The 55,917-nt window shown below is 55.4% G+C and carries 61 protein-coding genes and 1 other RNA gene (2 of these 62 running past the window's edge); 23 read left to right on the top strand and 39 right to left on the bottom strand.

The window, feature by feature from the left end:
• The 3 genes from AC2FIM_RS02280 to AC2FIM_RS02270 all read left to right on the top strand — a co-directional run.
• Positions 1-950, top strand: the 3' portion of a protein-coding gene (locus tag AC2FIM_RS02280; protein WP_271947079.1) for an ABC transporter substrate-binding protein. Its footprint begins 211 nt before the window's first position; only the last 950 of its 1,161 coding nucleotides appear in the window; its start codon lies beyond the left edge, outside the window; the stop codon is at positions 948-950.
• 144 nt (positions 951-1,094) lie between these two features.
• Positions 1,095-1,760, top strand: coding sequence for a YrbL family protein (locus AC2FIM_RS02275; RefSeq protein WP_271947077.1), 666 nt, complete (start codon positions 1,095-1,097; stop codon positions 1,758-1,760).
• Positions 1,761-1,913: 153 nt separating this feature from the next.
• Positions 1,914-3,002 carry an SGNH/GDSL hydrolase family protein gene (locus AC2FIM_RS02270; protein WP_281972116.1) on the top strand — a complete coding sequence of 363 codons (1,089 nt, stop codon included), beginning with the start codon at positions 1,914-1,916 and terminating at the stop codon, positions 3,000-3,002.
• Positions 3,003-3,104: 102 nt separating this feature from the next.
• Here AC2FIM_RS02270 and rpsI read toward each other — a convergent pair whose 3' ends face one another.
• The 4 genes from rpsI to AC2FIM_RS02250 form a co-directional block, all read right to left on the bottom strand.
• Entirely contained in the window at positions 3,105-3,590 is a 486-nt protein-coding gene (rpsI, locus tag AC2FIM_RS02265) for a 30S ribosomal protein S9 (protein WP_271947073.1), read from the bottom strand.
• Positions 3,591-3,595: 5 nt separating this feature from the next.
• Entirely contained in the window at positions 3,596-4,054 is a 459-nt protein-coding gene (gene rplM / locus AC2FIM_RS02260; protein ID WP_113790645.1) for a 50S ribosomal protein L13, read from the bottom strand.
• A 147-nt stretch (positions 4,055-4,201) separates the two neighbouring features.
• Positions 4,202-4,825 carry a GNAT family N-acetyltransferase gene (locus AC2FIM_RS02255; protein ID WP_496731728.1) on the bottom strand — a complete coding sequence of 208 codons (624 nt, stop codon included), beginning with the start codon at positions 4,823-4,825 and terminating at the stop codon, positions 4,202-4,204.
• A complete protein-coding gene (locus AC2FIM_RS02250) occupies positions 4,743-6,146 on the bottom strand; it encodes an aminotransferase-like domain-containing protein (RefSeq protein ID WP_271947069.1) in 1,404 nt (467 codons plus the stop codon). The genes AC2FIM_RS02255 and AC2FIM_RS02250 overlap by 83 nt, the downstream gene beginning before the upstream one ends.
• Positions 6,147-6,245: 99 nt before the next feature.
• Between AC2FIM_RS02250 and AC2FIM_RS02245 the strand changes: the two genes are divergently transcribed.
• Positions 6,246-6,473, top strand: coding sequence for a DUF1127 domain-containing protein (locus AC2FIM_RS02245; protein WP_496675550.1), 228 nt, complete (start codon positions 6,246-6,248; stop codon positions 6,471-6,473).
• A gap of 59 nt (positions 6,474-6,532) precedes the next feature.
• On the opposite strand, the gene AC2FIM_RS02240 is transcribed toward AC2FIM_RS02245, so the two are convergent.
• Complete coding sequence (locus tag AC2FIM_RS02240) at positions 6,533-6,976, bottom strand: PaaI family thioesterase (protein ID WP_496675548.1); 444 nt, start codon at positions 6,974-6,976, stop codon at positions 6,533-6,535.
• 58 nt (positions 6,977-7,034) lie between these two features.
• Here AC2FIM_RS02240 and AC2FIM_RS02235 point away from each other — a divergent pair, with 58 nt between their 5' ends.
• From AC2FIM_RS02235 to gluQRS, 4 genes are all read left to right on the top strand, one after another.
• Positions 7,035-7,820, top strand: coding sequence for an enoyl-CoA hydratase (locus AC2FIM_RS02235; RefSeq protein ID WP_282021264.1), 786 nt, complete (start codon positions 7,035-7,037; stop codon positions 7,818-7,820).
• Between the two features lie 261 nt (positions 7,821-8,081).
• Positions 8,082-9,422: a methylenetetrahydrofolate--tRNA-(uracil(54)-C(5))-methyltransferase (FADH(2)-oxidizing) TrmFO gene (trmFO, locus tag AC2FIM_RS02230; RefSeq protein ID WP_496700997.1), complete on the top strand. Its 1,341-nt coding sequence runs from the start codon at positions 8,082-8,084 to the stop codon at positions 9,420-9,422.
• 37 nt (positions 9,423-9,459) lie between these two features.
• Positions 9,460-10,074: a class I SAM-dependent DNA methyltransferase gene (locus AC2FIM_RS02225; RefSeq protein ID WP_496707808.1), complete on the top strand. Its 615-nt coding sequence runs from the start codon at positions 9,460-9,462 to the stop codon at positions 10,072-10,074.
• Positions 10,071-10,967: a tRNA glutamyl-Q(34) synthetase GluQRS gene (gene gluQRS / locus AC2FIM_RS02220; protein WP_496691258.1), complete on the top strand. Its 897-nt coding sequence runs from the start codon at positions 10,071-10,073 to the stop codon at positions 10,965-10,967. The genes AC2FIM_RS02225 and gluQRS overlap by 4 nt, the downstream gene beginning before the upstream one ends.
• A 4-nt stretch (positions 10,968-10,971) precedes the next feature.
• On the opposite strand, the gene hisI is transcribed toward gluQRS, so the two are convergent.
• Positions 10,972-11,361 (bottom strand): phosphoribosyl-AMP cyclohydrolase, encoded by a 390-nt coding sequence (gene hisI, locus AC2FIM_RS02215; RefSeq protein WP_496707809.1) that lies wholly within the window; start codon positions 11,359-11,361, stop codon positions 10,972-10,974.
• Between the two features lie 48 nt (positions 11,362-11,409).
• Between hisI and AC2FIM_RS02210 the strand changes: the two genes are divergently transcribed.
• Together AC2FIM_RS02210 and AC2FIM_RS02205 are read left to right on the top strand one after the other, a co-directional pair.
• Positions 11,410-11,862, top strand: a complete 453-nt coding sequence (locus tag AC2FIM_RS02210) for an iron-sulfur cluster assembly scaffold protein (RefSeq protein WP_496675539.1) — start codon at positions 11,410-11,412, stop codon at positions 11,860-11,862.
• A gap of 60 nt (positions 11,863-11,922) precedes the next feature.
• The gene (locus AC2FIM_RS02205) at positions 11,923-12,561 is read left to right on the top strand and encodes a MarC family protein (protein ID WP_496675536.1); all 639 of its coding nucleotides are present in this window, start codon (positions 11,923-11,925) and stop codon (positions 12,559-12,561) included.
• 186 nt (positions 12,562-12,747) lie between these two features.
• Here the strand turns inward: AC2FIM_RS02205 and AC2FIM_RS02200 are convergent, their stop codons facing one another.
• From AC2FIM_RS02200 to sciP, 5 genes are all read right to left on the bottom strand, one after another.
• The gene (locus AC2FIM_RS02200) at positions 12,748-12,921 is read right to left on the bottom strand and encodes a hypothetical protein (RefSeq protein WP_496676229.1); all 174 of its coding nucleotides are present in this window, start codon (positions 12,919-12,921) and stop codon (positions 12,748-12,750) included.
• Positions 12,922-12,983: 62 nt separating this feature from the next.
• Positions 12,984-15,074: an ATP-dependent DNA helicase RecG gene (recG, locus tag AC2FIM_RS02195; RefSeq protein ID WP_496707810.1), complete on the bottom strand. Its 2,091-nt coding sequence runs from the start codon at positions 15,072-15,074 to the stop codon at positions 12,984-12,986.
• Positions 15,071-17,197, bottom strand: coding sequence for an NAD-dependent DNA ligase LigA (ligA, locus tag AC2FIM_RS02190; RefSeq protein ID WP_496707811.1), 2,127 nt, complete (start codon positions 17,195-17,197; stop codon positions 15,071-15,073). Before ligA ends, recG begins: the two co-directional genes overlap by 4 nt.
• Before the next feature lie 123 nt (positions 17,198-17,320).
• Entirely contained in the window at positions 17,321-18,037 is a 717-nt protein-coding gene (ctrA, locus tag AC2FIM_RS02185; RefSeq protein WP_271947054.1) for a response regulator transcription factor CtrA, read from the bottom strand.
• A 67-nt stretch (positions 18,038-18,104) separates the two neighbouring features.
• Positions 18,105-18,413, bottom strand: a complete 309-nt coding sequence (sciP, locus tag AC2FIM_RS02180) for a CtrA inhibitor SciP (RefSeq protein ID WP_271947052.1) — start codon at positions 18,411-18,413, stop codon at positions 18,105-18,107.
• 129 nt (positions 18,414-18,542) lie between these two features.
• Between sciP and mnmA the strand changes: the two genes are divergently transcribed.
• Positions 18,543-19,688, top strand: a complete 1,146-nt coding sequence (gene mnmA, locus AC2FIM_RS02175) for a tRNA 2-thiouridine(34) synthase MnmA (RefSeq protein ID WP_271947050.1) — start codon at positions 18,543-18,545, stop codon at positions 19,686-19,688.
• Here the strand turns inward: mnmA and AC2FIM_RS02170 are convergent.
• The 17 genes from AC2FIM_RS02170 to AC2FIM_RS02090 all read right to left on the bottom strand — a co-directional run bounded on the left by AC2FIM_RS02170 (position 19,685) and on the right by AC2FIM_RS02090 (position 35,406).
• Positions 19,685-20,266 (bottom strand): hypothetical protein, encoded by a 582-nt coding sequence (locus AC2FIM_RS02170; protein WP_271947048.1) that lies wholly within the window; start codon positions 20,264-20,266, stop codon positions 19,685-19,687. The two genes, mnmA and AC2FIM_RS02170, sit on opposite strands and share 4 nt — an antisense overlap.
• Positions 20,266-21,423, bottom strand: a complete 1,158-nt coding sequence (gene lpxB, locus AC2FIM_RS02165) for a lipid-A-disaccharide synthase (protein WP_271947047.1) — start codon at positions 21,421-21,423, stop codon at positions 20,266-20,268. Before lpxB ends, AC2FIM_RS02170 begins: the two co-directional genes overlap by 1 nt.
• Complete coding sequence (locus AC2FIM_RS02160; protein WP_271947045.1) at positions 21,423-22,217, bottom strand: LpxI family protein; 795 nt, start codon at positions 22,215-22,217, stop codon at positions 21,423-21,425. The genes lpxB and AC2FIM_RS02160 overlap by 1 nt, the downstream gene beginning before the upstream one ends.
• Positions 22,218-22,221: 4 nt before the next feature.
• Complete coding sequence (gene lpxA, locus AC2FIM_RS02155) at positions 22,222-23,007, bottom strand: acyl-ACP--UDP-N-acetylglucosamine O-acyltransferase (protein ID WP_271947043.1); 786 nt, start codon at positions 23,005-23,007, stop codon at positions 22,222-22,224.
• The gene (gene fabZ, locus AC2FIM_RS02150; RefSeq protein ID WP_142633907.1) at positions 23,004-23,477 is read right to left on the bottom strand and encodes a 3-hydroxyacyl-ACP dehydratase FabZ; all 474 of its coding nucleotides are present in this window, start codon (positions 23,475-23,477) and stop codon (positions 23,004-23,006) included. Before fabZ ends, lpxA begins: the two co-directional genes overlap by 4 nt.
• A 72-nt stretch (positions 23,478-23,549) precedes the next feature.
• Positions 23,550-24,134, bottom strand: coding sequence for an OmpH family outer membrane protein (locus tag AC2FIM_RS02145; protein WP_271947042.1), 585 nt, complete (start codon positions 24,132-24,134; stop codon positions 23,550-23,552).
• 6 nt (positions 24,135-24,140) lie between these two features.
• Positions 24,141-26,501 carry an outer membrane protein assembly factor BamA gene (bamA, locus tag AC2FIM_RS02140; RefSeq protein ID WP_142633911.1) on the bottom strand — a complete coding sequence of 787 codons (2,361 nt, stop codon included), beginning with the start codon at positions 26,499-26,501 and terminating at the stop codon, positions 24,141-24,143.
• A gap of 128 nt (positions 26,502-26,629) precedes the next feature.
• Positions 26,630-26,758: a hypothetical protein gene (locus AC2FIM_RS02135; RefSeq protein WP_271947040.1), complete on the bottom strand. Its 129-nt coding sequence runs from the start codon at positions 26,756-26,758 to the stop codon at positions 26,630-26,632.
• 92 nt (positions 26,759-26,850) lie between these two features.
• A complete protein-coding gene (gene rseP / locus AC2FIM_RS02130; protein ID WP_142633913.1) occupies positions 26,851-28,203 on the bottom strand; it encodes an RIP metalloprotease RseP in 1,353 nt (450 codons plus the stop codon).
• 1 nt (position 28,204) lies between these two features.
• Entirely contained in the window at positions 28,205-29,380 is a 1,176-nt protein-coding gene (gene dxr / locus AC2FIM_RS02125; protein WP_142633915.1) for a 1-deoxy-D-xylulose-5-phosphate reductoisomerase, read from the bottom strand.
• Positions 29,380-30,162 (bottom strand): phosphatidate cytidylyltransferase, encoded by a 783-nt coding sequence (locus AC2FIM_RS02120; RefSeq protein WP_142633917.1) that lies wholly within the window; start codon positions 30,160-30,162, stop codon positions 29,380-29,382. Before AC2FIM_RS02120 ends, dxr begins: the two co-directional genes overlap by 1 nt.
• Positions 30,159-30,869, bottom strand: coding sequence for an undecaprenyl pyrophosphate synthase (uppS, locus tag AC2FIM_RS02115; RefSeq protein ID WP_496731724.1), 711 nt, complete (start codon positions 30,867-30,869; stop codon positions 30,159-30,161). The genes AC2FIM_RS02120 and uppS overlap by 4 nt, the downstream gene beginning before the upstream one ends.
• 30 nt (positions 30,870-30,899) lie before the next feature.
• Positions 30,900-31,463, bottom strand: coding sequence for a ribosome recycling factor (gene frr, locus AC2FIM_RS02110; protein WP_142633921.1), 564 nt, complete (start codon positions 31,461-31,463; stop codon positions 30,900-30,902).
• Between the two features lie 186 nt (positions 31,464-31,649).
• Positions 31,650-32,645: an acryloyl-CoA reductase gene (acuI, locus tag AC2FIM_RS02105; protein WP_142633922.1), complete on the bottom strand. Its 996-nt coding sequence runs from the start codon at positions 32,643-32,645 to the stop codon at positions 31,650-31,652.
• 85 nt (positions 32,646-32,730) lie between these two features.
• Positions 32,731-33,834, bottom strand: coding sequence for a dimethylsulfoniopropionate demethylase (locus AC2FIM_RS02100; protein ID WP_271947026.1), 1,104 nt, complete (start codon positions 33,832-33,834; stop codon positions 32,731-32,733).
• A 140-nt stretch (positions 33,835-33,974) separates the two neighbouring features.
• Entirely contained in the window at positions 33,975-34,679 is a 705-nt protein-coding gene (locus AC2FIM_RS02095; protein ID WP_142633927.1) for a DUF1326 domain-containing protein, read from the bottom strand.
• Positions 34,680-34,683: 4 nt separating this feature from the next.
• The gene (locus AC2FIM_RS02090; protein WP_416383909.1) at positions 34,684-35,406 is read right to left on the bottom strand and encodes a DUF2182 domain-containing protein; all 723 of its coding nucleotides are present in this window, start codon (positions 35,404-35,406) and stop codon (positions 34,684-34,686) included.
• A gap of 156 nt (positions 35,407-35,562) precedes the next feature.
• Here AC2FIM_RS02090 and AC2FIM_RS02085 point away from each other — a divergent pair, with 156 nt between their 5' ends.
• From AC2FIM_RS02085 to AC2FIM_RS02055, 7 genes are all read left to right on the top strand, one after another.
• Positions 35,563-36,297, top strand: coding sequence for a FadR/GntR family transcriptional regulator (locus AC2FIM_RS02085; protein ID WP_142633929.1), 735 nt, complete (start codon positions 35,563-35,565; stop codon positions 36,295-36,297).
• Between the two features lie 7 nt (positions 36,298-36,304).
• Complete coding sequence (locus AC2FIM_RS02080; protein WP_271947018.1) at positions 36,305-36,667, top strand: DUF4345 family protein; 363 nt, start codon at positions 36,305-36,307, stop codon at positions 36,665-36,667.
• A gap of 37 nt (positions 36,668-36,704) precedes the next feature.
• Positions 36,705-37,050: a transfer-messenger RNA gene (ssrA, locus tag AC2FIM_RS02075) on the top strand.
• A 100-nt stretch (positions 37,051-37,150) separates the two neighbouring features.
• The gene (locus tag AC2FIM_RS02070) at positions 37,151-37,582 is read left to right on the top strand and encodes an ester cyclase (RefSeq protein WP_142633933.1); all 432 of its coding nucleotides are present in this window, start codon (positions 37,151-37,153) and stop codon (positions 37,580-37,582) included.
• A 129-nt stretch (positions 37,583-37,711) separates the two neighbouring features.
• Positions 37,712-38,515, top strand: a complete 804-nt coding sequence (locus AC2FIM_RS02065) for a chromate resistance protein ChrB domain-containing protein (RefSeq protein WP_496675492.1) — start codon at positions 37,712-37,714, stop codon at positions 38,513-38,515.
• Positions 38,512-39,768 (top strand): chromate efflux transporter, encoded by a 1,257-nt coding sequence (gene chrA / locus AC2FIM_RS02060; protein ID WP_281994651.1) that lies wholly within the window; start codon positions 38,512-38,514, stop codon positions 39,766-39,768. Before AC2FIM_RS02065 ends, chrA begins: the two co-directional genes overlap by 4 nt.
• 76 nt (positions 39,769-39,844) lie before the next feature.
• Positions 39,845-40,303 carry an SspB family protein gene (locus AC2FIM_RS02055; RefSeq protein ID WP_281972137.1) on the top strand — a complete coding sequence of 153 codons (459 nt, stop codon included), beginning with the start codon at positions 39,845-39,847 and terminating at the stop codon, positions 40,301-40,303.
• A 34-nt stretch (positions 40,304-40,337) separates the two neighbouring features.
• On the opposite strand, the gene AC2FIM_RS02050 is transcribed toward AC2FIM_RS02055, so the two are convergent.
• Positions 40,338-40,901, bottom strand: coding sequence for a hypothetical protein (locus tag AC2FIM_RS02050; protein WP_281972138.1), 564 nt, complete (start codon positions 40,899-40,901; stop codon positions 40,338-40,340).
• Between the two features lie 206 nt (positions 40,902-41,107).
• Here AC2FIM_RS02050 and fumC point away from each other — a divergent pair, with 206 nt between their 5' ends.
• From fumC to AC2FIM_RS02030, 4 genes are all read left to right on the top strand, one after another.
• Positions 41,108-42,502 (top strand): class II fumarate hydratase, encoded by a 1,395-nt coding sequence (gene fumC, locus AC2FIM_RS02045; RefSeq protein ID WP_142633942.1) that lies wholly within the window; start codon positions 41,108-41,110, stop codon positions 42,500-42,502.
• Positions 42,502-42,678 (top strand): DUF4169 family protein, encoded by a 177-nt coding sequence (locus AC2FIM_RS02040; RefSeq protein WP_496675477.1) that lies wholly within the window; start codon positions 42,502-42,504, stop codon positions 42,676-42,678. The genes fumC and AC2FIM_RS02040 overlap by 1 nt, the downstream gene beginning before the upstream one ends.
• Positions 42,675-42,890: a ribbon-helix-helix domain-containing protein gene (locus tag AC2FIM_RS02035; protein ID WP_142633946.1), complete on the top strand. Its 216-nt coding sequence runs from the start codon at positions 42,675-42,677 to the stop codon at positions 42,888-42,890. Before AC2FIM_RS02040 ends, AC2FIM_RS02035 begins: the two co-directional genes overlap by 4 nt.
• Before the next feature lie 68 nt (positions 42,891-42,958).
• A complete protein-coding gene (locus AC2FIM_RS02030) occupies positions 42,959-43,561 on the top strand; it encodes a DNA-3-methyladenine glycosylase I (protein WP_496675474.1) in 603 nt (200 codons plus the stop codon).
• A gap of 6 nt (positions 43,562-43,567) precedes the next feature.
• Here AC2FIM_RS02030 and AC2FIM_RS02025 read toward each other — a convergent pair whose 3' ends face one another.
• From AC2FIM_RS02025 to AC2FIM_RS02010, 4 genes are all read right to left on the bottom strand, one after another.
• Positions 43,568-44,449 (bottom strand): fructose bisphosphate aldolase, encoded by an 882-nt coding sequence (locus AC2FIM_RS02025; protein ID WP_281972141.1) that lies wholly within the window; start codon positions 44,447-44,449, stop codon positions 43,568-43,570.
• A gap of 72 nt (positions 44,450-44,521) precedes the next feature.
• Positions 44,522-45,871 (bottom strand): cytochrome P450, encoded by a 1,350-nt coding sequence (locus tag AC2FIM_RS02020; protein WP_496675470.1) that lies wholly within the window; start codon positions 45,869-45,871, stop codon positions 44,522-44,524.
• The gene (locus AC2FIM_RS02015) at positions 45,868-47,082 is read right to left on the bottom strand and encodes a hypothetical protein (RefSeq protein WP_271946991.1); all 1,215 of its coding nucleotides are present in this window, start codon (positions 47,080-47,082) and stop codon (positions 45,868-45,870) included. Before AC2FIM_RS02015 ends, AC2FIM_RS02020 begins: the two co-directional genes overlap by 4 nt.
• A gap of 63 nt (positions 47,083-47,145) precedes the next feature.
• Positions 47,146-47,898 (bottom strand): cytochrome c biogenesis CcdA family protein, encoded by a 753-nt coding sequence (locus AC2FIM_RS02010; RefSeq protein ID WP_271946989.1) that lies wholly within the window; start codon positions 47,896-47,898, stop codon positions 47,146-47,148.
• Positions 47,899-48,003: 105 nt separating this feature from the next.
• Here AC2FIM_RS02010 and AC2FIM_RS02005 point away from each other — a divergent pair, with 105 nt between their 5' ends.
• Positions 48,004-48,237 (top strand): sulfurtransferase TusA family protein, encoded by a 234-nt coding sequence (locus AC2FIM_RS02005; protein WP_271946987.1) that lies wholly within the window; start codon positions 48,004-48,006, stop codon positions 48,235-48,237.
• A gap of 45 nt (positions 48,238-48,282) precedes the next feature.
• Here AC2FIM_RS02005 and AC2FIM_RS02000 read toward each other — a convergent pair whose 3' ends face one another.
• The 6 genes from AC2FIM_RS02000 to AC2FIM_RS01975 form a co-directional block, all read right to left on the bottom strand.
• A complete protein-coding gene (locus tag AC2FIM_RS02000; protein ID WP_142633959.1) occupies positions 48,283-51,018 on the bottom strand; it encodes an Rne/Rng family ribonuclease in 2,736 nt (911 codons plus the stop codon).
• 506 nt (positions 51,019-51,524) lie between these two features.
• Positions 51,525-52,859: a sigma-54-dependent transcriptional regulator gene (locus AC2FIM_RS01995; RefSeq protein WP_142633961.1), complete on the bottom strand. Its 1,335-nt coding sequence runs from the start codon at positions 52,857-52,859 to the stop codon at positions 51,525-51,527.
• Between the two features lie 12 nt (positions 52,860-52,871).
• Positions 52,872-54,650, bottom strand: a complete 1,779-nt coding sequence (locus AC2FIM_RS01990) for a sensor histidine kinase (protein WP_496707814.1) — start codon at positions 54,648-54,650, stop codon at positions 52,872-52,874.
• A 36-nt stretch (positions 54,651-54,686) separates the two neighbouring features.
• Positions 54,687-55,355 (bottom strand): phosphoribosylformylglycinamidine synthase subunit PurQ, encoded by a 669-nt coding sequence (purQ, locus tag AC2FIM_RS01985; RefSeq protein WP_271946978.1) that lies wholly within the window; start codon positions 55,353-55,355, stop codon positions 54,687-54,689.
• 22 nt (positions 55,356-55,377) lie between these two features.
• Positions 55,378-55,608 (bottom strand): phosphoribosylformylglycinamidine synthase subunit PurS, encoded by a 231-nt coding sequence (purS, locus tag AC2FIM_RS01980; protein WP_271946975.1) that lies wholly within the window; start codon positions 55,606-55,608, stop codon positions 55,378-55,380.
• A 95-nt stretch (positions 55,609-55,703) separates the two neighbouring features.
• Positions 55,704-55,917, bottom strand: partial view of a MarC family protein gene (locus AC2FIM_RS01975; RefSeq protein ID WP_271946972.1) — the 3' end only. 446 nt of this gene lie beyond the right edge of the window; 214 of the gene's 660 nt are visible here — the last part of the coding sequence; the start codon falls outside the window, past its right edge; its stop codon occupies positions 55,704-55,706.

The following is a 55,917-nucleotide window of genomic DNA, read 5'->3' as shown; positions in this document are numbered from 1 at the left end:
GTCGGACCATCCGTTTTGTGGTTGAGGATAATGGCTATCAGATGCCGCGCGCGATGCAGGGCTACAACAAGCTGCTGAACCGCGACAAGGTGTTTGCGATGTTGCAATCTCTGGGTACGCCGATGAACCTGGCCGGATTCAAACTGCTGGATCCCAAGGGCATTCCGAATGTCGCGCCTCTGACATCGTCGCAGAAAATGCTGCAAGACCCGGTGCGCAACAAATTCACGTCCTTTTCCACCTATTTCGATCAGGCGCGTGTCGGCGTGAACTATCTGGCCAGCGAATTCGGATCGCAAACAGTCTGCACCATGTATCTGCCCACCGATTTCGGCGAGGAGATTCTGGAAGGCAGCAAGGCGGGTGCCGAAGAGGCTGGGATCGGTTTTGGCACAGAAACCACCCACAAGCCCGATGAGACCGATTTCGTGGGCTCTCTGAGCAAGCTCAGAGATGAAGGCTGCGACATCGTCACCATGGCCCTTGGGGTTCGGCAGGCGATCACTGTGGTTGGCACCGCCAAAAAGATGGGTCTAACGGATATGAAATTCTTGGGAACATCAGCCAGCTTCCTGACCGTCGTTGCCCAGGTGCCGGGTGGCGTGACGGATGGTTTTTATGCCGCCGCCTCATGGCTGGACTTGTGGGCCCGCGCGGATCAACCGGCCCCTGCAGCCTTCATCGAAGAGTATAAGGCTGCAACAGGCGAAGACCCCGTTGGATTTGCGATGTTGGGCTATTCTGCGGCTGAAATGATGGTTAAGGCGCTGGACGCCGCCGGCCCCGATCTGACTCATGACAGTTTTATCGCTGCGATGGAGACACTCGACTACAACGACGAACTGGTTGGAAACCACATCTCGTTTTCGCCGGACGACCACCAAGGTGCCGATACGGTGTTTGTGAGCGTTGTTGAAAACGGTGCTTGGAAGCTGGTCCACGAAGAGTAACGACTGAAAAACAGAGTTTGATCAGCATTCAGGCGTTAGAAACCACGAGCCGTCCGTTCCAATACGGACGGCTTTTTCATTTTGTTTTGAGCTATCCACCTGCGGATAATTGGTTCCAATGCAAAACCGCTATAGTTAAGCCAAATGGAAAAAACTCGAATCGAAAATCTGTTGTCGTTGAAAGATCGTAAGATCATCGCGCAGGGTAATCGGCAATTTGTCTATCAACACCCTGATCTGCCGGACACTCTGCTGAAGATCCCGCAACCTCAGACGATAGATGACGAAGCTCATCTTGTGACGGATACCTGGTTTGATCGGATGTTTCGACGCTCGACGGCGTTCAAAGGATTTCTGCGCGAGTTTCACGAGTCGTTTGATCTTATGGTGCGTCACCAGAAATCCGCTGCCCCTATCCCCGTATGTGAGGTGCGAGGTGTGGTTCAGACGGACCTGGGTCTGGCGCTTATGTACGAGCGGATTTCCGAGCCTGACGGACAGCTATCGCCCAGCCTTATTGGCTTGGTCCAAAGCCGTCGCCTTAAGCCGCATCACTTGGATTCGTTGAACGCGCATTTTGATATTTTGGTCAAAGAGAACGTTTTGGTCAGTAACCAGAACCCCGGCAACATCGTCTATCAGACGCTGGCCGACGGCTCAGGACGATGGGTCTGGATAGACAGTTTCGGAAATAAGCAGGCGATCCCAGTTCGCAGGTGGTTCCCAAGCCTGAATAAACGAAAAATCGACCAGACTCGGCAGAAATTCCTTGCTTTGGCTCAACAGGCTTTAGGACGTGAAACGGACTGACAAATCCGTGCTGGAGTGACTTTCTTTTCGTCTCACGCTTGACGTGTGCGGGCTGTTAATCTCAACATTCAGAAATGTGTTTTGTGCGTCCTCGTCATTACCACGAAAACGGGACCAATTCAGTAAATGGTATTCTAGGTAGTTAGATAAAAAATGCGGTCAAAAATTCTGAACTTTCTGATCATCGTGATGATCTCTGCAACGCTTCTTGCTGGTGTGGAGCTGGGCATCCGTTGGCTGTCACCACAAGGCGTTCTGACAACATATCCAGAGGGTGGTCCACTTGGATTGAAGGACCCGGTCGTCGGGCATACGAACAGGCCAAACACTGTCGTCGCCATCAATGCACCAGAGTTCACGGTCGAGTATAAAGTCGACGAAAACGGGTTTCGTGAAACGCGTTTTCCAGCCAATGCCGCAGACGATGGAAGCACCATCAAGATCCTGCTGCTGGGGGATTCATTTACCTTCGGCGCTTCAAACGAGCTGGGCGATATCTGGCCTGAACTTTTGGCCCAGAAATTCCTGGATGAAGGCATGTCTGTGCAGCTGATCAACGCAGGCGTGCCGGGATATAACACATCTCAACAGGCGCTGTATCTTGAGCGGTTAAGCGAAAAATATAACCCCGATATTGTGCTGGTGACCTTTCTTCCCAACGATATGTTTGCAAATGAGCCTATTCGGACCGTTGATGGCGTTGATGTCGCTTACAGCGATGTCAGCTCGGTTGTGGGGTCCGGGAATATCAAGAAATCCTCGCTGCACTCGGTCACGATGTTAAAGCGAATGCTGATGGCCAACGATCAGAGCTATACCCAACTGTACCTGATGACGCCGCGAAAGGCGTTTTTCACCACCCCGATGAGCGAGCTGTTTCAGGCCAAAGTCGAGACGACAAAGCAGGTGTTTACCCGCATGGCCACCTTCACGCAGTCGCAGGGATCCGAGCTTGTGGTCGTGTCTGTCCCACAGTTGTTTCAGGTTCTCCAGGCCGCAAAAACATCTTCTGATCCCGAGGTTGATCCCGGCCTACCCGACCGCCTGATGGAGGGTGTGGTGGCCGAGCAAGGATTTCAGTGGCACGAAGCGTTGCCCTACCTCACCGAAGAATACAGCTCCACAGGTAAAGATCTGTATTTCAGATACGATGGTCATCTGAATGCCGACGGCAACAGGGTTCTGTCTGATTTCATGTTCCAGATTCTGGCCCCGCTGATCGAAACCAAAGCAGCTGGCTGAGTTCGAAAACAGATTCGGCAAACCAAATCCCAATCAACAAAAGAAAAACGGCCGCAACATTGTGCGGCCGTTTGAAACAGTCTTGAAGGTTCGTGCCAGCGATTAACGCTTGGAGAACTGGAACGAACGACGCGCTTTGCGCTTACCGTATTTCTTACGTTCCACAACGCGGCTGTCGCGGGTCAGGAAACCAGCGGCTTTCAGTGCGCCACGCAGCGACGGATCGTACAGTTGCAGCGCTTTCGAGACGCCGTGCTTGACCGCACCGGCCTGACCGGTCAGGCCACCGCCTTTGACGGTTGCAACAACGTCGAACTCACCTTCTACGCCGGCAACCTGAAACGGCTGGCGCAGGATCAGCTGCAGAACGGGGCGTGCAAAGTACACGTCCTGGTCTTTGCCGTTCACGGTGACCTTACCGGAACCCGGCTTGATCCAAACGCGGGCAACAGCGTCTTTACGCTTGCCGGTGGCATAGGCACGACCCAGTTCGTCGCGTACGGGTTCACGCACGATGACTTCTTCGGCCACAACTTCAACGCCTGCTACGGCGCTCAGCTCTTCGAGAGTATTGATCTGATCGGCCATGGTCATTAGCTCCGGGTGTTTTTCTTGTTCATGGATGCAACATCCAGAACTTCGGGCGCTTGCGCCTCATGGGGATGCTCGGCACCGGCATAAACACGCAGGTTGGTCATAACCTGACGCGATAGGCGGTTGCCCGGCAGCATGCGCTTGACCGCCTGGGTCACGACGCGCTCGGGGTATTTGCCCTCGAGGATCTGCTGCTTGGTGCGCGACTTGATGCCGCCCGGGTGGCCAGTGTGCCAGTAGAAGTTCTCTTCGCGCTTCTTGCCGGTCATCTGGATTTTGTCAGCGTTGATCACGATGACATTGTCGCCCATGTCCATGTTCGGGGTGAACGACGCTTTGTGCTTGCCACGCAGACGCATGGCGACGATCGAAGCAAGACGGCCCAGAACAACGCCCTCGGCGTCGATCAGGATCCATTTCTTGTCGATGTCTGCAGGTGTTGCAGAAAAGGTTTTCATGGCAGGATAGTCCTGTTTGATGTGAAAGACCGCCCCCATACGGAGCGGTCCGAATTCGATGGATGGGGTTTAAACCCACGCGAAAGGCGGGTCAATACACGCAAATCAGTTTTAACTTAGCAAAAACAATGTATTACAAAATAGGTATTATTTTACCCCATGTTTTTGCCAATCTTTTTCCGTCAATACCCAACGCATCCACTGCCCAGCCCCGGTACCAAGAACAAGTTGCCGGGTATCAACGTACCGCGCCCCAAGTTTCGCGGTCCCTTTTTGTGATCGCAAGTTGGTTGGGTCGATATGAAACCAGACCTCATCAAGTTCGCCGAACACCTGATTTACCATCAGCGATTTGATCGTCCGATTGCTGGCTCCGCCCCAGTGATCACAGGTGATAAAGCTGTATCCGATGCCGATGCCCCCGGGAACTTCGGGAGGCTCATAATAGCGAGAGCACCCTATGACCCGGCCTGTCGCCTCTTCGCGTACTGTCACTGACCCACCTGCGCTCAACAGAAAATCGAAATAAGGGGCGAAAACTTCTTTCTGATGGCGGGATTTGGCGGGATGCCCGGCCCAAATCAACGGATCGCTGGCTGCAAGGTGCAGGTCTTCGAAGTCACTTTTAGCATCGGTGTGACGACAAATCCCCTGCCCCGCATTTCCCGAATATCCATTAAGCGTCCCCTTACACCGAAATCTGTTCGGGTGGATTATCCAGCAGACGCCTGAGACGCTGCATTGCGTCCTCGAATTGATCCAACGATACATGCCCGTTCATGGCAATGCGCACCGCATTGGGCGCGCGCCCGTCACGCAAAGCAAACTCATCGGCAGACCGCAGTTGAATTCCCTCTCGCTCGGCTGCGCGGCTGAACGCAGCCGCTCGCCAACCAGAAGGCAAGTTCAGCCAGACAAAAGGTACATCTGAGGCCCAGTTCAGGTCGAACCCACCCAGGGCGTTTACGGCCACGCGCACATATTCCCCCATCCGGGTCCGGACATCTTTTGCGATTTGGCGCGTCCGCGGATCAGACAACATCAGCCGCGCCAGTTCGGCAAGCGGCTGAGCAAGGCCAAAATAGCCATATTCCGCTGAACGGCGCAGATCAACGCTGCGCTCGCGCGGCGCTATGGCAAACCCGACACGCAGTGCGGGCGTCAAAATCTTCGAGATCGACGACACATGCCATCCCCTTTCCGGCGCTAGGGCGCGATAGCTGGGCGCTCTTGCATCACCCATGCGGTAGCAGTCGTCCTCGATTATCTGGACGCCAAACCGCCGCGCGATTTCCACAACTTCTTTGCGGCGTTCCAGTGGTGTATGTGAGCCGGTCGGATTTTGAACCTCGGGTGAGACACATATGGCCTGCGCCGCCGACTGGCGAAGGACATGCTCCATAGCGTTGGGATCCACGCCCCATTTGTCCATCTTTACGCCAATGACCTCTGCACGCATCAACTCACCGGCGCGTCGGAACCCTGCGTATGACAGATCTTCGACCAGAACAATCGGCTTTGGTCCACGTAATATTGTCTGAAATACAAGGCAAAGACCGTTTTGTCCGCCGTGGGTCAGAACGATATCGTCCTGCGAAATTGGTCCCAATGGCAAATCGGAAAGCCAATCTACAACAGCCTGTCGCATAGGTTTATACGCATCGCGGGTTGGATAGTTCATAAACAGGCGTGGATCGGATTGTGCCACTTTCTGCATACATTCGCGGATCAGGGCCACCTGCCCCATATCGGCAAGCCTCGGGCTGAACAGGCTGACATTGGCTTCATATTTGTCATCTCTGAGATGAAGTTGCCGAGCCCAGACATCATCGAGCAGAGGCGCCTTGGGCGGGGCCACAAATGTACCACGTCCTACTTCGGCGCTGAGCAGACCTTCGTCTGTGAGTATCGTATAGGCGCGCGCAACGGTGCCCGGTGTGATTTGTAACCTATAGGCAAGTTCCCGCACCGGCGGCAGCTTTGTACCGACTTCCAAAAGATTGTTATCTATAGCTTTTCGAATTGTATCGGCGACCAGTGTATATTTTGGCCCTTTGGATTTAGGCAGTGACTCTGGCCAAATTGTATCCATTACAATTCTTCCTTTGATTGCAGCACAATTATGAATGTATCAAATGTTCATACCGAACATATTACGTTTGTGTCAATACAATTAGAAAGGAACCCCAAGATGACACGCGCAATGCACAACCCCGCCCTGATAGCGCTTAACGACAGCCCCCGGCTGCCGCTGATTGCCGCACTGGCCGTGCGGTTTGCGGCGACGGTCACAAAATGGGAGCGGCAACGCCGCAGCCGAATTAACTTGTCCAATCTCGATGACAGGCTGCTGAAGGATGTGGGCCTGACTAATTATCAGGCCAGACGAGAGATCGAACGCCCTTTTTGGCAGAGCTAGGTAATCCCCAGTCTCAATATGGGACCTCTTCCTTGGCCGGGTTTATCCCGGCCATTTTTTCACCCAAAAGCTGCCGCAGCTGACCCCTCTGGTGGTAAAGAATAGGTCATCGTTGCGCGAGCGACGGGTTTGTCTGACCCTTCCGAAAATATTAGAACGTCACCTACGGCAAGGGTTTTTCCTAGCTTCAGCAAGGTACAGCGCGCAATCAAATCTGCATTTCCATCCGGTTTACGCATGAAGTCCATTGAACAACCGGTTGTCACGGCCAGAGACTGCTGGCCCCTGCGCGCCAGGATCAGTGCGTAAACGCTTACATCAGCTAATCCAAACATAGACGGCCCCGAGACAGTCCCACCGGGGCGCAAATGACGGTCGCCAACGGCAAGTCTCATGACGATGGACGCTTCGGTCAGATCCTGGACCGAATAATCCTGACTGACCTGGGGGAAGATTTGGCTCATATAATCCTCCAGTTCCTCCCGATTCATTGCCAATGACATACTTCCCCTCCTGGATTTGCCGACCTAGAGTTGGCCTCACATCAGATCGGAGGGCAAGATGGGAATTCTGGAACGAAATGACGCAGACGCCGTGGCTAGGCTTACAATGAATGCGCCAGACCGGCTCAACGCCCTAAGTGACGAAATGCTGGCTGCGCTACAGACTGAACTTGATGCTCTGCGCGAAGACAGTTCCATCCGGGCGGTGATCCTTTCTGGTAAAGGCAAAGCTTTTTGTGCGGGTCATGATCTGAAACAGATGACAGCAGGGCGCCAATCTGAAGACGGCGGTAAAGCCTATTTTCAGGACCTTTTCAATCGCTGTGCGAAAATGATGCTTTCGATTCAGTCGCTTCCGCAGCCGGTTATTGCCCAGGTGCACGGCATTGCTACGGCGGCCGGATGCCAGTTGGTTGCAACCTGCGATCTTGCTGTAGCTGCCGAAGGGACGCGGTTTGGCGTAAACGGTGTGAATATCGGGCTGTTCTGTTCGACCCCAATGGTTGCTCTTAGCCGAAACATTCCACGCAAACACGCCTTCGAGATGTTGACGACCGGGGATTTCATTCCGGCGTCACGAGCTGCTGAGCTGGGTCTTGTCAATCGCGTGGTGCCAGAAATGCTGTTGGAGCATGAGGCTGTTTCACTGGCCGAGCAGCTTGCCTCAAAACTGGGATCTGCCGTGAAAGTCGGAAAACAGGCCTTCTACCGCCAGTTGGATATGCCGTTGGATCAGGCCTATTCCTATACCGGCGAGGTAATGGCTCAGAATATGATGCATCGGGATACCGAAGAAGGAATATCTGCATTTATCGGAAAAAGAGATCCAAATTGGAGCCAATAAGGAATTTGTCATGCATATTTTTCCGCAATGTCGCCATTTTTGGACTTTTCAAATGGGCGTTACTGTGGCAATGCTGAGACGAGGCTAAGGCCTTGAACACTTTTTGGGTCGCCGTGGGCGGAAGGTCCCTCCGAGCTGGTTTCTCTCACTGGCGCAGACATTCCCGCATCGGCGACCCCAAAAATCCCTTGAAAACATGATTTCCCGTGCGCCATCGCTGCTGTGTTGCGTTGCGATCTTCTGTGCCCTATGTGGCAGCTTATGACACAGAAATTGCATATCGTGGGCGGCGGCATGGCCGGGTCCGAGGCCGCATGGCAGGCGGCGGAAATGGGCGTCGAGGTCGTGATTCACGAAATGCGCCCAAAAGTCGGAACTTTTGCGCATCAGACCGGCAACTTGGCCGAGATGGTCTGCTCGAACTCATTCCGGTCGGATGATGACGAACAGAACGCCGTTGGACTGCTGCATTGGGAAATGCGCGAGGCCGAAGGGTTGATCTTGAAAACGGCAGATGCGCACCGACTGCCGGCCGGGGGCGCATTGGCTGTGGATCGCGATCCGTTTGCTGAATCTGTGACGGCCAGGTTAAAGGCTCACCCCCTTGTCGAAATCACTGGCGAAGAAGTGACCGCCCTGCCCGATGACGGCCAATGGATTTTCGCCACCGGCCCACTGACCTCTGCCGCTTTGGGTGACGCAATCCGCGCGGAAACCGGCGCCGAGTCGTTAGCATTCTTTGATGCCATTGCACCGATCGTCTACGCAGACAGCATCGACATGAGCAAAGCGTGGATGCAATCGCGGTATGACAAGGGCGAAACCGAAGAAGAGCGGACCGCTTATCTGAATTGCCCGATGGACAAAGACCAGTACGACGCCTTCATCGACGCCCTGCTGGCCGCCGATAAGACCGAGTTCCATGAGGGCGAAACCGCAGGCTATTTCGATGGCTGTCTTCCGATAGAGGTTATGTCCGAGCGGGGTCGTGAAACGTTGCGCCACGGACCGATGAAGCCGGTCGGCCTGACGAACCCGCATCAGCCCGAGGTAAAGCCTCACGCGGTGGTTCAACTGCGCCGAGATAACGCGCTAGGAACATTGTTCAATATCGTCGGCTTTCAGACCAAGATGAAATACGGAGCGCAAACCGACGTGTTCCGCATGATACCCGGGCTAGAGAATGCCAGTTTCGCGCGGCTGGGCGGTATTCATCGCAATACGTTCATCAACTCTCCGACATTGCTGGATTCCCAGATGCGGCTGAAATCAAAGCCCAATATCAGGTTCGCTGGTCAGATTACCGGTGTCGAAGGTTATGTGGAAAGCGCCGCGATGGGTCTTTTGGCCGGACGCCTGGCTGCTGCCGAGTTGTTGGGCCGTACCGTTCCCGAAATTCCACAGGACAGTGCCATGGGCGCTTTGATCCACCACATCACAGGCGGTGCCGAGGCGAAGACATTCCAGCCTATGAACGTTAATTTCGGTCTGTTCCGCCCTGTCGATGGGTTGAAAGGCGGTCGGCGTGGCCGAAAAGACCGCTACAAGGCCTATACTGACCGGGCCAAGGAAGAATGGACCAAGTGGTTGGCGCATTGGTGACTGGACGGGTCCGGCCCCGACGTCCTAACATATCGGTATGAGCGATAAATTCCTAAAGGATGTCTATGGGCTGGATTCGCCTCAGGCGACCAAAGCACATTATCAAAAATGGGCCTCGTCTTATGATGATGAGGTTGGGTCAAACGGTTATGCGACCCCGGGACGTATCGCCCGGGCACTCTGGTCGCAACTGCCAGAGCCCAAAACCCCAATTCTGGACTATGGCTGCGGTACCGGCCTGTCAGGTGTCGCGCTGAACGCGGTCGGGTTTGAGGTCGTCGATGGAATAGACCCCACCCCGCAGATGTTAGAGGGCGCTCTGGCAAAGGGGGTTTATCGCAACCTGATCAGCTTTGACATCGCAGATCCCAGCCCGCTGCAGTCTGGCGCGTATAAGGTCATCACCGCAATCGGGGTCATCGGCGTGGGTGCCGCACCACCTGAGACTTTGGATATGCTCATCAACGCGTTACCGTCAGGCGGCCTTATTGCTTTTTCTTTTAATGATCATACGCTTGAAGATCACAGCTATACCGTTCGCCTAAGTGAGTGGCTGGATATGGGCGCAGCACGATTGCTGTTCCGGGAATATGGCCCGCACCTTCCCGGAATGGACATGAAGTCTGACATCTATATTGTTGAAAAAGTGTGACTTTAGTAACAAGATTTGCCCCTTCGCCGACAGGACCACTGCATCTGGGCCACGCGTATTCGGCGATTTTGGCTCATGATTTTGCAAAGTCGAAGGATGGCCAGTTTTTGCTGAGGATCGAGGATATCGACCGCTCACGCTCGCGTCCAGAATGGGAAACTCAGATTTACGATGATTTGCGCTGGCTTCGCCTGTCGTGGCCGGAACCGGTGCTCTGCCAATCCACGCGAGCTGCCGCCTATGATGCCGTGCTGGATAATCTGTGGTCGCGAGGGTTGCTGTACCCCTGCACCTGCAATCGAAAAGACATCGCTAACGCAGCCAGCGCCCCTCAGGAAGGGGCCCCGCTTCATGGACCAGATGGGCTTATCTATCCGGGGACCTGTCGTGTACGCTGGGAACAGCTGGGTTCAACGGAGCAACCGCGCCCTCTGGATGTTCCGTTGCGATTGGATATGGCGGCAGCTGTAGAACAAGCTAAAAGTCTGTTTCAGAACGATAATAACACCGCATCGTTTCAAGAGATCGGAGAAGGCCCGAGCGCGGAATCCGGTAAAGTCCGGTTCACCCAGGCCGAGATGTTGGACACGATCGGGGATGTCGTTCTGTCGCGTCGGGATATGGGGACGTCATATCATCTGTCGGTCGTTCTGGATGACGCTGCACAAAAAGTTACGCATGTGGTTCGCGGTCAGGATCTGTTCGAAGCCACACGTATCCACGTTCTGCTGCAGGCGTTGTTGAAGTTGCCGACACCCATCTACCTGCATCACTGCCTGATACGCGATCAGGCCGGCAAACGGCTGGCTAAACGCGACGATGCGCGAGCCATTGCCAAGTTCCGCGACGAAGGGGCGACGCCCGAAGATATTCGGGCGATGGTGGGGCTTTGACCGATCAAGCCATAGGGGTCATGATTTCGACCTCGTCCCCGTCTCTGACCGCTGTGTAAAAGCACGACCGACGGTTGGTATGGCAGGCCGGGCCGGTCTGGCGCACAAGAACAAGCAGGCAATCCCGGTCGCAATCCACGCGGAAATCGACCAATTCCTGAACATGGCCCGAGCTTTCGCCCTTGATCCAGAACGACTGACGCGAGCGCGACCAATAGGTCACGCGTCCGGTTTCAAGCGTCTTTTCAATGGCGCTCTGGTTCATCCAGGCCATCATCAACACCTCGCCCGTGTTTTCGTCCTGCGCGATGGCGGGAATCAACCCGGCCTCATTGAATTTCAGACTTGATGCATCGAACGTGACTGAGGAAGACATGACAAAAACCTTTTGCATCCCGGTGGATGGCCACTATGTATTGGGAACATTCAACGAGGGAAAGCCATGTCCGGCGAGAATGACCTGATAAAGCTATACTCTGGCCGAATTCTGGCCCTTGCTGCTGACATCCCACATCTAAGCCGGCTTGATGACGCTGACGCTACGGTGAAAAAACGCTCGCCCCTATGCGGGTCGACCATCACGGTTGATGTCAAAGTTCAGGATGGCCGGATTGCAGAATTCGGTCAGGACGTGAAAGCCTGCGCCCTGGGACAGGCCTCTGCTTCGGTCGTTGGCGGGGCGATCGTCGGCACAACGCGTGCTCAGGTCGAAAAGGCGCGCGAGCAACTATCCGCGATGCTGAAAAAGGATGGATCGACACCCGAGGCCCCATTTGATGGGCTAGAGGTTTTGATGCCCGCACGGGAATATAAGAACCGCCATGCTTCGATCCTGCTGGTTCTTGATGCAACCGCAGAGGCGTTTGAACAGGCGGAACGTGCAAATTGCGCCTAAACATGGTTTTGACGGGCGAAACGTTATAGCCTTTCGGAATAAACGAAGGGAATTCCAGTTTTGAACGGTTTACTTGAGCATTTTGTCACGCTTTGGGTTGTTATTGATCCTATTGGAACAATCCCGGTCTTCATCGCCGTTACCGCAGGGCTTGGGGCCGCCGCACGCCGTAAGATGGCGCTTGTGGCCTCGCTTATAAGCGCCGGGATTCTGTTGTTTTTCTTGGTCTTCGGGCAACTGCTGATCGAGGCACTGGATATCGGCCTGAACTCTTTTCAAGTCGCTGGCGGCATTATCCTTTTCCTGTTCGCGCTTACCATGATTTTTGGCGAGCCCAAACAGGAAGTCGAGCAGCGCGCTGCCGAGGACGACATCAAAGACGAATTCCACAAACACAACCCAGCGATCTTTCCCCTTGCCGTCCCCTCGCTTGCTTCGCCGGGGGCGATGCTGGCCATCGTCATTCTGACGGATAACAACAGATACAGTATTGCTGATCAGGGGATCACCGCACTGGTCATGTTGTCGGTTATTGCGTTTGCCTTTGTCCTGATGTTGCTGGCCGAACCGATCATTCGGCTGATCGGCCATTCAGGCGCCGCCATCATCAGCCGTGTCATGGGGATGATCCTGGCATCGGTCGCAGTGAACTCGGTTCTGTCTGCTTTATTAGAAATTATGAAAACCGGTCAGCTCTAAAAAAAACCGCCGCACCTTTCGGGCGGAAAGGGCGGCGGCAGGTAATGCGTTTCTCATGTGGGGTCCGGATATCCGCGCGGGGCCGAGGCATGGCCCTTCAAGGGTATTGGGACAGGCAGGTCACCCTTGATTGAAATGGGGATGACAAGCGCGGCGTGATCGGCACGAGATCGCAGGCAGAAAGACTTAATACGTTCCGGGAAGATGAAGTGCGACCATAAGTATGACCACCAGTGCAACCGCACCTGCTGCGTCCTGCAGCAGCGTCGACTGGGAACGACTTAGGGTGGTCTTGATCTGGGTCAGCATATGGGTTCCTCCGGTCAGGGTTTTAATCCTTTGTTGACCTTTTGTTCTCATATTTTGCTGTCTTGGTAAAGAACTTTTTGAGAACATTTGTGAACTAATGTTCCTGTTTTCGTCTAACCAACTGATATCAAACGGATTGCCTGATCCTGTTTCATCAGCCACAAAAGAACACGAGCCGCCTTGCCCCTTTGCGTTTCAAGTTTGGCGTCCACGCCCAGCAGAGCCCTTGCGTCAGACTGCGCAACTGCCATCAAACCGGCCTGTCTTTCCAAATCGGCGATACGGAACTTCGGCAGACCTGACTGCGCGGTACCGATCAGATCGCCCGCTCCGCGCATTTGCAGGTCTGTCTCAGAGATTTTGAACCCGTCTTCGGTTTCGCGCAGAACTTCCAGCCTTTTGCGCCCCCCTTCGCCGAGGGGTGGCTGATACATCAGCAGACATGTCGATTCTGCCTCGCCTCGCCCAACACGACCGCGAAGCTGATGCAGCTGCGCCAGGCCAAAAATCTCGGCCCTTTCGATGACCATGATCGAGGCATTTGGAACATTCACGCCAACCTCGATTACCGTGGTCGCCACCAGAACTTTGGTTTGCCCCTGCTGAAATGCCTTCATCGCTGCGTCTTTGTCGGCGGGCGGCATTTGGCCGTGAACCAGCCCCACTATCCCGTCCCCCAAAATGGCACGCAGCCTTTTGAACCGTTCCTCGGCAGCGGTCAGATCCGAGACTTCGGATTCATCGACAAGCGGGCAAACCCAATAGCACTGGCGGCCCTCAGCAATAGCTTTTTGCAGATGCGAAACGACTTCTTGAATCCGTTCAGTGCTCACAACCGCTGTTTTGACAGGTTTTCGCCCCGGCGGCTTTTCATCAAGTACGGACACGTCCATGTCACCGTATTGAGTCAGGGCCAGACTGCGTGGGATCGGCGTTGCTGTCATGACCAGAACATCTGCTCCCTTGCCTTTTTCCGACAGCTCCATGCGTTGACGGACCCCAAATCGGTGCTGTTCATCGACGATTGCCAGCCGTAATTCCTGAAACGCGACATCGCTTTGAAATACGGCGTGAGTGCCCACCAAAATGTGAATATCCCCCCGTTGAAGCGCCAACAGCTTGGCACGCCGATCCGCCCCCTTGTCACGACCGGTCAGGATTTCCAGAACCACGCCCGCCTCTTCGGCGAGGGGGCGCAACCCTTCCAGATGCTGCTGAGCGAGTATCTCGGTTGGGGCCATCATGACGCCCTGCCCGCCCGCCTCGACCGCGACCAGTAGTGCCATGAACGCAACCAGAGTCTTGCCGGACCCAACATCCCCTTGAAGCAATCTGTTCATGCGCGTATCGGAGGCCATATCCCCTGCGATCTCTTGAATTGCGCGCTGTTGGGCGTTGGTGGGCTTGTATGGCAGGTTCGACAACACACGGGATTGCAGCTTGCCCGTACCAGCGCTGGCGATCCCCTTGACCCTGCGCTCTCGTTGGCGGGCCAATGCCAAGGTCAGTTGATGCGCGAACAGCTCATCATAGGCCAAACGCTCATGCGCTGGAGAAAAAGACGCTACATCATCCGCACCCTGCGGATTATGCGCTGCATGTACAGCGCTCAGCCAGTCTGGCCAGTTCTCTTTTGCGACCTGCGCGGGATCAATCCATTCCGTCAATTCCGGCGAGAGTGCAACCGCGCTACGCGCGGCCTTGAAGGCAGTTTTCTGGGTCAGCCCCTGGGTCAAATGATAGACAGGTTCAAACTCAGGGATATCCTTCGCATCCGCTGGCGGCAGCATGTGATCCGGGTGGACCATCTGAGCGATCCCGTCGAACAGCTCTAACTTGCCAGAAATCACCCTGCGCGCGCCCTGAGGGAGCACTTTTTGCAAGTAATCGCCGCGGGCATGAAAGAACACCAACTGAAATTCAGCCTGGCTGTCTTCAACATGGACACGATACGCACCGCCCTTGTTTCTAGGGGGGCGATGGATGCCAACGGTGACTTCTACGGTCAGCGTCGAGGGCAAATCGACGCCTTGAATGGTATCGCGCCTGCGCCGATCAATCACCGCATAAGGCAGCCCGAACAAGACGTCGCGCGGGGTCTCGACACCTGACTGCGCCAAGACCTGAGCCGTTTTCGGCCCCACGCCGTCAAGCGTTTCCAGCCGCGAAAACAGCGGGAACAGAGATTCGGGCCGACCACTCATTTGCCGTCGATCAGCTGCAACCAGCCATCTTCGTCGAACGTCTCGATCCCAAGTTCAGCCGCCTTTTTCGCCTTTGATCCAGCACCCGGTCCTGCAACCAAAAGATCGGTTTTATTGCTGACCGATCCCGACACTTTGGCGCCCAATGCCTCGGCACGAGCCTTGGCCTCGGCGCGGGTCATCTTTTCAAGCGTCCCCGTAAAAACCACGGTCTTTCCCGCAACGGGGCTACCCGAGGTATCGGGCCGTTTCGCGTCTTGGACATCAAGCTGAGCCACAAGATCGTCGATGCTCTGCCGTTCGGCAGGCTGGGCGAAGGCTGAAACCAATGCGCGGGCCATAACCTCACCAACACCGTCAACGTTCAGCAGCTCATCCCATTCTGACCCGGTCTGACTATGCGCTATGGTAACCGCTTTTTCCAGCTCATCCCATGATCCGTAATGCGTTGCAATTAGGTTCGACGCTGCCTCGCCGACATGTCGAATGCCCAGTGCAAACAGCAACCGACCCAGTGGAATAACTCGTTTTTCATCAATCGCTTGCCACAGATTGGTGGCGCTCTGCGCCCCCCATCCCTTGCGATTAGCCAGCCTGTTCAGGTTCGCATTATCTCGTTGTTTCAGAGTAAAAATGTCAGCCGGGGTCCGAACTGGCAGATCGGGATCATCATAGAACATCTCAATCTGCTTTGCTCCAAACCCTTCGATGTCAAAGGCCTTGCGTGAGACGAAATGCTTCAATTTCTCAACGGCTTGCGCAGGGCAGATAACGCCACCGGTACAGCGACGGACCGCGTCACCTTCCTCGCGGATCGCATCGCTGTGACATTCGGGGCATTTTTCCGGGAAGATGAACTTTTCGGCATCATCCGGGCGTTTCGAAATGTCGACATCGGCAACCTTCGGGATCACATCGCCGGCGCGATAAACCTGAACCCAGTCGCCGATCCGAATGTCTTTGCCTTCGCGTATCTCGCCGCCTTTTGCGTCTTTACCAGAAATGTAATCTTCGTTGTGCAACGTTGCGTTCGACACGACCACACCGCCGACAGTAACCGGGTGCAGCCTGGCCACCGGGCTCAGCGCGCCGGTGCGGCCGACCTGAATGTCGATCGCTTCAAGACGGGTCCAGGCAAGCTCGGCCGGAAATTTATGCGCAATTGCCCAACGTGGTGTGCTGGACCGGAACCCAAGCCGTGATTGCAGCGCAAGATCGTTTACCTTGTAGACCACACCATCAATGTCATATCCAAGCGTCGCGCGCTGCAGCTCGATGCTGCGATAGTGATCCAGAATCTGCTTTGTATCCGCGCATAAACGGGTTAGCGGGTTGGTTGAAAATCCGAATTCCTTCAGGCGCTGTATGGCTTCGTATTGGGTGCTTGCCAGAGGCTCAGACAGCTCCCCCCAGGCATAAGCAAAAAACTTGAGGGGACGAGAACGGGTAATTGCGGAATCCAACTGACGAAGGGATCCTGCGGCGGCATTTCGCGGGTTGGCGAAGGTTTTTTCGCCTTTCTTGGACTGGCTCTCATTTAGACGATCAAAGTCTTCGTGAGACATATAGACCTCGCCGCGAACCTCAAGGATGTCTGGTGCGCCGGTGATTACCTGTGGAATATCCGATATGGTTAGCGCATTTGCGGTAACATTTTCCCCGACTTCTCCGTCTCCCCGCGTGGCCGCCTGGACAAGCCTACCCCTCTCATACCGAAGCGAAAGGGAGAGACCGTCGATCTTGGGCTCAGCCGTATAGCTCAATCCCGTTTCGTCATCCAACCCTAGGTATTTTCGGACAGATCGATCGAAATCAGAGACGTCCTCGTCTTGAAAAGCGTTGCCCAAAGACAGCATGCGCACGGCATGTGAAATCTTGGAGAACCCATCGGCGGGGCGGGCACCAACGATATCCGATGGGCTGTCAGATCGCTTGAGTTGCGGAAATCGCGACTCGATTTCTGAGTTTCTGAGTTTCAGCGCATCATAGTCGGCATCAGAAATCTCAGGCGCGTCTTTCTGGTGATACAATGCGTTCGCATGATGTAAAAGCCCAGCCAGCCGCGCCAGTTCATTGCGTGCCTGATCTTCCGTCAGGTCTGATACAGAAATGGAATTGCTCATGCCTTCGCCCCGTCAACTGTTCTTGGAGTTCAGTGATAGGGCGAGGGCATGGCTAGGTCCAGACGTGCTGTTCAGTGAGCGAGGGTGTCGCCCCGGACCCTTGGCGACGTAAAACTTGCGCGCCTAGGCGCCAACCGCAATGCGAGGTTCGTCGACGCTGTTTTTCTGAGGATCGCGCAACACATATCCCCTGCCCCAGACGGTCTCGATATAATTTACGCCGTCGGTGGCATTGCTAAGTTTTTTGCGCAATTTGCAGATAAAGACGTCAATGATCTTCAATTCGGGCTCATCCATTCCCCCATAGAGATGGTTAAGGAACATCTCTTTGGTCAGGGTTGTTCCCTTTCGAAGGCTCAGAAGTTCGAGCATTTGATATTCTTTGCCGGTCAGGTGAACGGCCTTGCCTTCCACTTCGACGGTTTTCGCATCCAGATTCACTGCAACGCGCCCGGTGTGGATTATGGATTGAGAATGCCCTTTTGAGCGGCGAATAATGGCGTGGATACGTGCAACCAATTCTTCTCTATGGAATGGTTTGGTCAGATAATCGTCAGCACCAAATCCGAAGCCCTTAATTTTACTTTCTGTATCGTCGGCCCCCGACAGGATCAGGATCGGCGTTTCCACCCGCGCAACCCGCAACTGGCGCAGCACTTCATGCCCGTTCATATCCGGAAGGTTGAGATCAAGGAGGATCAGGTCGTAATCGTAAAGTTTTGCGAGGTCGATCCCTTCTTCGCCTAAATCTGTCGCATATACGTTCAGATTGGCATGTGTCAGCATCAGTTCGATGCTTTTGGACGTGGTTGGATCATCCTCGACAAGAAGTATACGCATTTACTGCTCCAATTCAGCTCAATTTACTAATTAAAATCGAGCCTGCTCAAAAATGGTTAATCTGACGTTACCGTTGAATCATTAATTTACATTCTCCTTTAGGTTGTCGATATTTTTTTATCGTGGTGACCTTTAAAGCGTCCGTTCCGTGTTCTGCGACCGCAGAAACCCAGGAATTAAATTCTTCGTCGCTGAGGCCATATTGGTTTTTGGCTTCCGAAAGCGTAATCAATCCGTAAAGAACGCCACGGACTACAATCGCTTTACGGGATGCCACCCAGCGGGTTGTCTCTTTTGGCGGCAGATCAGCCCGGGATAAAACCGTTCCATCCGGCAGGGTTACCGACCTGGGCCCCTCTACTTTGTGCAAATACATCTTTCGGTCCTCTTCGTGCTGCGACAAAGCTGACACCATGCTACTTAATGTGTTGTGAAACCGCCCCTTGAGAGTATCTAGAATTTTCCTATATTCTGCCGGTCTTTCTTAACCCGTACTGGAACCGTCATGGCCCTCGACACCGAGACACCGCTGAACTCTCTTGGCTTTGCCAAGCCCCCGTCTGAAACACGGGTGGTTGTTGCCATGTCCGGAGGCGTGGACAGCTCGGTCGTGGCCGCGCATTTGGCGGATCAGGGGTATGACGTCATCGGCGTCACCCTGCAACTGTACGACCACGGTGCTGCCTTGGCCAAAAAGGGGGCCTGCTGTGCGGGTATCGACATTCACGATGCGCGCCGCGTGGCCGAGGAACGCGGGTTTCCGCATTACGTTCTGGATTATGAGAACATCTTCAAAGACGCCGTGATCGACGAATTCGCCGACAGCTATCTGGCTGGAGCGACGCCGGTTCCCTGCATTCGCTGTAACGAACGGGTGAAATTCAAGGATCTGCTGGAAACCGCCAAGGATCTTGAGGCTGATTGCATGGCCACCGGCCACTATATTCAGCGCAAGACAGGCCCCAACGGGCCGGAATTGCACAGCGCCGAGGATGCCAACCGCGATCAATCCTATTTCCTGTTCTCGACGACCCCGGAACAGCTGGATTTCCTGCGCTTTCCACTGGGCCACCTGCCCTCCAAGGACGCAACGCGCGAAATGGCTGCGCAATATGGGCTGGCTGTTGCCGACAAGCCCGACAGTCAGGACATCTGTTTCGTGCCCAACGGCAACTATGCCAGCGTAATCGAAAAGCTGCGCCCCGGCGCGGCGGAACCGGGTGAGATCGTTCATGCGGATGGTCGTGTGCTGGCCCAGCATAACGGGGTTATCCATTATACCATCGGACAGCGCCGCGGGCTTGGTATCGGAGGCCTCAGCGATCCGCTTTACGTGGTGAAGCTGGATGTCGACAAGAAACAGGTTGTGGTTGGCCCCAAAGAGATGTTGGCCACCCGCACCATTCCGGTGCGTGAGATCAACTGGCTGGGCGATGAGCCGTTTAAGTCACGCGATGAATGGCACGTCCTGGTCAAGGTTCGCTCGACCCGCCCCCCGCGTGAGGCCATCATCCGCCCGCTTTCGGACACCACGGCAGAGGTCGAGTTGCTGACCCCGGAAGAAGGTGTGTCGCCCGGTCAGGCCTGTGTTTTCTATGCGTCCGAAGGCAGCCGCATCTTTGGCGGCGGCTGGATTTGGCGCGGATACTAAACTGCGTCAGTCCACGAGTTGCTGAGAATATAAAGGCCAGCGCAGATCATCACGTAAGGAACAAGCATCTCAAGCTTGCGCGCGATGCGACCACTGATGAGCGGCGATTTGGCGCCCAGCAGCGCCAGCGTGGCCAATCCTACCACTGCAAGCCCTGCGCCGAAGGCTCCGGCGATCCGAAAGCCTGGCGTTGAATCCGCCAACAACGGCGCCAGAACGGCCAAAGTGTCCATCGACAGGCTAGTAAACAGTAAGGTTGTCACCAAAATTGATGCTCCGGCTTCGAGATGCGCAGGAGTGTCGACGCCCTGCCCGCGCCATTGGCGGATGGCGGCCAGACAGCCCAGTGTCAGCGGGATCATCCCCAGATACCCGGCCCAGCCCGGTATTACGCCCTCGATCCCCATGGCGAACAGCAAGGACGCCGAAATCACCAAGCCCTGTGCGAACAGAAAGCCAAAGACGGCCCGCTTGTCCCCTGACACCAAGATCAGCGCCACCAAGGCGGCAAGATTATCCAGATTGGTCAGTATCAATGCCAGAAAGGCTGAAAAACCAAAGAGGATGAACTCGGCCATCAGGACGGCATTCTGGCCAACACGGCCTTTGCAGCTCTGAAACCAGGGGCGTCGCCGCCACGGCCCAGGCGCTCCATTGTCAGATCCATCGCGTTGCGCTGTGCGTCAGGTTTCAGGGCGACCTCGCGTAGCGCTACGGCAATCTTGTCCGGCAGGCAGTCATCCAGCAGGCATTCCGGGATGGAACGCGTTTCCGAGACAAGATTGACCAACGTAACCGTGTCCAGATTGACCATACGTACTGCCAGTTTCTGGGTCAGCCAGCTGAGGCGGTAGGCAATCACCATGGGTGTTGCCTGGGCTGCAAGTTCAAGCGACACGGTACCCGATGCCGCCAGAGCAAGGTCCGCTGCGGCAAAAGCTGCGCGTTTCTGCTGAACCGCCTCTTCGGTCGGAACATTGCGCGGGTCGATCACGACGGGATTGCCTGGCCATGTCTGCAGATGTTCGGTTACGGCCTCGACCATATGTGCAACCGCCGGAACAACAACCCGCGTACCCGGCCGGTCGGCTAGGAATTGCCCCAAGGCCTGACCAAATACAGGCGCCAGACGGTCAACCTCACCCTTGCGCGACCCCGGCAAGGCAAGAACCAGCGGAGCATCCCCAAGATCATAGGCGGCGCGAAACTCCTGGATATCGCGATCTGAGGCGATGGGTTCGCTTGCAACCGGATGGCCAACAAAATCGCATTCCATCCCGGCGCGTTCCATATAGGGCGGCTCAAACGGAAGCAACGCCAGCACATGGTCGATGACCTTGGCCATCTTATCCGCACGCCCCGGTCGCCACGCCCAAACGCTGGGGGCCACATAGTGGACGGTTCGAGTATCGCTTGCCGCTTTGACCAGCTTGGCAACGCGCAACGAGAAGTCCGGACTGTCGATGGTGATCAATACGTCAGGTTTGGTGTCCAGCACGGCCTGCGCTGTCTCAGATATCCGGCGCTTGAGGTGAAAGAATTTTGGCAATACTTCGATCAGGCCCATCACTGACAATTCGGACATCGGAAAGCGGCTGTTCAGACCCTGGGCCTGCATCAATGGTCCGCCGACCCCGTCGAATGTAACATCTGGGACAAGGGCACGTAGCCCTTCCATCAACGCGCCGCCCAATCGATCGCCCGAAGGTTCGCCGGCGACCAGAAACACCCGCATCAGTTGGTTCGCTCACGCACATAAAGGAACAAACCCAGGCGATCGCACTCAGCAATTACACGTTGTCGCTGCAATACAAGCACCCCGCCCTTTTCGATCACGATCCCGGACAAACCAGCTGCGACGGCGCTGGAAATGGTTTCAGGTCCAATAGCTGGCAGATCCGCGCGAAAGTCCTGATCGGGCTTTGGACCCTTGAAAAGCACCCCACCACCCGCATCAGGCCGTTGAGTCAGAGACTCGAGCATCCATGCGGTGCCAAAAATCCCTTCGATCGCCAAAGCCTGCCCTTTGGAAACTGCACAGGCCTGGCCGATATCAGCTGCCCCCATGGCACGCAGGATACCGGATGCCCGATCCGCATCTGCCCGATCCGCATCTGAGGGCTGTGCCTCGGTCAGGCATCCAAGCGGAGGCAGCAGTTCAGGCGCAATCTCATGCGCGGCACGGACACTCAGGCCTGAGTTTTCGAATATCCCAATGACAGCCCGTAATGCGCCGTCATCGCCGGATTGAATCGCCTGCACCAAAATAGGCACCAACGGCATCGTCGCGGCATCAATGCGCGACGGGTCAACGGCGGGACGTTGAACCGCTCCGGCCATACAGATTTCAGTTACGCCACGGGTTTTGAGATCTGCGATGAATGATCCAAGCTGTTCCAGCGGGAAAACGATGTCGGCAGACAGAGTATCCGGGGCAAAGCCTTCCATCGCACAGATCAAGGGCCGTTCAGCCAGACAGGAAACCACTTCGTCCGGCAACACACCTGTTCCCGCGATCAGTGCCAACATGATGTTACTTCCTCGGTGTCAGAAAGGACCGATCCGAATCGCCGGTTACGAAATTGACGATTTCGCGGACATATTCGCTTTCGGCATCTTCACCCAAGCGCTTGGCGCGGTCCATAAAAGTTCCGTCACCATCGGACAATTCGCGAAACGCTGCACGTAAAGCTGAAATATCAGCTCGTGCGACACCGCGCCGTTTGAGGCCAACAAGATTCAGGCCGTCCAGCTCGCCGCGAGGTGCTTGAACAAGCCCATAGGGAATCACGTCGTTGGGCACCATCGTCAGCGCGCCGATAATCGCCCCTCGGCCCACACGAACCCATTGATGCAAACCCGAAATCCCGCCGACGATAACATCGTCTTCGATAATGCAATGTCCCGCGGCACCAGAATGGTTCACCATGATCACGCGATTGCCAATCTGAACGTCGTGAGCCACGTGAACACCAGCCATCAGCAAACAGTCATCGCCAATCCGGGTTACACCGCCACCGCCGTCTGTTCCAGAATTCACTGTTACATGTTCACGGATACGGTTTCGTTTGCCAATTTCCAGCCGCGTATCTTCACCGCCGAACTTAAGGTCTTGCGGGATTTCACCGATGACCGAAAAATTGAAGATTATGGTGTCTTCATCCACCTCGGTGTCACCAGTAACAACAACATGCGACTTAAGTTCTACCCGGTCTTTCAACCGCACCCTTGAACCAACAAAACAAAAAGGGCCGATGACACAGCCCTCTCCGATCTGAGCACCGTCTTCGATGATTGCGCTAGGGTGAATGCCACTCATGTTGTCTTTTCCATGTCCCAATCAACATAGGCCGAGAACTCAGCTTCGGCTGCGACCTCTCCATCAACCGTGGCCCTGCCAGAGAACTTGAAAATCTTGCCACCCTTCTTGCCGCGCACAGTTTCAACATGCATCTCGAGCACGTCACCGGGCACGACTTTGCGGCGGAACTTGCACTTGTCGATATTCATGAAATAGATCAACAAGTCGCTGTCGATGACATCCATCCCAACGCCAAGCATAACACCTGCGGTCTGCGCCATTGCTTCAACAATGGTCACACCAGGCATAATCGGTGTACCAGGAAAATGGCCCTGGAAATGCGGCTCGTTCATAGTGACGTTCTTGATGCCGACCGCTGACTGAAAGCCTGAAATCTCGACCACCTTGTCGACCAGCAGAAACGGATAGCGGTGCGGCAATATCCGTTGAATCAGCTGAATGTCGGCGCTTTTGGTGTCCGTGCTCATAGTTCTGATATCCTGTTCTGGATTTCTCTTTTCAATGTGGTTAGCAACACCGCGACCCGAGGGCAAGCAAACCTATTCGCCTGTACCTTCGTCAAGTGTTGTTCCATCACCAATGGCTGTATCAATTCGGGTGATGGCGGCATCTGTCACATCGGACAGATCCGAACTGAGAAACACGCTGGAGCGTTGAATAATGACAGAGGCGCCAGATTCGCGCAAAAGATCGATCAATACTGGGCGGGCGAGTTCAAAAAACATCTGTCGTGCATCTTCACTGCGACGCGCAAGGGCATCAAGCTTGGCGCGCTGCCCTTCTCGGTGGTTCTGAACCTTTCTGTCGAACGCCTCTGCGAGGGGACGAAATTCTTCAGCAGACAGAGAGGCGCGCTTTTCGGTGAGGTCCTTCTCCTCCGCGCTGAGCTCTGCAACGATCCGCTCGTTCTCGGCAGCAAGCAGAGTCCCCTCTGCTTCGATCTCACTGAGAATGCGACGTCCAAACGCCGAGTCAGAAAACAATCGTTCGCTGGAGATTGTCAGGACGCTGGCTTGTGTCACGCCAAGCTGCTGTCCGGTAACCGGTCCTGCCAGGGTTAAGGTCAGAAAAAGACACAGGGCCCGAATGGGGCCCTGCATATAGGTTTGAAGACTACCTCGCATCCGAGATCAGAACCTCGCCTGAATGGTCAGGTCGAAATTCTGTTCCTTGTCAAAGTCCTCTTTCTTGAGCGCTTGCGAAAAGTTAAAGCGCAGTGGGCCAAACGGTGTTTCCCATAGGACTGCAACACCCAGAACATGACGGATAGACCCATCCGCACCGACAATGTTGGCACCCGAAGTGTTTACATCGTCGATATTGTACAGGTTACCGAAATCATAGAACACGCCTCCACGCAGGCCCAATTCTTCGGGCAAGCCCAGAGGAAAGTCCGATTCCAGACGCGCGACCCAATAGTAATTCCCGCCGATAGCGTCATCCTGACCATTTGACAGATCCCGTGGCCCCAAACCGGCTGGCTCGAACCCGCGGAATTTATTGGGGCCCAACACAAAGCGATCCAACGTCCGGCTGAAATCGTTGCCAGTCCAGTGCATTGCACCCATTTCAAGCGATGCACGAAGAACGACTTCTTCACTCAGAACGCGTGTTTGGGCAATCCCGCGTGCGCTGGTTTTGTAGAACTTGTTGTCCCCACCCAGCCCAGCGGCATCCAGGCCAACCTCAAACAGAACACCGGCATTGGGGTTAAGCCCACCAAGGCGGCTGTCATATACATAGGACACACCCAGAGAACTTGTCGTGCGTTCACCCTGATCAATCTCAGAGGCGATGACCGCGCCGTTTGCCTCGTTGTCCTGCTGCTTCATCTCGCTGTTTTCCCAGGCATAGCGTACGCGCAACGAAGACAGCTCTCCGATCGCATAGCTCAACTGAGGGTTAAAGAACACACGCTCGGTATTATAGCTGGCAAAACTGGAGTCGGTCGACGCCAAACCCAGACCAAGATCAAAGCGAAGCTTGCGGCCCAAAAGATAGGGTTCGGTGAAATTCAGGGAGTACTCTTCTGAATCCTGCGCGGTCGAAATCGTAACCCCGACGGTCTGTCCACGGCCTAGGAAGTTTGACTCACTTAGGCCGATCGCAATGCCGAAACCGTCAGAGATCGAGTAGCTACCACCGAGGCTGAGCGAGCCTGTTGGCTGTTCTTCGACGTCGACATCCACGATCACTTGGCTGGGTGTCGAACCCTCGCGCGGTTCAACGTCAGCGACAGCGAAATAGCCCAATGCCCGGATACGTTCAGCCGCCTGCCGGATTTCACGCGGGTTGAACGGGTCACCCTCGACGGTGTCGAATTGACGACGGATCACGCGGTCAAGCGTTGTGGTGTTGCCCTCGATGTCGATACGCTCGACAAAGATACGCGGTCCTTTGGTCAGAACGAATTCAACATCCAGCGTCAGATCACGTGCATTGCGCGTGACGCGCGGCTCAACCCGCAGAAAGTCCACCCCTTGCCGAATGCCCAAACGCTCTTGCCTGGCGATAGAGTTTTCGACCAGTGAAGGAGAATAGGTGACACCCGGCTTGATCTTGAGTGCGGCCTGATACTCTGCCGCATCAACACCGGGTATTTCGCTTACGGTGGTGATCTTGCCGAATGAGAATTTCTGACCTTCAGTTACATTCATCACCAGGAAAAACGCGTCGCGCTCACGTGTGAATTCAACATTGGCGCTGTTGACGCGGAAATCGACATAGCCACGCGACAAGTAGAAATCACGGATGACTTGTTTGTCGAACTCGATCCGGTCAGCGATAAAAGTATCGCCCCGCAGGAACGTGCGCAGGAAATTGGCTTGCTTGGTTTCAAGCACACGGCGCAGACGCCGGTCGGAATAAGCCCGGTTGCCAACAAAGCTTACGCGCTCAACCTCGATCGTCGTACCTTCGGAGATTTCAAAAACGAGGTCTACCCGATTGTCGCTGCGGCGGATGATTCTGGGGATGACGGTTGCTGCAACACGTCCTTGAGCCAAATAGATTTCGGCAATCATGTCTGCGTCAGCTTCAGCGACCTGAGGCGTAAAGACCCGGCGGGGTTGAGACGAAACGGCATTGAGCAACAGCTCATCCTTGAGCCTCTTGTTACCCTCGATGCTGATCTGGTTGATCGTCGGATATTCCTGAACTTTGATGACCAAAGTGCTGCCACGAGGGGTCAAATCGACTGTTTCAAAAACACCACTGTCAAGCAGCCGTTGGAAGGCATCGTTGAGTTGTCCAGCTGTCACCGTCTGCCCAGGTTCGATTCCCGAACGTGCAATGATTGTCGATGTCTCGATGCGCCTGTTCCCCTCAACTTCGAACGAGTTGATGGTGTAGCTTTGCGCCTGAGCAGCCTGCGGCAGTGACAGCAAACTAACTGTGGCAAATAAGAAAAAGAATGTTAGGGCCTGCCACAAAATCTTGTTTACCGGCTTTTGCCCCCCGCAGGATGTGCCTGCGCCTCGCCTGTCGGTCATATTTTTCTCTACCCAGAATTTTAAGACTTTAAAGCTGAGTAACGGGATTGTCTGGCCTTGTCAAAAGCCGAAAAACAGAAAGCGGCCCATTGGGCCGCTGTTCAGCAAATAAAAAGAAAGGAACAGAATCACATGGTGATCAGATAAGCGCATCCACCCATAGCCAACGCAGTCGCGCCGAAAAACAAGATCGAGTCCCAGTTCAGCGCAAGCAGGAAGCTAAAGCTGCGATATGATTTTTTGATAGCATTCGCCATGATCGCCTCTGACAGACAAAATTATGAAACGAACACATCCTATGAGGGAATTGGGGCGGAATTGCGACTAGATTGTGCAAGCTCCGCCCAAATCAACAGAACAGGTCATTTGAGACGGAAAACAGCATCAGAGCCAGAATGATTGACACTCCGATGCCCATCAGAATCCGCAGCGCTTTGTCGCTGGGTGGTTTCCCAGAGATGGCCTCATATGCGTAAAATACCAAGTGTCCCCCATCCAAAGCCGGAATCGGAAACAGGTTTAGCAAACCGACAGCAGTTGACAGAACAGCGATAAAGAAGATGAAGTTCTGCGCACCCTGGCTGGCCATCGCACCCGAGGTTTCGGCGATTCCGATTGGGCCGGACATGTTGCAGGTGCTGATCGCTCCGGTCACCATGTGCCAGATACCTGAAAGAGACCCGTCAATGATACGCAATGTTTGTCGTACACCGCCGCCGAGAGATGTCAGGATGCCCGCCCTTTCGGTTGCAGGTTCTAGCATCATGCCGCCGACGATCCCGATCCTCCAATGCGTTACAAAACCACCATCAGACTGCGGCTCATCCGTGCGGCGTGGAGCCAGGGCAAACTCCAGTTCAGCTCCGTCACGCCAGACATTCAACAGCAGTGGCCGCCCATCAGAGCCTTCCACGTGGTCCTTGAGCTGTTCAAAGGCATAAACCGGGTCGCCATTAACCGCTGTTATGACATCCCCCTGTGCCAAGCTGATATCCATTGCTGCGCTGCGCGGAACAACCTGTTGAATCAGGGGGGGGAACAGCCAAGGTGCGGAAACGTCCAATGTGTCACCGTCACGAAGAACTGTGTAATCAAGTACGGGGTCAACGGGCAAAGAGTCTACGAACTCGCTCCACGATCCTTCTTGCTCGAAATCTGGCAGGTCAATACCTGCAATCGCGTGGATTTCATCACCTTCACGCAGCTCTTGCACTGTCCCCGGCAGAGGATGCAGAGACCCAACGGTCAGAGGGTCTCTGGTTGCGCCTTGCGTAAAGAAAATTAGGGCAAAGACCAGTATCGACATTGCGAAATTAAAGATTGGCCCTGCCGCAACAGTTGCCGTCCTGGCCCAAAGTGGCGCGCCATGCATTGTGCGGCGCAGCTCCTCCGGGCTTTGCTCAGAAATTTCAGACATTGCGGCTTCGTCTTTGCCGGATGCTGCATTGGCATCACCCAGAAACTTGACATACCCGCCGAATGGAAGCGCTGCGATCTGCCAGCGCGTTCCTCTTTTGTCGATACGGCTCCAGAGTACGGGACCGAAACCGATTGAGAACACTTCGGCGTAGATGCCGGACCAACGGCCAACAATGTAATGCCCGTATTCATGTACGGCTACGATGGCGGATAACGCGATCACAAAGGCGAATATGGTGTAAATCAAATTGCCGAATTGTGGGATCAGTGAGAGTACGTCCAAATTATTTTCCTGCTCGTTGCGCAACGGCGTTATCGACCCATATACGTGCCAGATGGTCGGTTTGCAGCACGTTATCAAGGGTCATTGGGGCGTCAATATGGTTGTCTTGTGCATCGAAACGATCCAAGACGGCGGCCACGATGTCTGCCATATCAAGAAAACCAATGCGACCTGCAATGAAATGGTCGAGTGCACATTCTTTGGCTCCGTTGAAAACCGCTCCGGACAGCCCGCCCCGCTCCATGACTTCGCGTGCTAACCGCAAAGCCGGATATCGGTTTTCGTCTGGTTCCTGAAATCGCAACTGTCCCAGCTTTGCAAGGTTCAGCCTTTCGACCGGAAGGGTCTGACGTTTTGGCCAATTCAGGGCGTATCCGATCGCGTGGCGCATATCTGGCGCGCCCATATGGGCCATAACCGCGCCATCGTTAAACCCGACCATCGCATGAACGATGGATTCCGGATGCACAATCACTTCGATCATATCCGGGGATATGCCGAAGAATTCGCGTGTTTCGATCACCTCGAGCGCCTTGTTGAACATCGAAGCGCTATCAATCGTGATCCGCTGCCCCATATTCCAGTTCGGGTGGCTCGAGGCCTGCTCAACCGTGGCTGAGGCCAATTTGCTCATTGGCCAATCACGGAAAGCGCCGCCGCTGGCAGTGATGATGATACGCTCGACCGATGCCATATCTTCACCGACCAGAGCTTGAAAAACGGCAGAATGTTCGCTGTCCACCGGCAGCAATCGGGCATTGTGCTTTCGGGCAGTATCCAGAACCAAAGTACCCGCGCAGACAAGCGTTTCTTTATTCGCCAAAGCCAGCGTCGCGCCCTGTTCAAGCGCCGTCAGCCCTGGTTGCAACCCCGCAGCCCCAACGATGGCAGACATGACCCAGTCAGCCGGTCGCGCCGCAGCTTCGGCCAGAGCATTCGCGCCGGCGGCGACCTCGACATCAGAACCGGCCAAGGCCGCTCGCAGGTCCTCAAGCCGGTCTGGGTGGGCTGTAATCGCGATATCCGCATTCAAACGTTTGGCGTCACGTGCAAGTTGTTCGATATTGGCTCCACCAGTCAGGGCGACAACATCATACGCTGATGGATTTCGGTCAATCAGATCTATCGTGTTTTGCCCGATAGAACCCGTCGCTCCAAAAACAGAGATTTTGCGCATCACATGGCTCCGGGGGAAAAAATCAACCCCACAAGCAGAACGAACAGAGCGGCCCCCATCATCCCATCGAATCGATCAAGGAAGCCGCCATGGCCGGGAATCAGGTTCGAACTGTCCTTGACGCCGAATTTTCGTTTGGCCGCGCTTTCGACAATATCGCCGGCCTGGCTGGCCATTGACGCCAGAACCGAGATCACGATGAACCAAGTTCCGAAGCCGCCGTAAGCCGCAAAGGCTAAGCCAACAATGGCAGCCGCTACCCAGCCTCCTGCTGTTCCCGACCACGTCTTTTTCGGGCTGACTCGTGGCCAGAATTTTGGCCCACCCAATGCCTTTCCGACAAAATATCCGGCGACATCCGTAGCAACGACGACCGATATCAGCCAGACCATCCAGACAAATCCCATATTCGTCCGGATTGAGATAAAGCCCAGCCCCGCGGCCGCGATCCACAGCGCGAAGAGAGTATAGATACCCCGGTACCGGCTGACCTGCCCTGCCCCGACCAGTGCCGGAGCAAGCAAGAAGGGAAGTTTATAGAGTGCCGGAAGATGGTAACTCAGCACCACCGCAAAACCGGTCAATATGGCAAGCTGGATCGCAACAGCTTTCCTGCCCGGGTCGATCATACGGACCAGTTCCCAGGTCATCAGCCCGCAAGCAATGGAAATGAAGGCTTCGAACCACAGACCGCCCAGCCAGACCTCGACAGCGCCAACGGCAACAAGGACACCCGCCGACAATACGCGGGCAGTCAGGTCGGACCAGCGCCCGTCACTCATGCCGGTACAGCTCCGAACCGTCGGTCTCGGCTGCCATAGCTCAGGCACAGGCGCTCAAGCTCTGCCGCAGTGAAGTCTGGCCAGAGCGTGTCGATGAATTCGTATTCCGAATAGGCGGATTGCCATAACAGAAAATTGGAAATACGAGCCTCGCCGCTGGTTCGGATCACCAGATCAGGATCGGGAAGAACATGTGTGTCCAGATATTTCGGCAGCGTTTCTTCGTCTACATCATCAGGATGCAAGCGCCCGTCAGCGACATCCTGTGCCAGACGTTTGGTAGCCCGCGCGACTTCATCCCGACCGCCATAGTTCAACGCAATGGTCAGGTGAACCAGATCATTTCCCTCGGTCTCGGCCTCAAGCGTATCCATCAATTCGATCAGTTTGGCATCCAACTTGACCCTGTCACCGATGAAACGCACCCGAACACCCGAGTCTCGGAGCGTCCGGGTTTCCTTGATAATATAGCGCCGAAACAAGCTCATCAGACCGGCAACTTCGACCTGAGTGCGTTTCCAGTTCTCGGTCGAAAACGCAAAAACAGTCAGATATTTGATACCAAGCCTCGGGCAGGCCTCGACCACATCGCGCACACGTCTTGCCCCGGCGTGGTGGCCAAACAGGCGAGGTCGCCCGCGGGCCTGCGCCCAGCGACCATTGCCATCCATGATGATCGCGACATGCTGGGGCCCTCTTTCGGGCATGGTATGCGAGGAAGAGGGCATCACCCGGTCTCAGACCTGCATGATTTCTGCCTGCTTGGTCTCAAGCGCGGCATCTACTACCTTGATCATCTGGTCGGTTAGATCCTGCACTTCGCTTTCCCAGAACTTCTGGTCATCTTCGGACATACCGTCAGCCTTGGCCTTCTTGATCTGATCCATCCCGTCGCGGCGCACATTGCGGATCGAAACGCGCGCGTGTTCGGCATATTGTCCGGCGACTTTGCCCAACTCGCGACGGCGTTCTTCGTTCAGTTCCGGGATCGGTAGCATGATGATCGTTCCGTTAAGCTGAGGGTTGATGCCCAGCCCACTTTCGCGGATCGCTTTTTCCACTTTGCCGACCAGCCCTTTATCCCAGACATTGACCGTTACCATACGCGGCTCGGGCACATTGACCGTTCCCACCTGGTTGATCGGCGTCATCGAACCATAGGCATCGACCATCACCGGCTCGAGCATCGAGGCCGAGGCGCGCCCGGTGCGCAGCGATGCAAATTCGGTTCTGAGGTTTGACATTGCGCCGTCCATGCGGCGTTTCAGGTCGTCTGTGTCCAGTTCGAAATCGTCAGACATTCTGCTCACTCCCCGTCTTCAGGTACTGTTTGCATGGCTCATAAGCCATTCAATTTGGGATGTATAGCAATGATGGTCCGTATTTACGCCATTGACCAGAGGTGTTTGCCGGAATTCCGCGAACCTGCAGCCACAAAATTAACCGACCGCAAATCAATGCGGTCGGTCAGACATATTCATTCCGGATCAGGCGTTTACGTCTACGACAACACGACCTTTTACCTGACCTTGCAGGATATCCGCCCCTAATTGGGGCAGATCGCTCAGCTTTGCGGGATGGATCATCGCCTCAAGCTTGTCCATCGGAAGGTCGGTTGCTATCCGCTGCCAGGCCCGCAGCCGATTTTCATAAGGCTGCATCACGCTGTCGATGCCCAAGAGGTTCACACCGCGTAAAAGGAACGGGATAACAGTTGCCGGAAGGCCCGCGCCGCCAGCCAACCCCACGGCCGAGACCGAGGCACCGTATTTCATCTGCCCAAGAACGCGTGCCAGCATTGCGCCGCCAACTGCGTCCACACAGCCAGACCATGCCTCGCTTTCCAGGGGGCGCTTAGTTGTCTCGTTCAACTCTTCGCGTGGCACAATGGTCGTGGCGCCCAAAGACTTCAGGTAATCGCTGGTTTCCGGCCGTCCGGTGACGGCTGCCACTTCGTATCCCAAATTGGCAAGAATCGCCGTCGCGACCGAGCCGACACCACCTGCCGCGCCCGTGACCAAGACCGGACCGTGCCCCGGTTTCAGCCCATGATCCTCAAGCGCCATAACCGCCAGCATCGCGGTGAACCCAGCGGTTCCGACGGCCATCGCCTGGCGGGGCTCCAACCCATCGGGCAGCGGAACCAACCAATCGGCACGGGCATTGGCTTTTTGTGAGTACCCACCCCAATGCGCCTCACCGACACGCCAACCGGTCAGGACCACTTTGTCACCCGGTTTATATCGCTCATCCGAAGACGACTCGACCGTCCCCGCATAGTCGATGCCAGGAACATGCGGATAGCTGCGTACCAGCCCCCCGCCTTTGGGCGACAGGCAAAGACCATCCTTATAATTTACCGTTGAATACTGAACCGCCACGGTAACCTCACCCTGCGGCAAATCCCCTTCCGAAAGCTGTTGAACCGAGGGGCTGGCCAGCCCGCTTTCCTCGTCTTTTTCCATCACCAGTGCGTTGAACATCAAAATGTCCTCCTGTTTTGGACGTCAGAGTAAAGCCCCGACCCCGTGTAATAACCTGTTTCTGAACCCGATGCGGTGTTTTCGATCAGACCCAGAATTTTTCCCGTACAGTCGCCTCACGCATACCGTCGGGCGTTTCGACCTCTATCTTCGTGCCTTCGTCCCAATGGCTGAGCTTGAGCATCCCAATGGAAACATTGGTGTTGAAATCCGGAGACCAAGCGGCAGAAGTGATTTGACCGACCCGTTTCCCCTGCGCGTAAACCGACCAAGGAGCAACGCAGGCCCCCACCGCCGGCCCAGCGATTTCAATCGGACGGATTTGCTGGATCGGCCCTTCTTTTGCGACCCGCAACAACGCGTCCCGGCCAATGCACCCAATCGCCGTGTGTGTGTTACAGAACTTGCCCAGGCCACATTCATGTGGGGTGTTGTCGTCGGTCATATCGTTTCCGTAGGACAGCAACCCAGCCTCAATGCGTTCGATCAGGTTGGGACAACCTGCGCGTACGTTCAAATCCTCGCCTGCCGAAAACAGCGCATTCCACAGCGTCATTCCGATATCGCTGCCCTCGACATAAATCTCGAACCCGCCCTGCTTTGAATACCCTGACCTGGCGATGGCCAGATCGCGGCCCGCAAACTCGAACATGTCGAACTTGAAAAACCGGATGTCTTTGACGCGCTCGCCAAATACACGAGACATCAGTTCATCCGCCATGGGCCCCTGTACCGCCAAGGGTGAGACGTCTGGCTCATCCACCAGAACATCCAGCCGATAGCCGTTCGCGATTCCTTTGACCCATAACAACAAATCGCTATCCGCGATTGAGATCCACCAGCGGTCCTCGGACAGTTTCACCGCAACCGGATCATTCAACATGCCTCCGGTCTCATCAACGATAGGGACGTAATAGCATTGGCCGGGCAACATGCCTCTCAAATCGCGTGGCGTCAGCATTTGCATAAGGCGTGCCGCGTCGGGACCTCTGAGTTCGACCTGTCGCTCACACGAGACATCCCAGACCTGCACATGCTTTTTTAAGTGCCGGTAATCAGCCTCGACGCTGTCGAATACAGTTGGCAATAGCATCCGGTTATAAACCGTGAATGCCTTTACGCCTGCGGCTTCGACCCCTTCAGAAAAAGGTGTGCGCCGCAACCGGCGAGAGAAGGAAATATTGGCCACTTAAGCCTCCTCGGGCATAATGCCAGATCACAATTCGAAGCCTGCGGTCCCGTCAGAATCTGGTGCAACAGGCCGCGATGGCGTGTCTGGCGATTAAAAATTTGGATCACGTATTGCACGTAATCCTTTGTGATTACGTATTATTTCGGCCCCTGCCAGTCGATTGGACAAATTTCTGCGGATTTTCCACCGAAATCCCAGACCCGACCGTAATCGCGGACCTTGGATTTGGTGCCGCGCGCCACGATAATGTCCGGTCCCATCCAGTATTTCGAGTTTGAGACCATCACCGGATGCTCAGGGTCTTTGCCCGCCAACATCTCGATTTCGCCCTGGATTTTCCGACCAATCATGATGCGGCGCTTGGTCCCGTCGCGTTCGATCTGAACCGGAGCACGTTCGGCCCCGATAATTTCGCTGACCAGCATGGTAAACAAGCCGGTCGTGCCCCCGGCCTGACCGCTGAATATCTGGAGCAACCCGTTATAGGCCTTACCGCTGGCCCGTTCGTCGACATAGGCGGCAACTTTCCACTGCCCCTCACCCATGCGACCCGGAATATCGACCAGAAGGCCAACATTGAGGCCCGACAGGTCCTCGCCCTCGAAATGGCCTTCATCGATGACAATTCCCATCCAGGCATGACAATGACCCTCGGTCGGAGGATGCGCGCCCAGCGATACGACACAGGGGCAGAACAGATCGCACGAGCAGTTAAGGATCAGCTCTCCTTTGATCGCCCAATTCGTCGGGCTCATCTCACGCCGCTTGGGGTTGGGCATGCGGCTGTCGATACGTTGGCTGATCGGCAGGCGATCTGCCTCTGGTTTTTTGTTCTTAGCCAATAGCTTATCCTCCATAGATAAAGGGGTACACGAGCAAGGCACAGCCGCCCGCGATAAGAGCAAATCCCAGCGGTCGTGTAATCACGTGACCGATCTGGGGTAGTTTTTCGAGAACCATGAAAAAGGTAGCTAGACCCATCCACAGCAGGCTCATGACGCCTCCCACAAAGCCGAGCGCCATAAAGCCCCAACAGCATCCAACGCAAAATGCGCCAAGTCCAAGCCCCATGCGAAATCCACCCGCGAACCCGGTTTTCCAGTGGCTAAGAAAGTAGGTCATCGGCGCATGGCAGACCCCATGGCACAGCTCTTTGGCGCGGGTGAACTGAAAGGCGCCGACGGCAATCATCAACCCGCCCGCAACAAACCCGGATTTCGCAATGCCCAGCATGTCTACAACACCACCAAACAGCAAAACCAACTGCACCCCGGTAATGAGCGCGGCAAACCCGACCCAGACCACGAAATAACCCACCAAGACACCAATCCAGCCGGACCGCGTCCCGTTTGCACTGCGGATCAGATCATCATAGCTGCGCAAAGTTGGAATAATGGTCGGCAACATCATCGCAGCCATCATGATGGCCCACATCCAAAACAGCGGGCCGAACTCTGCCATGGGCATATACATGTCCATCCTGGGATCCATTGCGCGCATCGCCTGCCCCATTGCTCCGGGACGACCGATCCAGTCCAGATCCATGGCGCGGTTCATCACGAACATCATCCACCACGCCCACAGGATCAGAGCGTAGAATCCCAACCAAAATCCATTTCGTAGAACCGCGCGATTCACTTGTCCCTCCCGACTCAGTCCTTGCAATTCAAATGTCAGACTTTTAAATGTCAGACAAATGAAATTTTGCCTGCGGTCCTGCTCAAAATGAAAATCGACCCCAAGAAACCCGCTGATCTTTCGGTTCAGATCGCCCAATCAATCCGCGATGCAATCATTTCAGGTCGGTTGATTGTCGATGAACGCCTGCCTTCTGAAGCGGAACTGTCCGACCAGTTTCAGGTGTCCCGACCAACCGTGCGTGAGGCCCTTAAACGCCTTGCGGCACAGTCCCTGATCCGCACCCAACGTGGCGCGACTGGCGGCGCATTTGTCAACCGGCTGAGCTATCAGGATGCGTATTCCCAACAGATCACCACATCCACGTTGCTGCTGTCCATGAATGCGGTCAGTTTTGAAACGGCTTGCGAGGCTCGGTATTCGCTGGAACGCGCCTGCGCTACTTTGTCAGCCGAACGCAGGACGGCGGATCATCTGGCGACGATGCGTGCCGAGATATTTCGGCAGGCTCAACCCGGGCTGACAGACGAAGCCTTTTGCGCCTCGGATGTGACCTTTCACCGGGCATTGGTCGATGGGGCCGGCAATCCGGTGTTGTCCTATCAACTGGCCGGCGCCGTCGAGGCGATGCAGCCTTTGATGAACATGATCACGTTTACGGCGCGGTCCCGAGAAGAGATCATCGTGTTGCACAACCAGATTGCCGATGCTTTGGATCGGCGGGACGCTGCTGCGGTAGATTCAGCACTGGTGGATCTCGAAGCTTATACCCGTAAGCTTGCCCTGGACGTTGCCAAACAGCGGCGCAAACCAACCGAATGAGGGTACAATGACGTCGATTTTGAATGTTGCAGCGGCGGTTCTGACAATCGGTTTCGGCCTCTTTGGGTTTCTCGCGCCCGCCTGGACCGCGGCCTCGCTGGATCTGGCACCCACGAACAGCACGATGGGTCTAAGCGAAATGCGAGCTTCGGTCGGTGGACTTTTTGTTGTCACCGGAATTGCGGTCATTTGGCTGAACACTCCCATGGCCTATGCGATGTTGGGCGTTGTTTATGCCGGCGCAGCCTTGGGCCGGTTTGTTTCCGTCATTCTGGATCACCCCCCTTTGATCAAAGCGATGACATTTGGGGGAATCGAGCTGATATTGGCGCTGTGGCTGATATTGGCAAACATTAACCGACCAAGCTAAGGCGTTATTATATAATCCGTCTTTTCGTTGAAGTATGGGGTTTGCTTTCCCCATGTGGCTCACCTATATAAGGGATGTCCTTCGGGACTATGGACATAAACGCGCTCGTAATAAGCGGATCGGACCCGGGGGCGGTACCCGGCGGCTCCACCAACATCCTTCATTTGAGGATCGCGGGGCCGAAATAGGATCGACGAACGTCTAAAGGGGTTAGCTTTGTCTCGGCGGGGTGCCACCGTACCGGCCCAAACAGTACAATTGCAAATGACAATCGTGCTCCGGTTGCAGTTGCTGCGTAAGCAGTAGCAAGACCGAAACTTAAGCCCTTGCGCCTAGCAGCGTAAGGCGGGGTTCGCAGGTACCTGGCAACAGAAACCTGCATTTTCCCTTAAATGTCTGCTGTTTAACCCTGTCTGTGTTCACGTTCAGAGTTTGTTCACTCATTCGCGTCATGCTCGGCCCGTGAGGAAAAGGAGAGCTGGGATGTCACACGCAGATATACTCAGAGAATGGTATTCAGAGGTTTGGGAAAACGGAAATACCGATGCGATTGATCGGTATTTCGCGCCGGAAACAACAGCCGAAGGACTGATTCCGGAAATGCAGGTGGGGGCCGATGATTTTCGGGATCTGGTCATGGCGTTTCGCCACATTCTGGGAGATATCCATGTTGAGCTGCCCAAAATCATCGAAAATGGCGATTGGGTATCGGCGATATTGCAGGTCAGCACAACACGCGCCGATAACGGCGCACCACTGCAGGCCTCTGGCAGTATGATTGGCCGCATTAAAGAAGGTCGTATCGTCGAGGCGTATAATCAGTTTGACTTCATTTCCCTATTTGAACAGCTTGGTCAGTTTCCCAAGGACACCCTGCCCGTATGCATGACTGGTCAACGGCTGGACTGGGCCTAGGAAATGGGCTCGCAATCTTGACCCCGACCGGCCTGTCGCGGTAGCAAAGCCTATGGGGTAAGATTGCGAACGCCCCGTGAGGCGACAGCCCAAGTTTCGCATGTATCCGTCGATCACAGGAGACATGCCATGCCTGCGCCTAATGCTATCACACCGAAACAACTGTTACGTCTGATCGGAACGTCCCGGGCGCCTGTTCTAGTGGACATCTGCACTGACACCGATTTTGAACAGGACCCTTATCTGATACCGGGCTCGGTTCGTCATCCGGCGAAGGATCTGGATGGGCTGAAGGGGCTCATCGCTAACCGCCCCTGCATCATCATTTGCCAAAAGGGCAAAAAGCTGAGTCAGGCCGTTGTTTCCTGGCTGAGGAGTGAAGGCGTAGCCGCTGAGTATCTGGAAGGCGGCATGTATGCTTGGCGCGAGACGCCCGATGCACCGCGCATCCCATTTGCAGATATACCAGCGTCTCCTTCACTCTGGGTAACGCGCCATCGGCCTAAGATTGATCGCATTGCTTGCCCCTGGTTGATCCGGCGTTTCATCGACCCCAACGCACGTTTTCTGTTTGTTGCCCCATCCGAAGTGGCAAAGGTATCCGAAGTCTTTAACGCCACCCCGTTCGATGTTGAGGGCGTCCGCTGGAGCCATCGTGGGGATAACTGCACATTTGATGCTTTGGTAAAAGATTTCCAGCTTGCTACGCCCGCAATGAACAGGCTTGCGACAGTTGTCCGGGCCGCGGATACGAACAGGCATGATCTGGCGCCCGAAGCAGCCGGGCTTCTTGCGGTCTCGGTGGGGCTATCGCGCCTATATAAAGACGACCATCAGGCCATCGAGGCCGGGATGCATCTGTACGATGCCTTGTATCTCTGGGCCCGCGACGGGTTTGATGAGAAACATGATTGGCCGGCAGTCGAGAAATGAGCACACCAACATATCCTGAACTCATCCGAGTGTTCGGCCGCATTGGATTGCTGTCCTTCGGCGGCCCGGCAGCCCAGATATCATTGATGCATCAGGAACTCGTCGAAAGGCGTCCCTGGCTGGACGAAGAAACCTATCTTCGGGCTCTGTCGCTGTGCATGTTGCTGCCCGGCCCCGAGGCGATGCAGCTTGCAACCTATTCCGGCTGGCGTCTGCGCGGCGTCTCGGGCGGTATGATCGCAGGCAGCCTGTTTGTTCTGCCCGGTGCGATCATTATCTCAGCATTGGTGGCACTATACGCGGCCTATGGCGCGCTTCCTCTGGTGCAGGCCGCGTTTCTCGGCGTCAAAGCTACGGTGATCATCATCGTGCTACAGGCCCTGCGAAACCTGTCCCGCAAAGCGCTGTCGGACGTCTCACATCGTGCGATCTCGGGCCTCGCGTTTCTGGCAATCTTTCTGTTCGACCTCCCCTTCCCCGCGATCATCGCGGCGGCAGCCCTTTGGGGGTATCTGAGCTTCAACGGCGTCGCCGCCCGACCGGTCGACACCCCCACCCCGCGCCTAAGCGAAGTGCTGCGGAACGCGTCGATCTGGTTGGTTCTGTGGCTTGGCCCGTTGTGGCTGTTAAGTCTTTCTGGTCAGAAACTTCTCAGCGATCTTGGCTGGTTCTTTGCCCGCCTCGCAGTTGTGACATTTGGCGGGGCCTACGCTGTTCTAGCCTACATGACGCAGACCGTTGTGGATCAGTATAACTGGATATCCACAGATCAGATGATCGACGCGCTTGGTCTGGCGGAAACGACACCGGGGCCTTTGATTTTGGTAACACAATTTGTCGCTATGCTGACCGGTCAGATCTCGGGCGGATCGATGCTGGCCATCGCCGCAGGTATCGTTGCACTTTGGGCAACATTCGTTCCCTGCTTTCTGTGGATATTCCTCACAGCCCCCTATCTTGACCACATCGCTGCGCGGCCCCGGTTATCGGCGGCCCTGCAAGGTATTACCTCTGCTGTGGTTGGGGTGATTCTCAACCTATCCGTGTGGTTTGCCCTGAATGTGCTGTTTTCAGAACTGCCAAATAAAACCTTTGGACCAATCAGCCTGCCCTGGCCTGAATTGACCTCATTGGATGTGAAAGCTGCTGTGCTGACTGTCTTCGCCGGAGCGTTGATTTTTAAACTTAAATTCGGCATGGCACTTACGCTAATGGTTATGCTAGCTGCTGGCACCGGCCTGTTTTTTCTCTGAACAGTCAGCGTGTAACCGGCCTTTCGTTTCCAAAGGAATCCCTTATGCTGAGGGAAGCCACTTTTGAGGATGACACATGTCGCAAGACATCGACTATGGGAACCTGATGCACACCGCCATGCGCGGGTTGATCAAGACGGTTCTGACCAGCGTTTCAGAAAATGGCCTGCCGGGTGCGCACCACTTTTTCATTACCTTTGATACCAGGTGTGACGGCGTGGAAATTGCCGACTGGCTGCATGATCGTTATCCGGAAGAGATGACTGTCGTGATGCAGCATTGGTTCGAAAATCTTGAGGTCGGCGAAAGCGGATTTGCCATCACGCTCAACTTTGGCGACGCGCCGGAACCTTTGTACATCCCCTATGCCTCGATCAAAACATTTGTCGACCCCTCTGTGGAATTTGGCCTGCGTTTTGAAAGCCCGGATGAAGAGGATGACTTTGATCCGATGGACGATGAGATAATCGAGGTCGAAGAAGAACCGCAACAGCATGACGCTGATGTCGTGTCGCTGGACAGCTTCAGAAAATAGTATATGCGCTGGAAAGCCTCGCGGTTCGCGGGGCTTACTCTTTCGTCAGGAACGTCTCTACGGAACGTGATTTGGTACCGTTGCGGAAACGGGAAAATGACAGGTTCAGACCGCCTTCAGCCAGCGTTCTGTCATATTGCTGCAGCTCATAGCCGCCATTTTCTGCAATGAACAACGAAAACACGGTCAAAGTTTGACCCTCAATCCGGCCCCAGACGAACGGTTCCCCCTGCATCGGGTCAAGCGGAACTTCATGGCCGAATACATTGCGCTTCATGGCCGCGGAAAAGATGTCCGATCTGTCCGAGGTCTGAAAATCAATCGAGAATGCCTGTTCCTTGACGCGGCCATTCAGTTTGTAAGTTGTCGTCTTCCAACTAACATTGAACCCGTTCTTCAATTCCTGGATTGACACACTCATATCACGAGGTGTTTCGGTCCCGTTTGCATCGACAACATTGGCAGACCCAACGTAGCTGCCAACAAAGGGCTCAATATCTGCCGCATGAAGCGGATTTACCGCCAAGGAGGCCCACAGAACGGTGGCAAAGGAATATATAATGAATTTCAGGCATGTGGTCGGGTGATTCAGACGCATTGCGGCCTCCGGCGTGCTCTGACTCTATAGTAGCTCACCCACCGGCGCGTACAATGGTGGTGATGGCGAATGCGACGAGAAAAATGACGCAGCTCTGCGCCTATACCTTTGTCAGGCATAAGTTTATGGTGCGCGCAACTGGCCGATTGCACCGCGACGCTGCTGACTGTAATTGGCATGCAATGGTATACATGACGGAGTGACCGATGTCTCAAACCCGCACCGAATCCGACAGCTTTGGCCCGTTGGAAGTTCCCGCAGACAAATATTGGGGTGCACAGACCCAGCGTTCGATTATGAACTTCCCGATCGGATGGGAAAAACAGCCTGTGGCCATCGTGCGGGCATTGGGTGTGATCAAAAAAGCCTGCGCCATGCAGAACAAGTCGACAGGGAAACTGGACGCGCGGATTGCGGATGCGGTGATTCAGGCCGCGGGTGAGGTTTTTGAAGGTAAGTTCGACGACAACTTTCCGCTGGTCGTCTGGCAAACAGGATCCGGCACCCAGTCGAACATGAACTCGAACGAGGTTATTGCGAACCGGGCTATCGAAATCCTGGGTGGTACAATCGGCACAAAAGACCCGGTTCATCCGAACGATCATTGCAACATGGGCCAGTCCTCGAACGACACGTTCCCGACGGCCATGCATATCGCCACAGGTATGAGCGTTCGGGACGTTCTGCTGCCGGGTCTGGAAAAGCTGGCCTCGGGGCTGGAGCAGAAGGCCGAAGAATTCAAAGACATCATCAAGATCGGCCGGACCCATACGCAGGATGCCACGCCGCTGACACTGGGTCAGGAATTTGGCGGCTACGCCCATCAAATTCGTCAAGGTATCGCACGGGTCAACGCCGCGATGCCGGGAATTTACGAGCTTGCCCAGGGCGGAACTGCTGTTGGTACTGGCCTGAACACTCAATCCGGGTGGAGCGAAGCGGTCGCTGCGAACATGGCAGATATCACCGGCCTGCCCTTTGTTACCGCTCCGAATAAGTTCGAGGCGCTGGCCGCCCATGATGCGATGGTTTTCCTATCGGGTGCTTTGGCGACCATTGCTGGCAGCTGCTATAAAATTGCAAATGATATCAGACTTTTGGGATCTGGACCGCGTTCTGGTCTGGGCGAATTGATCCTGCCTGAGAATGAGCCCGGATCGTCCATCATGCCAGGCAAGGTAAACCCAACACAAGCCGAAGCACTGACTCAGGTCGCAGCCCATGTCATGGGCAATGATGCCGCCATCAAATTCGCCGGCAGCCAGGGACATTTCGAACTGAATGTCTATAACCCCATGATGTCCTACAATCTTTTGCAGTCGATCCAACTGCTTGGTGATGCCACAGACAGCTTTACCGAGCGGATGTTGCTGGGCATTCAGGCCAACGAACCACGCATCGAAAAGCTGATGAAGGAATCGCTCATGCTGGTCACCGCCCTTGCCCCAACCATCGGGTATGACAACGCCACGACCGTCGCCAAGACCGCGCATAAGAATGGCACCACCCTCAAGGAAGAGGCCATCGCGCTTGGCTTTGTCGACGCCGAGACCTTTGACGCGGTTGTGCGTCCCGAACAGATGATCGGGCCAAAGGACTGATGGCTAACCCGGTCAATCTGAACCGGTACAGAAAAGACAAAGCGCGGGCCGAGAAAAAGGCCCGCGCCGACCAGAACGCCGTGTCATTCGGGCGCAACAAAGCCGAGAAAGACGCAAGTAAAAAACACCTGGAAAAGTCGCGGCGCGACTTGGATGGGCACGAGATCGACAAATGAGTGGACGTCCCATCAAACGCTCATTGACGCTTAAAGGTCATCGAACCTCGGTATCTCTTGAGGACGAGTTTTGGAAATCCTTTCGTGCCATTGCAGCTGATAAAGATATGGCAATCAATGCCTTAGCTGCGGAAATTGATTTTAACCGTGACCCTGAGGTTGGATTGGCTTCGGCAATACGCGTTTATATTCTGAACTGGTATCGCGGCTGACTTTCCGTTCTTGATTTGGCCTCTGGAAAATGCCTATGCTCATACTAGAACAAAAAGGGAACTTAGTGATGAGCGAAACAGTTACCGGCCCAGACGGTCAACCGCGTTGTGCATGGTGTCAGTCTGCGCCAGAGTTTTTCGACTATCACGACAATGAATGGGGCTATCCGGTCAGCGACGATCAGCGTTTGTTTGAGAAGCTGTGCCTTGAAAGCTTTCAGTCCGGCCTCAGCTGGCGCACCATTCTTTCCAAACGCGAGAACTTTCGAAAAGCATTTAAACATTTTGATTACAACGCAATAGCGAAGTTTGATGAGGCAGATGTCACCCGTCTTTTGCTGGATGCAGGCATTGTCAGGCATCGCGGAAAGATCGAAGCAGTCATCAACAACGCCCGGCGTGCCCAGGAGCTGGTGGCAGCTGAGGGGTCGATTGCAGCTTATGTCTGGCGCTATGAGGCCAGTTCACCGCCAGCGCCGCAAACAGCCTCAACTTCGGCTGAATCTATTGCCATGTCCAAAGACCTTAAAAAGAGGGGATGGAAGTTTGTGGGCCCGACCACGGTTTTTGCATTCATGCAGGCCATGGGTCTTGTAAACGATCATGCGACCGAGTGTTCTATGCGGGAAAAAGCGGCGCAGATGCGCCGCGATTTCACTAAACCGAAATAGCGCAGCTTAGGCAGAGGCGCGAGAAATCTTATCGATATTGCTGCCGAGGGCCGTATTGAATTCGGCATCTGACTGCTTTTTCGACAGTCCTTCGGTCAGCGCACGAGAGAAAGACGCAATCATCTTGCTATTCTGCGCCAGCAGATCACAGGCTTGTTCGGTCGAATATCCGCCGGACAGGGCTACGACCCGCAAAACTCTGGGGTGGTCAGCCAGATCGTCATACAGATTAGCCTGGCTGGGGATGGTAAGCTTAAGCATGACATCCTGACCATCATCCAACTGATCTAGGTTCTGCAAGATTTCCGATTTTAGAATTGCTTCGGCTTCGGCTTTGGTGGTCGAGTTGATGTTCACCTCGGGCTCGACAATCGGAACCAACCCGGCGGCAACGACTTCACGCGCCACATCGAACTGCTGAGCTACAACGTTTGCGATGCCTTTGGCGTTGGCCTCATGGATCACGGAACGTTCCTTAGTGCCGAAAACGCCTTCGGCTTTAGCCAAAGTGTCGGCCAGACCGGGGATCGGTTTCATGACCTGAACGCCATCGGCCTCATCCTCGAGGCCCTTGTCGATCTTCAGAAACGGAACAATGCCTTTTACGTTCCAAAGAAAATCTGCGACTTTGCGGCCATCAATCTCTTCGCCGAGCGTGCGTTCGAACAGGATCGCGCCGATGACTTTGTCGTTTGTGAAGCCATCCGCCAGAATGATACGCGCGCGCATCTTCTGGATTTCGCCGAACATCTCTGCGTCCGAGCCGTATTCTGACGCGTCTACCCCATAAAGCGCCAGCGCCTTGGGGGTCGAGCCGCCACTTTGGTCCAGTGCTGCAATAAAACCGGCACCGTTGGACATCTGCTCGCGCTGTTGTGTTTTGGACATATGACTTTCCCGTTCGAAATGATTCCGCGTTTTTCAACCGCATACAGCATGGAGCATGCCGATGGTAGTTTGTTAGCGCTCAACCAGGCGCAACCAAATTCCATCTTTGGATCTGACGGTCAGATGAGCCACCGGAACCGGCTCTGGCATGTCCGAGATTTCGAACCTGAACTTCCGCAGTAGTGACGACAGCAATAACGGACCTTCGACCATTGCAAAACCGGCACCGATGCAAATGCGCGACCCGGCCGAGAATGGGATGAAAGCCTCTCTGGGACAACTTTCCTCATTGCCCTTGGCCCAGCGGGACGGGTCGAACCCGTCGGGGTCTGCCCACAGACGTTCGTGCCGATGCAGGTGCCATGGGCTGATGACTATCTGCGAGCCTGGTTTAATCGCCCGGCCCCTGAAGTTTTCGCGGCATGTGGCCTCTCGCACCATCATCGGGACCGGAGGGTACAGGCGCAGCGTTTCGCGAAACACGTCGCGGCTGAGCTTCAACAGCGATACGGAGGTAAAATCGGATAGGTCCAGCCCTTGCGCCTCGGCCGCCAGCTTGTCCTGCCAATCCGGGTGGGTCGCCAAAAGGTACAATGCCCAAGCCAACGAAGAAGCGCTGGTCTCGTGGCCTGCCAGAAAGAAGATCGCCACCTGATCAGCCATCTCCTGCGTGTCAAAACACTTGCCGGTCTTGGGATCAGCCGTTGTCATGATCTTTGTCGCCAGATCATGCGGCGCCTGCCCGGCCTCAATCATCCTCGCGCGTTGAGCGGTCATTTCGGTGATCAGCATCCTGATTTCACGCGCGGTCTTGCGAGTTTTTCTGGAATGTAGCCGCGGCATCCATTTGGGCAGAGGCAGAAACGCCGCCAAATTCAACAGCGGTTGCTCTCTTTGATAGGTTCGGAATTTCTCAAAAACCTGAGACGCAACACGGTCTTCAATCGGTACAGAAAAAAGCGTTCGAAAGATCACATCCGCGGCGACGTGACTGGTAACCTCTTCGCACTCGATGACAGAACCGGCCTGCCCGCGCAAACGTGCGACGCAGGCCTCGGCCGCCTGTACCATGGCCGGATAGGTATCTTTCAGGCGCCCGCCTTCAAAGGCCGGATCGATAACCCGGCGCTGGCGTTTCCAGTTTTCACCATTGGTTAGAAAGACGGAATTTCCCAGTAATGGCCGCAGACCCTCGCCAATACGGTCTGATTTCGGAAAATCATCGGGGCGTTTTTTCAGAACGGTTTCAACAAGCTCTGGTTGGTTCGTCAAATATGACCGAAAGAACGGCGTCTTAAACTCGGCCATCCACGCGCGGTACAATCGCTGTGGCTGCGCCGACAGGATGTCCTTGCGAAACAATCTGAAATAGCGCCACAGCGAAACTTTGTTTGGCCGCGATGTGGGCTTTGGCGGGGTCATGCTTGCACCGAAACATACTTGGATACAGATCGCACAATCCGGGATCCCGAAGGTTTGCGATCGGCGAACCGATGCCCAAGCGACAGAGGCCCGGCAGTCACGCGGAAATAATCGTACCTGTCCGGGTGATCAAAGGCGCAGAGATATTGGAAATGCAGTCTGAAAAACCGCCACCTCAGGGCGCGCCACCGTTCTGCTGACAGCGTTTGCGTAAACGCGGCAGATAACACCAAAGGCCAGCGCTGATCGGCATCCGCGACCCCGCTTACAGCGACAGGATCACACAGAGCGAATGCGCAGCCGTCCCCGGGTGCAGAAATGTCGACCCAAGCCAAGTCTTCGCATTTCGAAAGAAACCTCAGGTCCGCGCGCAGATCATATGCGTTGGGCAGGAACGAGACCATGGGAACCACCTGCCCCAATGTCAGAAAGGACAGCTCTGGCCCGTCTGTGCCCACCCGTCCGGATCGGATCAGATCGGCCAGAACCGTGACACCCAGATGAGCACCGGAACTGTGGCCGACGATCAGAACCTCATCCGTCTCATCGGTAAGAGCTGCGGCAATCGCATTTGTGAACTCCGATAGGCGTCCGGCCAATTCAGGTGGCGTTTTACCGCCTGAAGCCGCTGAATAGGCGTAATCGTGCATCAGGTAATAGACGAACAGCTTGTTGTCGATTTTCCGGAACCACAGCATCAGCACATAGGCAACACCAATAGACAGAACCAACGCCACCAAAGACAGGACCGGCGCAAGCAGAACTGTCAACCCGATGACCACAGCCATTGCGACCAAAAGCTGTGCGATCAGCATCACGATCGGATAAAGAGCGGCTATCACCGGTCCTTTGCGCAATCGCATCAGGCGCCATAACACTCCGGTCGAGATATAGATCCATGCCGTACGCAGCATCTGCAGATAGGTGGCCGCAATCGAGTTCGACATGCTGGAGCGTACGATGTCGGACCAGACCAGCACCTCGACGTCTGTGTGAACTTCAGCCCCGTCCTGAACCGAATGGACGTGCCATCCATACAAGCCCTCTCCGGTTTTGGGCGAGACCGAGATTTCATACCCTGAAATAGCCGCCTGTCTTGCGCTTTCACTGCGGTAAAGCTCGCGATAGCGCCGTGGGGGGATCGGGTCATATCCGGGAATATAGAATACCCTACGCCGTTTCACTCGAGGCTGATTTGTCTGACTGCTCATGGTCTTACCTTCTGCGACGCAGGTTAGCGCAGCATTACAGCCAAAGTAAGTCAGATAAGAGGGTTACCCAAAGTTTGCCAGCGCCGGGAAGGCTTCCAACAGCCACCAGCTGAACTCAGTGAACAGGCCGGTGATCAGCATGATACCAACAAACAGCAACAGGCCACCCATGATCCTCTCGATCAGTGCCATATGGGGCTTTATTCGGTTCATCACCGACATGGATCGGTTCAGGAACATCGCGGCGAGCAGGAAAGGTATGCCAAGACCCGCTGCATAGACGCCCAGCAACAATGTCCCACGTGCGACGGATGCCTCGGAGGCAGCCAGCGACAGGATCGCACCCAATTGCGGGCCGATACAGGGCGTCCAGCCAAAGGCGAAGGCCAGACCCAGAATATAGGCCCCAAAGACAGACCCGCCGCTGTCTCCGGCTTCGATCCGGGCCTCGCGGTCAAGGAATGGGATGCGGAAGACGTTCAGAAAATGCAGGCCAAAAACGATGACCACCGCGCCTGAGATCTTGGCGAACAGCACCTGGTTTTGCAGCACGAACGCCCCAAACGCCGAAGCCGTGAAGCCAAGCAACAGAAACACCGTGGACAGCCCCATGACAAAGAACAGCGCCGAAAGTGTCGCCTTTCTGCGTGCACGGGCCTCATCCTGCATCTCGTTGATCGTGACGCCACTCATATAGGCGAGATAGGGCGGCACAATCGGCAGCACGCAGGGCGATAAAAAGCTGATCAACCCACCGAGCAATGCGATGAACATGGCGGGCAACAGCCCTGCGTCAATGATATCAATTCCGAACATGTTTCAGCACATATGTCATGAAGTCGTCCGCGTCACGGGGCCATTCGGTCACATCCTCGTGGTTGCACGCTGGACACCGTCTGAAAGTGGAAATATCTCAGGTACATGTCAAACCAAACCGAGACACTGGACGCGTTGGGGCTGCTGTGCCCTCTGCCCGTCCTGAAGGCCCGTAAACGGCTCAAGTCAATGCCCGCGGGAGCGGTCTTGAAAGTGCTGGCGGATGATCCCGCTGCAGTCATTGATGTTCCACATTTCTGCATGGAAAGTGGACATCGCTTGCTGTCACAGGAAGAATCTGACGGGCACCAGGTCTACACCATCCAGAAGTCCGTTTGAGGCTTGTCAAAGAAAAAGGCGGGCTCTGAGGCCCGCCTTTTCAAGTTATTGGCCCAACGACCACCAACCGCGCCGTTTTGGCTTGGCAGGCTCCGATGGCGTTTCCGGTTCATCCGCAACCACTTCCAGCACAGGCTCTGTGACTTCTACTGCTGGTTCCTCAGTGGCTTCAACCGCAACAACCTCTTGAACAGGCTCTGCCGCTTCCGGCGTTTCTTCTGTCGGCACGGCAGTTTCCGAAACCGTTTCCTGTTTCGGTGCTGCTTCGGCTTCGACAGTTTCGATTTCTGCCGGAGCTTCCGTTTCAGCTTCGACCTTGGCCTCTGGTTCAGCTTTGACGACCTGTTCGGTTATCGTCTCGGCATCTTCGGCGTCCTTCTTCTTGCGACGCGGAGCCCGGCGGCGTTTAGGCTTGGCAGGCGCTTCTTCCTGCGTCTCTTCCACCGCTACTACGGCATCTGTTGCAGGTTCTTCCACAGCTTCTTCGGACGCTTCAGCTGTATCTTCATCAGCCTCCTGCCCGTTAGAATCCTGCCCCTCGGCACCACCATTGCCCTTCTTGCGACGACGCCGACGGCGCTTGCGCTTGGGTTTGGTTTCATCTTCAGCCTGCGGCGTTTCTTCTTCGACGGTCTCTTCCTCAGAGGCGTCGACCATTTCCATCAGCGTGGCATCAACCGATACAACCGGCGCACTGGCTTCGGGAACAATCCGGCTGGCGGTCTTGAACTTCTCCATCGAGAAATCAGGGCTTACCAGATGCACATCCCCTTCGATGCGAACCGACAGACCATAGCGCGCCTCAATCTGTGCGATATGCTCGCGCTTTTGGTTCATCAGGAAGTTGGCGATACTGACCGGGCAGCGCACCAGCACCTCGCGTGAGCGACGGCGCGTGCCTTCTTCCTCGATCTGGCGCAGAATGCTCAGCGCCATGTTGTCATCCGAACGGATCAGGCCGGTACCATGGCAGGCCGGACAAGGCTGTGTCGTTGCCTCCAACATACCGGGACGCAGGCGCTGTCGGCTCATTTCCATCAGACCAAAACCAGATATGCGACCAACCTGGATGCGCGCACGGTCTGTTTTCAGTTTTTCTTTCAGGCGTTTTTCGACAGCGGCGTTGTTCTTCCGCTCGTCCATATCGATAAAATCGATGACGATCAGACCGGCCAAATCACGCAGGCGCAACTGGCGAGCCACCTCTTCGGCGGCCTCAAGGTTGGTCTTCAGGGCCGTTTCCTCGATCGAGCCTTCTTTGGTTGCCCGACCCGAGTTCACGTCGACCGCCACAAGCGCCTCGGTCACGCCGATCACGATATAGCCACCCGATCTCAGCTGTACCGTCGGGTTGAACATCCCCGCCAGATAGCTTTCCACCTGATAGCGCGCGAACAATGGCAGCGCGTCTTCGTACCGCTGCACATTCTTGGCGTGCGACGGCATGATCATTTTCATGAAGTCCTTGGCGATGCGATATCCGCCTTCGCCTTCGACCAGAACCTCGTCGATGTCGCGATTATAGAGATCGCGGATCGACCGTTTGATCAGGTCGCCTTCTTCATAGATCTTCGCAGGCGCGATGGATTTCAACGTCAGCTCGCGGATCTGTTCCCACATACGTTGCAGATATTCGTAATCGCGCTTGATTTCGGATTTGGTGCGTTTCGCCCCGGCGGTCCGAATGATAAGACCCGCCCCTGTCGGGACGTCGATCTCAGCCGCAATTTCCTTAAGCTTTTTGCGATCAGGCGCGTTGGTAATCTTACGGCTGATGCCGCCGCCCCGCGCGGTGTTCGGCATCAAAACACAATATCGGCCAGCAAGTGACAAATAAGTGGTCAGAGCTGCACCTTTGTTGCCACGCTCTTCCTTGACGACCTGCACAAGCAGAACCTGGCGTACTTTGACGACTTCTTGAATCTTGTACCGGCGCGCGCGCGGTTTGCGCGGTGGACGGATGTCTTCGCTGTCATCTTCGTCGGCAACCGACTCAATGGTCTCGTCTTTTGCGGTGGCGTCCGTACGGGTGTTTTCTTCTTCGTCGTCGCCAGCCTCGTCAGGGGCGTCCTCGGCGTTGGCTTCAGCGCTTGTCGCGTCATCCGCGTCCGTCTCAGTCGCGGTGCTTTCCTGCGCCTCGGCTTCTTTGTCCGTGCCTTCCTGATCAGCGCTAGCATCTGATTGATCGACTTCTTCCGCAGGCGCGTCTTCAGTTTCTGCGGTTGCTTCTTCCGCCTCCGGTTCGTCCGTCGGCTCTTCTACCGGAGTTTCTGCCACATGATCGGCCGGAGATGTTCCTTCTTCTACAGAAGGATCATTGGCCTCATCGCTCTCATCCAGGTCAATCGTTTCCATGCCTGTGGGTTCGGACGAGACTTCGACCGATTCCACTGCATCATCCGATTTGATATCGGCAGCCTTGGCGCGCGAGCGCGAACGGCGTCTTTTGGGCTTGGTTTCCTCAGCCTCATCACGCGCACGCATTGCCTCGGCATAGGCGCGCTCTTCTTCCATCAGAGCTTCGCGATCAGCGACGGGAATCTGATAATAGTCGGGATGAATTTCCGAGAACGCCAGAAATCCGTGGCGATTTCCGCCATAGTCAACAAAAGCTGCCTGCAGCGAGGGTTCGACCCGTGTAACTTTTGCTAGATATATGTTGCCAGCAAGCTGACGTTTGTTTTCGGATTCAAAATCGAATTCCTCGACCTTGTTTCCGTCAACCACCACGACGCGGGTTTCTTCCGCGTGGGTGGCATCGATAAGCATTTTCTTAGCCATGTTTCCTTAGTGCACCGCGCCAAACGCGTTGTCCTAACCCGTCCAGGAGGATGGGTGCTTTTGGGGTGGTGTCTTGTCAGGGCGATTTCAGACGGCGCGCTGCAGGGTCTGGCACTATGGCCCCCTGCCCGTACACTCAGTCGTTGCGCGCGCGTCATCGCGGTTCTTCTCCGACAGGCGCGAACAACCGCTGCCTGCCCATTTATTCCTTTCGCCCGCTTTTCTGCGGGCTCAGGCGTTCAATCACCCCGTTAAGGGGCACAATCGGTCTGCTTGGCCAGTGTGGGACTTGGTCTCCACCAGTGGCGTAGCAGCGAATCTCAAAGATCGGGACTTTTCGGCGTCAAATCCGCCCAACCCGTCTGGTTACAATAAAAGCAGTCCTGTGGAAAAGACAATGGGCAAACTGCATTGAAGACCCCGACCACCGGTCGGGATCTCGTTATCCAGCTAAAAACATCACTTGGTATCACCCAAAGGGCGACAAAGGCATCGCCTCAAGCCCGTCACAGGTAATCGGAACGTTGCAGGCCATATTTGGCCATCTTCTCATTCAATGTCCGACGCGGCAGGCATAGTTCATCCATAACCGAGGCAATCGACCCCTTATGTCGCCGCATGGTATTGTCGATCAGCATCCGCTCGAATGCCTCGACATATTCCTTGAGCGGCTTGCCTTCGGTCGTCATCACGGGCTGCATTTCTTCGTGATCAGACATCAACAGAGACGCGATCGTCCCCGATCCGCGACGGGATTGCAGCACGGCACGTTCCGCGATGTTTATCAGCTGCCGTACGTTTCCGGGCCACGGCGCTTGCAAAAGCTGAGCTGCCTCTTGCGCACTGACCTGAGGTGCATCGCAGCCGTATTCTTCAGCGAATTGCTCGCTCAGCCGTGTGAACAGGGTCAGAATGTCTTCACCGCGCTGACGCAGCGGCGGCATTGTGATCCGCAATGCTGCAAGCCTGTAGAACAGATCAGGGCGCAGAACGTCCTCGCTGGTTTTCCCAGCTTCCTGCAGGTTAGAAATGGCGACGATGCGGGTTTCGGCAGGTGTGCCCTGATCGTTCATGACACTCAGCAGTTTCGCCTGAAGCGTATCGCTGAGCGCCTCGACATCCTCCAGAACCAGAGTTCCACCCCGGGCTTCCTCAATCGCGGGCAACTGGCTGTCTTCTGGCATCATCGGGCCGAACAGACGCTTTCCCAAGGCCTCTTCTTCGAGAGCAGCACACGAAACCAGAACAAATTTTTTGCCAGCGCGACTGCCAACAGCGTGCAACGCATGTGCAACCAGGGTTTTCCCGGTGCCGGTTTCTCCGTCGATCAGAACATGACCGTCAGCCTGCCCCAGATCCAGAATATCCTCGCGCAGGCGCTCCATCACGGGGCTGGCACCGATGAGCTTGTTCATAATCTGAGTGCCACCGGACAGCTCGCGGCGCAGGGCCCTATTGTCCAGCGTCAACCGGCGGGCATTGCTGGCACGTTTGGCCAGTTCGGACATCCGATCCGGGTTAAACGGCTTTTCGAGGAAATCAAACGCACCCACGCGCATGGCCTCAACCGCCATTGGCACGTCACCGTGGCCGGTAATCATGATCACCGGCAAGGTGCTGTCCGCGCCCATCAGCTTTTTCAACAGCTGGATACCGTCCATACCAGGCATCTTGATGTCCGATATGACGATACCCGGATAATCCGGACCCAGAACTTTCAGTGCATCCTCGGCACTGGAAAAGGTTTCAGTGTCATATCCCGACAGTGCCAGCCATTGGCTGATCGACTGGCGCATGTCCTGTTCGTCATCAACAATGGCGATTTTCATGGCCTGTGCCATATTCATTCCTCGTTATTCAGCGGCCTCAAGGCCATCGCTTCCAAGTATCGGCAGTTGCATCTCAAACACCGCGCCACCGTGCTGGCTGTTGCGCGCGGTCAGCCGTCCCCCATGGTCGTTCACGATACCGGATGAGATGGCAAGCCCCAGACCGACTCCATCGCCGGGTTGTTTGGTCGTGTAGAACGGCTCAAACAGGTTTTCGATGTCTTCAATCCCATAGCCATTATCGCGTACAGTCAGCACCGCCTGGTCACCCGCGGCCAGTATGATTTCAACATCCGGTTCCGATACAGACTTGGTGGCGTCCAAGGCATTACGCAAGAGGTTCACCATAACCTGTTCGATCCGCATGCGGTCGCCCATGACTAGTACGGTTTCTTCCGGCAGTATCTGCGTAATCTTGACGTGCCTTTGACGCAGTTGCGGCTCCATCATGGAGAGGGACGAAGCGAGCGCTTCGCCAAGGTTAACTGGTGAAAACGCATCCGCACCCTTGCGGGCATAGGACTTGAGCTGGCGTGTTATTGCGCCCATTCGTTCAATCAGACCGTCGATGCGGCCAAAGCTGGCCAGCGCCTCTTCGGGGCGGTTCCGTCGCAGCAGCAAACGCGCGCCGGCAAGATAGGTCTTCATTGCAGCCAAAGGTTGATTCAGCTCGTGGCTGACGGCCGCAGACATCTCGCCCAGGGCCGCGAGTTTCGAGCTTTGGGCCAGCGTCTGCTCGGCTACTTCCAGCGTCTTTTCAACCCGTTCCCTCTCAGCGATTTCCCGCTGTAGCCTTGCGTTCAATGCGCGAAGCTCTGCCGACTCGCGCTGGAACAAGGCCATTCTGAACGTGGCCCTACGGCTGAGCGCATAGAAGGCAAGCGCCAACAGAATCGCAAAACCCATGATTTCCAATGCAAGAACGCTGTTTACCTTCTCACGGATCGAGGCGTAGGTGGTGAACGAGGTCATGGTCCAGCCGCGGAATGGAATGCGTGTCTCCATGCGGATCACCGCCTCGCCCTGCAAATAGGCGTCGGGGGGCAGAGCCGTCCAATCGGTCGTGGCCCTGATAGCGCGCTGGATGGCACTTTGCGGCGGCTGCCGCAGCATGGCAGCCCCCTCCTCTACTCCGCGCCATTGCGGTTCAGTCGACAGAATAATGGTGCCCGTACTGTCAGCGACCAGAACAGCATCGGAGATCCCTGCCCAGGCGCGTTCGAATTTCTGCAGATCAACCTCGACAACGATGACACCAAGGATGTCCGACGAGGCCTCCATCCGGCGCGAATAGATAAAGCTGTAACCACCGGATTCCTTTTCAATCACGGTGAAGATGGTCGAGTTTGACCGAATGGAATCTACAAAATACGGCGCGTTTCTGTGCGTCTCGCCCAACCGGTTGCGATCAGTTGCGGCAACAGATCGGCCATCCCGGTCTAAAAGCATCAAGGACGCGGCGCCTATCTCTTCGACAAAAGAAATAAGTCGCTGCGTGGACAGTGTAAAATCGCTGGATTGCAACGCCGAGATCAGCGTCGGATCCCGCGCCAGCAGCTGCGGCACAATCGCATTTCTGCGCAGCTCGCTCAGCAGGTTCCCGGAATACAGAGCAAGGCGCAGCTCGGCCCGGTTTCGCGTGGATTCAATAAACCGATCCGTCAGCAGACTGTTGGTTATCCATATCGTCGCAACCGTTGCCAGCAAAAGCACCAGAACAGCCGCGCGTAAAGGCCAGCCAAGAGGCGCAGCGCGGAGCGGTCTGAACAGTGCAGACCAGATAGAGCGTGTGTCGGAACTCATTCCCGAAAGTTACGCGGGCTAAGATGCAAGCTCAAGTCACGCAGGTGCGACGATGCCCGACAATGCGCGAAACAATGCCGTTCCATCCGTGCCACCATGCCCTTCGTCTGCCGCTCGTTCGGGATGCGGCATCATACCAAGAACACGGCGGTTTTCAGACAGAATGCCCGCAATGTCGCCAACCGAGCCGTTCGGATTCTCGGTATAGGTGAATGCGATCCGGTCGTGATCCCTGAGCGTGGACAATGTAGCCTCATCCGCGAAATAGTTTCCATCATGATGCGCAATCGGAATGCCGATCACATCGCCAGCGTTATAGCCTTGGGTAAAGGCGCTGTCGCTGGTTGCGACCTTCAGGCCTACGGTACGACAGATATATTTCAGGTTCGCATTGCGCAGCAGAGCGCCAGGCAGAATTCCGGTCTCGGTCAGGATCTGAAACCCGTTACAGATACCAACGGCGTATCCGCCCCGCTCGGTGTGGTCGACCACGGCCTTGCAGATCGGGGATTGTGCGGCAATCGCTCCGCAGCGCAGGTAGTCTCCATAAGAAAACCCGCCGGGGACACCGACAATGTCCACGCCCTTGGGCAGAGCGGCATCTTTATGCCAGACCATGTCTACCTGGAACCCGGCCTGTTCAAAGGCAACGGCAAGATCCCGATCACAGTTGGAACCGGGGAAAACGATGACAGCTGCGCGCATGGCTAGCCCTCCTGCAAGCGGTTCAGACCAGTTCGATCTCGTAGCGTTCGATGACCGTGTTAGCCAACAGTTTTTCGCACATCTCGGTGACGTCCGATTCCGTCGCACCCTCGGCGAGTTCAAGATCAATCACCTTGCCCTGACGGACGCCTTCGACCTGTTCAAAACCCATGGCACCCAATGCGTGGCGCACCGCTTCACCCTGCGGGTCAAGTACCCCGGTTTTCAGCATCACATGCACACGTGCTTTCATTTACTGCAACTCCAGCTGAGGGCCGGTATTTGAGGCCCGTTCCGTTGTGCGCGGGGATAGCGCGACTGTCGGCGTTCGACAACCCTTGTCAGCACCTACCCGGACCCCTTTAGCGCGGGATAATGCGTATCTATTGCGTTGAAGGTCCCTGTCAGAACCATTTCAACCGCTACGGCAACCAAAATGATGGCCATAACACGGGTGATCACATTGATCATTGTCGGCCCAAAGAACCTGGAAATAGGGTCAGCGAATAACAATCCCAGCCCGACAATAGCGCAGGCAATCAAAACGGCCGCCCCCAATGTT

This window comes from Ruegeria sp. CDSC052 (assembly GCF_059610685.1).
The sequence above is the reverse complement of the archived record's forward strand: the minus strand, read 5'-3'. Positions and strand labels throughout refer to the sequence as shown.

Bases quoted from the DNA above. Each gene is read 5' to 3' on its own strand.
- AC2FIM_RS02275 (WP_271947077.1), top strand. From the start codon at position 1,095: ATGGAAAAAACTCGAATCGAAAATCTGTTGTCGTTGAAAGATCGTAAG.
- AC2FIM_RS02270 (WP_281972116.1), top strand. From the start codon at position 1,914: ATGCGGTCAAAAATTCTGAACTTTCTGATCATCGTGATGATCTCTGCA.
- rpsI (WP_271947073.1), bottom strand. From the start codon at position 3,590: ATGGCCGATCAGATCAATACTCTCGAAGAGCTGAGCGCCGTAGCAGGC.
- rplM (WP_113790645.1), bottom strand. From the start codon at position 4,054: ATGAAAACCTTTTCTGCAACACCTGCAGACATCGACAAGAAATGGATC.
- AC2FIM_RS02255 (WP_496731728.1), bottom strand. From the start codon at position 4,825: ATGTATCGTTGGATCAATTCGAGGACGCAATGCAGCGTCTCAGGCGTC.
- AC2FIM_RS02250 (WP_271947069.1), bottom strand. From the start codon at position 6,146: ATGGATACAATTTGGCCAGAGTCACTGCCTAAATCCAAAGGGCCAAAA.
- AC2FIM_RS02245 (WP_496675550.1), top strand. From the start codon at position 6,246: ATGACACGCGCAATGCACAACCCCGCCCTGATAGCGCTTAACGACAGC.
- AC2FIM_RS02240 (WP_496675548.1), bottom strand. From the start codon at position 6,976: ATGTCATTGGCAATGAATCGGGAGGAACTGGAGGATTATATGAGCCAA.
- AC2FIM_RS02235 (WP_282021264.1), top strand. From the start codon at position 7,035: ATGGGAATTCTGGAACGAAATGACGCAGACGCCGTGGCTAGGCTTACA.
- trmFO (WP_496700997.1), top strand. From the start codon at position 8,082: ATGACACAGAAATTGCATATCGTGGGCGGCGGCATGGCCGGGTCCGAG.
- AC2FIM_RS02225 (WP_496707808.1), top strand. From the start codon at position 9,460: ATGAGCGATAAATTCCTAAAGGATGTCTATGGGCTGGATTCGCCTCAG.
- hisI (WP_496707809.1), bottom strand. From the start codon at position 11,361: ATGCAAAAGGTTTTTGTCATGTCTTCCTCAGTCACGTTCGATGCATCA.
- AC2FIM_RS02210 (WP_496675539.1), top strand. From the start codon at position 11,410: ATGTCCGGCGAGAATGACCTGATAAAGCTATACTCTGGCCGAATTCTG.
- AC2FIM_RS02200 (WP_496676229.1), bottom strand. From the start codon at position 12,921: ATGAGAACAAAAGGTCAACAAAGGATTAAAACCCTGACCGGAGGAACC.
- recG (WP_496707810.1), bottom strand. From the start codon at position 15,074: ATGAGTGGTCGGCCCGAATCTCTGTTCCCGCTGTTTTCGCGGCTGGAA.
- ligA (WP_496707811.1), bottom strand. From the start codon at position 17,197: ATGAGCAATTCCATTTCTGTATCAGACCTGACGGAAGATCAGGCACGC.
- ctrA (WP_271947054.1), bottom strand. From the start codon at position 18,037: ATGCGTATACTTCTTGTCGAGGATGATCCAACCACGTCCAAAAGCATC.
- sciP (WP_271947052.1), bottom strand. From the start codon at position 18,413: ATGTATTTGCACAAAGTAGAGGGGCCCAGGTCGGTAACCCTGCCGGAT.
- mnmA (WP_271947050.1), top strand. From the start codon at position 18,543: ATGGCCCTCGACACCGAGACACCGCTGAACTCTCTTGGCTTTGCCAAG.
- AC2FIM_RS02170 (WP_271947048.1), bottom strand. From the start codon at position 20,266: ATGGCCGAGTTCATCCTCTTTGGTTTTTCAGCCTTTCTGGCATTGATA.
- lpxB (WP_271947047.1), bottom strand. From the start codon at position 21,423: ATGCGGGTGTTTCTGGTCGCCGGCGAACCTTCGGGCGATCGATTGGGC.
- AC2FIM_RS02160 (WP_271947045.1), bottom strand. From the start codon at position 22,217: ATGTTGGCACTGATCGCGGGAACAGGTGTGTTGCCGGACGAAGTGGTT.
- lpxA (WP_271947043.1), bottom strand. From the start codon at position 23,007: ATGAGTGGCATTCACCCTAGCGCAATCATCGAAGACGGTGCTCAGATC.
- fabZ (WP_142633907.1), bottom strand. From the start codon at position 23,477: ATGAGCACGGACACCAAAAGCGCCGACATTCAGCTGATTCAACGGATA.
- AC2FIM_RS02145 (WP_271947042.1), bottom strand. From the start codon at position 24,134: ATGCGAGGTAGTCTTCAAACCTATATGCAGGGCCCCATTCGGGCCCTG.
- bamA (WP_142633911.1), bottom strand. From the start codon at position 26,501: ATGACCGACAGGCGAGGCGCAGGCACATCCTGCGGGGGGCAAAAGCCG.
- AC2FIM_RS02135 (WP_271947040.1), bottom strand. From the start codon at position 26,758: ATGGCGAATGCTATCAAAAAATCATATCGCAGCTTTAGCTTCCTGCTT.
- dxr (WP_142633915.1), bottom strand. From the start codon at position 29,380: ATGCGCAAAATCTCTGTTTTTGGAGCGACGGGTTCTATCGGGCAAAAC.
- AC2FIM_RS02120 (WP_142633917.1), bottom strand. From the start codon at position 30,162: ATGAGTGACGGGCGCTGGTCCGACCTGACTGCCCGCGTATTGTCGGCG.
- uppS (WP_496731724.1), bottom strand. From the start codon at position 30,869: ATGCCCGAAAGAGGGCCCCAGCATGTCGCGATCATCATGGATGGCAAT.
- frr (WP_142633921.1), bottom strand. From the start codon at position 31,463: ATGTCTGACGATTTCGAACTGGACACAGACGACCTGAAACGCCGCATG.
- acuI (WP_142633922.1), bottom strand. From the start codon at position 32,645: ATGTTCAACGCACTGGTGATGGAAAAAGACGAGGAAAGCGGGCTGGCC.
- AC2FIM_RS02090 (WP_416383909.1), bottom strand. From the start codon at position 35,406: ATGATGTTCGTGATGAACCGCGCCATGGATCTGGACTGGATCGGTCGT.
- AC2FIM_RS02085 (WP_142633929.1), top strand. From the start codon at position 35,563: ATGAAAATCGACCCCAAGAAACCCGCTGATCTTTCGGTTCAGATCGCC.
- AC2FIM_RS02080 (WP_271947018.1), top strand. From the start codon at position 36,305: ATGACGTCGATTTTGAATGTTGCAGCGGCGGTTCTGACAATCGGTTTC.
- AC2FIM_RS02070 (WP_142633933.1), top strand. From the start codon at position 37,151: ATGTCACACGCAGATATACTCAGAGAATGGTATTCAGAGGTTTGGGAA.
- AC2FIM_RS02065 (WP_496675492.1), top strand. From the start codon at position 37,712: ATGCCTGCGCCTAATGCTATCACACCGAAACAACTGTTACGTCTGATC.
- chrA (WP_281994651.1), top strand. From the start codon at position 38,512: ATGAGCACACCAACATATCCTGAACTCATCCGAGTGTTCGGCCGCATT.
- AC2FIM_RS02055 (WP_281972137.1), top strand. From the start codon at position 39,845: ATGTCGCAAGACATCGACTATGGGAACCTGATGCACACCGCCATGCGC.
- AC2FIM_RS02050 (WP_281972138.1), bottom strand. From the start codon at position 40,901: ATGCGTCTGAATCACCCGACCACATGCCTGAAATTCATTATATATTCC.
- fumC (WP_142633942.1), top strand. From the start codon at position 41,108: ATGTCTCAAACCCGCACCGAATCCGACAGCTTTGGCCCGTTGGAAGTT.
- AC2FIM_RS02040 (WP_496675477.1), top strand. From the start codon at position 42,502: ATGGCTAACCCGGTCAATCTGAACCGGTACAGAAAAGACAAAGCGCGG.
- AC2FIM_RS02035 (WP_142633946.1), top strand. From the start codon at position 42,675: ATGAGTGGACGTCCCATCAAACGCTCATTGACGCTTAAAGGTCATCGA.
- AC2FIM_RS02030 (WP_496675474.1), top strand. From the start codon at position 42,959: ATGAGCGAAACAGTTACCGGCCCAGACGGTCAACCGCGTTGTGCATGG.
- AC2FIM_RS02025 (WP_281972141.1), bottom strand. From the start codon at position 44,449: ATGTCCAAAACACAACAGCGCGAGCAGATGTCCAACGGTGCCGGTTTT.
- AC2FIM_RS02020 (WP_496675470.1), bottom strand. From the start codon at position 45,871: ATGACCCCGCCAAAGCCCACATCGCGGCCAAACAAAGTTTCGCTGTGG.
- AC2FIM_RS02015 (WP_271946991.1), bottom strand. From the start codon at position 47,082: ATGAGCAGTCAGACAAATCAGCCTCGAGTGAAACGGCGTAGGGTATTC.
- AC2FIM_RS02010 (WP_271946989.1), bottom strand. From the start codon at position 47,898: ATGTTCGGAATTGATATCATTGACGCAGGGCTGTTGCCCGCCATGTTC.
- AC2FIM_RS02005 (WP_271946987.1), top strand. From the start codon at position 48,004: ATGTCAAACCAAACCGAGACACTGGACGCGTTGGGGCTGCTGTGCCCT.
- AC2FIM_RS02000 (WP_142633959.1), bottom strand. From the start codon at position 51,018: ATGGCTAAGAAAATGCTTATCGATGCCACCCACGCGGAAGAAACCCGC.
- AC2FIM_RS01995 (WP_142633961.1), bottom strand. From the start codon at position 52,859: ATGGCACAGGCCATGAAAATCGCCATTGTTGATGACGAACAGGACATG.
- AC2FIM_RS01990 (WP_496707814.1), bottom strand. From the start codon at position 54,650: ATGAGTTCCGACACACGCTCTATCTGGTCTGCACTGTTCAGACCGCTC.
- purQ (WP_271946978.1), bottom strand. From the start codon at position 55,355: ATGCGCGCAGCTGTCATCGTTTTCCCCGGTTCCAACTGTGATCGGGAT.
- purS (WP_271946975.1), bottom strand. From the start codon at position 55,608: ATGAAAGCACGTGTGCATGTGATGCTGAAAACCGGGGTACTTGACCCG.